Origin of the sequence: Cryobacterium sp. TMT1-2-1 (assembly GCF_004403955.1) — a bacterium.
Lineage (GTDB): Bacteria > Actinomycetota > Actinomycetes > Actinomycetales > Microbacteriaceae > Cryobacterium > Cryobacterium psychrotolerans.
Map to the genome: position 1 here is coordinate 1 of NZ_SOHC01000061.1, position 57,671 is coordinate 57,671.

Genomic DNA, 57,671 nt, shown 5'->3' on the forward strand with positions numbered 1-57,671 from the left:
ATGATCCCGGAACGGTCGCCCCGCACTGCCATCCGAGCTCGGCATCAACGATTCAATCCGAGCCCACTGGTCATCGGTCAGGAGAGCAGTACGCGACATCCCTCCACCCTCCCAAACGAATCACGATTCGATTAGGAGACACGCCCTAGGTGCGTCCGTGTCTCAGAGCTCTGATGCCAGTGCCCGAAGCGGAACCCTCTACGGGCTGTGACGCCGGGGTGCGCGCGAGCTCCGAGCTTGCATTGCGTGTGTGTTGGCGCCCATCTCGGTAGCAATGGCTATGCATCGAGCGACTGGGATCGACAAGGATGACTCCTCAATAACATCAAGGAAATACCTGGAGGTATTAGGCAAATACATTGCTATCGTAGGAAATGGGGAAAGGTGGCCGCAATGGCACGAATAGGACTGACGACGCAACGCGTGACCTTCGCAGCGGCTGACCTGGCTGACGAGATCGGTTTCGAGGGCGTGACCGTCTCGGCTGTTGCGCGCATCTTCGGCGTCAGGGACGCGAGCCTCTACTCACACATCAAGAATGTGCGGGACCTCCGGACGAGGGTGGCCGTGCTTTCATTGGCCGAACTCGCCGACCGAGTCGCTGCCGCATTGGCTGGCCGTGCAGGCAAGGATGCGCTGGTCGCCTTCGCCAACGCCTACAGGGCTTACTCGAAGGAACATCCCGGGCGATATGCAGCAACACGGCTGGAGCTTGACCCTGAGGTGGCTGCCGCCAGTGCGGCGGGTAGGCACGCGTCGATGACCAGGGCTATCCTCCGGGGCTACGCACTCGAGGAGCCGGACCAGACCGACGCTGTGCGGCTGCTGCACAGCGTGTTCCACGGATACGTAAGTCTGGAATGTTCCGGTGGCTTTCAAAACACGCAACGCGCAGCGGATGCATCGTGGTCCAGGGCTCTGGACGCCCTCGATGTTGTCCTGAACAACTGGCCGCCGGCCTGACGACACCGTTTAGCTCCCTACCCCGGACCGCACCACTCTCAATCCACGGATCAGCGACACAGACAGAGAAGGCATCCGCACCTCATGCTCCAGCTCACCGCCACAGACATTCGGTCATCATTCATCAATGCTTCACTCAGGGAACGAAAGGCGCTCACCCTTCCCCGGGACCTCGAAAACCTGCCATGGGACAACCTCGACTACCTCGGCTGGCGGGACCCCAAGATCCCGGGAATCGGATATGTCATCGTTGAACTCGAGGAGGGCCTGGTCGGGATCCTGCTTCGTCAAGCCGACGGGAAGACAAAAACGCGGCCCCAATGCTCGTGGTGCGAAGACGTGCATCTCCCGAACGACGTGGTGTTCTTCAGCATCAAGCGGGCCGGCCAGGCAGGGCGCAACGGAGACACGGTCGGCACTCTCGTATGCGCCGGCTTCGAATGCTCTGCAAACGTGCGCAAGCTCCCCCCGGTCGCCTACATCGGCTTTGACGTGGAGGCAGCGCGACAGCGACGCCTCGAAGCGCTGGGAACACACGTCCGCAACTTCGCACGTAGTGTCCGCGACGGAAAATAGGGCCGCCCGCAAGCTGGCCTCCGCTGAGCACAGATTCCGCCGCTAGGACTTCGAGCCGTAGAGGGGCTGACGTGCCAGCCGGGAACCCTTTGCGGATCGCTGGAGCGATTCCATCGATTCAAGGGGCAAGACCTGCGAGACTCACCGCATGACAACTCAGACGAGTGCTCGGAAACGACGCACTGTGTCCCCGGTGCTCATCGGATTCGTGGGGATGATCATCGTGCCGTTCGGTATCGTGATCGCCACCAATTCCTGGGATGCACCAGACGCAGCAGACTATGTACGGATGGCGTTCGGCACTGTAATCGCCTCCACCTTGGCTACGGTGGCGGCTTGGTGGCTGGCGTTCAACCGGATGAAAGCGGGTCGGAGCGACCGCTACTGGTTTTGGGGCGTGGCTGGCATCTTCACCCTCTCCGGAATCGGCAGCATCACCGGCGCAGCCGAGAAGCTCACACAACTAGTCAATCTCTAGATCGCCAATCCACGGCCGGGCAACCAACCCCATGCGGGACGTTTTTAGTGGTTGAGAAGTTCGTGCGAGAGGACGACGGTGGCGAACTCGTCGTGGAGATTGATCGCGGTTATTCGGGAAAGTTCCGCCGCGCTGATTACGCCGCCTTCGAGGTCTGCCCTGTCGAATGTGTGAGTGGCATCTACCGCAAAGTAGACGGTGTATCCCCGGTTTCCGCCAATGCGTGCTGTTGTTTCGCAGCAGTGGTTGGTGGTGATGCCGCAGATCACGATAGTAGAGATGGCGTTTTCTCGAAGCCAGGAGTCAAGATCGGGTGTGCCGTGAAAACTTGAGTTGACAGTCTTTTGGACCAATAGATCCGCGGTGCCGGACATATAACTTTTCAATGCATGGCCGGGATTGCTGGGGTGCAGCGGGGAGAGCGGATTGGAGGAATTGTGCTGCACGAAGACGACCGGTCGCGAAAGCCTGTGCCACTCGTTCACTAACGCTGCGATGTTCTGATCACAGTCAGCGTTGTTTCGGGGTCCCCACCAGTCGGCTTGGTCAAATCCCTGCTGAGCGTCAACGACGATCAGCGCGGTGCGATCATCGATCGAGGGTAGTTGGATCACGATTCAGGGCTCCTTACTATTTTCAGGGCGGGATCTTCAGTCACCATTCAGCATCCCATGACGTCGGCACCGCGGCGATCAGCGGCCAGCAGTTCGGCACAGAGGCTATGCCGGTAAGCCGAACGCTCAGCGGATCATTAGGGACGCTTGCATGCTCTCCCATTGCGCTTCGATCTTCGTCGCACCGTCGAGGCTGAACCCGTTGCGACGATAGAAGGCGTGTGCCCGCGGGTTGTCCGAGGCGACCCAGCATGCACGGGGCGCTCCCGATCGCAGCATCGAGGAGAGCCTGGGCCAACCCGTTCCCGTAATGGGCTGGCAAGACGTAAATCAGGCCAAGTTCCAAGTCTCGCGGCGGGTTCGGTTCGCGCGGAGTGGCTGCCATAGCGAATCCAACGATCTGATCGTCGACCCTTCCAACCCAGATCGAGCGGCCGCGTTCGAGGCCGCGCCGGAAATTGCTGGCGATGTCTTCCTCAGAAATGCTCGCGAGAAAACCGGGCGAAAGAAGGTGGGCATAGGCATGCCGCCAGGATGCGACGTTGACGTGCGCGATGCCGGCTGAATCTTCCACCGTGGCTTCGTTTACGAGCATCCCCATGACCAGATCATAGGGCGACGCTCATCCGAGCCCATCCCGCAGCAAAGAACCTGGCGAATGAGTCGAAGGCCGATTAGGTGTGGTCCGGCGAAGTACCAGACGAGCGCACCAAGAAGAGGCGCGAATACGACGGCGATCATCCAGAGGGCTTTCTCCTCGCGTCGGCCAAGTCGCAGCTAGCTCAACCACTCGAAGTAGAACGTGCCTACCCCAACCGCGATGAGCACACCGGCAATGATCCAGAACCGCACGACGATGGTTACCTCTCCCCATCCCATCAACTCGAAGCTGTGGTGGATCGGGGTCATGGGAAAGATGCGCTTGCCGTGCGTGGCTTTGAAGTACGCGCGCTGGATGATGACCGAGCCGGCTTCGATGACGAACAGGCCCCCGATCAGAATGAGGAGCAGTTCGGTGTGGGTCTCAATGGCAAGGGCGCAAAGTGCCCCGCCGAGACCCAGCGAGCCGGTGTCGCCCATGATGATCTTGGCTGGACTGGTGTTCCACCACAGGAATCCGATGAGAGCACCGCAGATCGCCGCTGCGACGATCGCCAGCGATAACGGATCGTTCGTTGTGTAGCATTTGTCCAAATCGTCCGGGTTGATGGTGGGGCTGAAGCAGGACTGGTTGAACTGCCAGAAACCGATGAGCATATACGAGCCGACCGCGAGGATGGATGCCCCGGTCGCGAGCCCGTCGAGGCCGTCCGCAAGGTTCACCCCGTTGGTTGTGGCCGTTGCAAGGAAGTTGATCCAGATCAGGTAGGCGATGATCCCGACCGCGGGTACGGCGGTCGCGATTCGAGCGAGGTCGAGCGCGGGAATGTCGCGGAAGGCCGAGATGGTCATCGATGCCGGAGCGTGACCACCCGTGGTCGGGACTTGAAGGGCGAGCAGACCGAAGGCGGACGCGACCACCGTCTGTCCTGCGATCTTGGCCCACCCGCCGAGCCCGAGGCTGCGTTGGTGATGCACTTTGAGGAAGTCGTCGACGAAACCAACGCAAGCCATGCCTATGTACATGAAAAGTACGAGCAGTGAGGATGCCGAGATGCCCTCGCCGCCGTTGACGATCGCCGAGACGAAGAATCCGAACAGCGTCGCCAGGAGGATGACAATGCCGCCCATTGAGGGCGTTCCACGCTTGGTGTGATGCAACTTGGGACCGTCATCGCGGACGAACTGGCCGAGTTCGAGCCGCTTGAACAAACGGACAAACAGCGGTGTCAGAAAAAGCGAGAAGGCAAGGGCGAGACCGCCGGCCGTTAGTAAAGTCCCCACCGCGCCAGTCTGGCAGGGGGCTGCCCACATGCCGGTCAGGCGGGGCCGAAGCGGCTTGCGTGATCCACGGTTAGGAGGCGGACGGCGCCTGGCCGTTGCGAGGGTGCCGCGAAAGCGGGACGTCTACTGCCGCAGATTCCGCCTGGACTTGACCAGCAGCACAACGCCGAGCGCAAGCCACCAAAGCATTCCCAGTGGGATCAGGGCCATGGAGCCAAGCCAGAGAAACGCGGGCAAGTCGATACTTGCTGCCGTCAGGAGTGGACCAGTGATGAGCATCACGAGCCGGAGGCCGGTGACGACTCCCAGGACGCATAACCAGATCGGCAGGGCGTGGGAGCGTGCCCCGGCGACACTGATACCCACGGCCCAGACACAGAGCGTAAGGAGGCTCGCTTGGGCGAAACCATGGGTTCCCAGCATCTGAAGGGTGAGGTAGGCGGACTCGCCCCATCCGCTGTTCATTCCGTCGATGTAGAGCAACGGCCCCAGCGACTCGCGCAAGACGCCGTGCATGAATAGAAATGCAGCCGACATGAGACCGAGCGCGCTCAGGCTTCGGCGAGTGATACTGCTAGTGCGTGGTGCAAGCGCATCTGAGACGGCGAAGCTCGCCACGACGAACGCGACCGCCATGATGAAAAGTACGACCCCGGCAAGTGGGTAAAACTGCGGATACTGGCGCAGATAATCGAGGCTCACTGCGGGGTTGTCGGTGTCGTCGAAGCCGAGAACCGGCGGCAGGAGCTCGAGCGTAAACCACGTGATGCCTCCGAGCCCGGCAATGACAACCGCCATTCCGCCTGCCCGCAACGCTGCCCGATTGGTGTTCGTAACCGCGGTCTTCGCCGGCGCGGAACCGCTGTTGTGTTCGCGGGTTGCACGCATGGTGCACTCCTCTTGGGTAGCCCCGCGCTGGCAGTTATGGCGAGCCGGTCACGGTTGAGCGATGCACGGAATGGTACCCGCAAGGGCGGCCGGGCGGAATGGATTCACCAGGTGCCTCACCGGCGCCGCCGCCACCGACGGCCCCACCTAGCGGGTCGCGGCTTCCTCGGTCGTTTTCCACTCCGCTCGTACGGCACGGATGGCGTCCTCCAGGGTCAGGCCGTTAAGCGAAGCGATGTAGGCGCGGGCCGCTTCGCGGGCCTGGGTAGGAAAAGCGTCGATCTGTTTGACTCTCGTGCCCGTTCGGTTCGATTCCAGCAGCCCGTCTGCCTCGAGTTCGGAGTAGGCCCGCGCGACGGTTCCCGCCGCAAGCCTCAGGTCGCCGGCGAGTTGGCGCACCGAGGGTAGCTTGTGTCCTGGCGCAAGGTTGCCCACGCGGATTTCGTCGGCGAGCTGTCTGCGAATCTGCCCGAAAGGCGGGGTCGGGTCGGACTCGTCGATCGTGATCATGCCAGCACTTCGGCGACGGGAGCGATCTCGAATGGCTTGCGCGTAGCATCTCCGATCGCGCCTACGACGAAGGCGATGGCGGCAGCCACGAGCGCAACGCCCAACCACAGCGCGATGGTGCCGAGGGTCCCGATGGCTTGCATTGTTGCATCCGCCGGAATCGGGTTGCCGCGGCCGTCGACACTGGTGCCGCGGTTGATGGATTCCGCCGTGTTCCCGGCGAGAATACAGAGTGACCCCGCTGTCACCAGCAGGGCGGATGTCGCGGTTTTCGTGACCACGCGGATTCCGAGGAGCCGCACGGTCGAATCGGCCTCGCGAAGTGACGCGTCCGTGGGACGAGGTGCTGAAGCGATGCGCTTGAGTGCAACGATGAGGACGCCAGCCAGAAGCACCATCCCGACGAGGAGGGGAATGCCGTAGACAAGGCCGGGGAACGTGCCACCTCCGCCACCCATTTTTGCGACGTCGGGTGAGTAGCTGAGCATGCGCCCATCCGGGTCGGCCACAGCCCCGAGCAGCACAATGAGAAATGCCAGGAGCGCCGCGGCAGCGACAGGCGCCACGAACACCGAGCGAGGGCCGAACGTGAGCGGGGTCCGCCGAGTCAGGTCCGCCGTTCTCGACGCCGATTCCTCCGGGAACGCCGGCAGGAAGGCGAAGAACGCGACTGCCGTGACGGCCGTCAGGATCGGAGTGAGCAGGAGCAGGTGAAGGGCGTCCAGGGGCTCCTGGCGTTCCGTCGTAATCGAGCCGATAAGGCCCGCGACGGTGAGCAACGTGGCGCAAGCCACGGTCGCTGCGATAGCGCCCACGTTACGCAGCCGCAGCCGCAGCCGACGGTTCGTAGCTTCCGCCGAAGCGGCGGCGGCTGAAGAGATATGGAGGGCCCGGAAAGGGCCGCGTCTGGCCACCGCCAGCGCGATCATGGCGACGACGACGACAAGCGGGAACAATAGAGCGAAGTGGAGCACGGCCGCAACCTTTCGTGTGTCAAGTAAGTGACACAGACGTTAGCACGTGTATCGGCCTGTTGGTACAGGTGTTGTGCGAGAAGCATAGACAACGGTGCGGCGAAGCCCGTCCGGTTGCGGTGATCGGGAGCTCATGCTGAACGACTCTTCCTGAGGGACGACGACGCGTTTGCGGGACCTCCAACGGGAACGGACCCGCGGAGACTGGATAAGCACCGCCCGCCCATGCAGAATTGTCGCGTTTGACCTGTCCGTAGAGAAATCTCGCTCAGGTGCGTCAACCGCAACAGGGTGAGGCCCGCATTCGCGTTACGGCTGCGCAAGACAGCGGCATGGCTCTCAACGAGCTTGGCGTCCGGTTTGTCCGAACTAGGTGGCAAAAGTCCGAACTGGCCTGTCACGTGACACCGGTGCCCCCAGGCAGATTCGAACTGCCGCCCCTGCCTCCGGAGGGCAGTGCTCTATCCCCTGAGCTATGGGGGCCAGGTTCGCTACTACGTTACCAGCATCTGCGGGCGTCCTGACCGCACGCAGGCGCCCGGAGTCTAGGGCAGGTGCGAGACCGCGGCGGCGATCAGCGGCTCGGCGTCGCCGGGCTCGCCGAACTCGACCGAGCTTGCGACGACCCAGTACTTGCCGGTGAAGAACTGGGCTTCGCCCTTGCCGCCGGTCGCCGTGAAGTATCCCTCGACGTCAACGCCGGTGCCGTACGTCGGCACCGGGGTGCTCGCCGACACGGCCTGGTTCTTGAGGTCGGTCAACGTGGAGTCGTTGGGCTGGGCGATGGATATTTCGATCACGTCGCCGCTGGTCTGGTTGAGCCAGCTGCAGGCGACTCCCTTCTGGGAGACCGCGACCGACGCGGCACTGCCGTCGGCCGGCTTGTAGTCCGGGGCCGCTCCGAAGTTCGGGTTGAAAGCGTAGACGTCATCCGGGGTGAGAACCTCGTCGCAGCCGAGCCCGACCGCGGTGGCCGGGTCCTCCGCGGGGGTGGGCGTCGGCTCGGTGCTGGCGGCCGGCGCGGCGGTCGCTTCGGCCGTCGCCGAAGCGCTCGGGGCCGGTTCGGCGCTGGGCGCGCAGCCCGCGAGAACGATGAGCGCGAGGGCGCCGGCGGCCAGGGCGGCGCCGGAGCGAACACGGCGGGCGCGGATGGAAGCGAGAGCAGGGGAGAGGGTCACGGGTTGACCCTACCAACAGGGGCGGCCGGTAGGATTGAACGCCGTGACCCCTGCTGAACTTTCTCAATCCCTGTTCGACCTCGTCCTGCGCCTGATCGAGCGTCGTCGGGAGGCCGGCAGCGCGAGCGCTGACCTGGGACTGACCGTCGCCGACGTCACCCTCGAACGGCCCAGGAACCGCGACCACGGCGACTGGGCGTCCAGCATCTCGATGAAGATCGCCAAGGCCCTCGGCGCCAACCCGCGCGAAATCGCCGGCGAACTGGCCGCCGGGCTGGAGCAGATCCCCGGCGTGGCCTCCGTCGAGGTGGCCGGCCCCGGCTTCATCAACATCCGCCTGGAAGCGGCGGCAGCCGGAGCGCTCGCGAAGACGATCGTCGACGCCGGCGAAAACTACGGCACGGGATCCACCTATGCCGGCATCAAGATCAACCTCGAGTTCGTCTCGGCCAACCCGACCGGTCCGATCCACATGGGCGGCGTCCGGTGGGCCGCCGTCGGTGACAGCCTCGCCCGGGTGCTCAAGGCGGAGGGCGCGGATGTCACGCGCGAGTACTACTTCAACGACCACGGTTCGCAGATCGACCGTTTCGCCCGCAGCGTGCTCGCCAGCTACCTGGGGGAGCCCACGCCGGAGGACGGCTACGGCGGTGCGTACATCTCCGACATCGCCAACAAGGTGGTCGAACTCTACGAAGGCGACCTCGCCGCGCTGCCGCGCGACGAGCAGCAGGAGGTCTTCCGATCGATCGGCGTTGATCTCATGTTCACCGAGATCAAGGACAAGCTGCACAGCTTCGGCGTCGACTTCGACGTCTTCTTCCACGAGGATTCCCTGCACGAGTCCGGTGCGGTCGAGCGCGCGATCGAACGCCTGCGCGAGCAGGGCCATATCTTCGAGTCCGAGGGTGCCATCTGGCTGCGCACGACCACGTTCGGCGACGACCGCGACCGTGTGATCATCCGCTCGAGCGGCGAGCCGGCGTACATCTCCGGCGACCTCGGCTACTACCTCGACAAGCGCGAGCGCGGCTTCGACCAGAACCTGGTCATGCTCGGCGCCGACCACCACGGCTATGTCGGCCGTCTGATGGCCATGACCGAGGCATTCGGCGACATCCCGGGGCAACACCACGAGATCCTGATCGGTCAGATGGTCAACCTCGTCCGCGAGGGCGAGCCGGTGCGGATGAGCAAGCGCGCCGGAACCATCGTCACCCTCGACGACCTCGTCGACGCCGTCGGCGTGGATGCCGGGCGGTACGCGCTCGTGCGCTCCAGCAGCGACTCGCAGGTCGACATCGACCTCGACCAGTGGGGCAAGCGCACCAACGACAACCCGGTCTTCTACGTTCAATACGCGCACGCCCGCACCCGTTCGGTCGCCCGCAACGCGGCAACCTCCGGGGTGGAGCGCACGGCGTTCGCGCCGGAACTGCTCACCCACGACTCCGAGTCCGCGCTGCTCGGCGTGCTGCAGGAGTACCCGCGCATCGTCGCGCTGGCCGCGGAGCTGCGCGAGCCGCACCGAATCGCCCGCTACATCGAAGAGCTCGCCGGCTATTACCACCGTTGGTACGACAACTGCCGCGTCATCCCGCTGGGCGACGAGCCCGTGACCGACCTGCACCGCACCCGGCTCTGGCTCAACGACGCCACTGGCCAGGTCATCCGCAACGGCCTCGGCCTGCTTGGCGTATCGGCGCCGGAGCGGATGTAGCGATGGCCGGCAAACGCCGGGGGATCGGCGCGCTCGTCATCTCCGTCGTCCTGGTGGTCGGGCTCGTGGTCGCGTTCTTCATCGTCGACTCGGGCCTGCGTGCCCTGGCCGAAGACCGCGTCAAGGCCGAGATCACAGCCAACCTCCCCGAGGGAGCGACGGGCGACGTCGATGTGTCGATCGGCGGCGCCTCGGTGATTGCCCAGTACCTCGCAGGGGGCTTCGACCGGGTCGAGCTGGATGCCCCGACGTTCGCCCTGGACGGCGTTCCGGCGGCCGTGCACGTGGTGGCGAGCGGCGTACCGGTGGACCGGACGAAGCCCGTCCGCGACGTGACGGGCACCGTCGACCTGGGGCAGGAGTCGCTCAACACCCTCCTCGCCGCCGGCGGAGAGACCGGCGACGCCGAACTCACCCTCGGCACGGGTGAGGTGAGCTATTCCGGCACGTTCCCCGTGTTCGGTTTCGAGATCGGCTACGAGGCCACGGCAACCCCGAGCACCTCGGCGGACAGCCTGCTCTTCACCCCGACGGGCGCCGACCTCACGAGCGACGCCGGCAGCGTTGACGTGAGCGGCGTCATCCCGCTCATCCTCGGCCAGGAGCCTCTCTCCATCTGCATCGCCCAGTACCTGCCCGACGGCGTAACACTGGCGGGCGTGGACGTCACACCCGAGCGCGCACGCATTAAGCTGGAGTCGAGCACGCTGATGCTCACCCGGCAGTCGCTCACCACCCTGGGCTCCTGCTCGGCCGGCTGATTCGGCACGCACACCACGCGTTCGCTAGAATCTGCGGTAACTCGCCCCCACCGTTGACGGCGACTTCTCCTCCCTGGCTCCAGGGACCAATCCGGGTTCGCTCGCCGCCGAGTGAGACACACACTCGATTTGCAATGAGGTTTTCACTCGTGGCCACCAATCCGCTCGCCCCCGACTGGCTCAGCCTGCCCGGCGACGCCAACGACCTCGCCGAGGGACTCTGGCCGTCGACGACGACGCGCAACGCCGATGGTGAGCTGGTGATCGGCGGTGTGACCGCCTCCGCACTGGCCGCCGAGTTCGGCACGCCGCTGTACGTCATTGACGAAACGGATGCCCGCACCCGCGCGGCCGCACTCCGCACGGCCTTCGAGGCCGAGTTCGCGCGCATCGGCACCTCGGCGCGGGTGTACTACGCCGGCAAGGCCTTCCTGTCGACCGAGGTCGCCCGCTGGATGGTGGCCGAGGGGCTCAACATCGACATCTGCACCGGCGGCGAGCTCGCCGTCGCCCTGGCAGCAGGCGTCGACCCGGCCAGGCTTGGCTTCCACGGCAACAACAAGTCGCTCGCCGAAATCGACGAGGCCACCCGAGTGGGCGTGGGAACGATCATCATCGACAGTCCGATCGAAATCGACCGTGTCGCCGCAGCCGCCGCGCGCCATGGCACGGTGCAGGCCGTGCGCCTGCGGGTCAACAGCGGGGTGCACGCCCACACCCACGAATTCCTCGCGACGGCGCACGAAGACCAGAAGTTCGGCGTCGTGCTCGAGGATGCGCCTCGCCTGGTCGCCGCCATCCGCGCAGAACAGAGCCTCCGCTTCCTCGGCCTGCACTGCCACATCGGCTCGCAGATCTTCGGCGTGGACGGGTTCGCCGAGTCGGCCGCCCGGCTCCTCGCCGTGCATGCCGGCCTCCTCGCCGACGGACCCGTTCCCGAACTCAACCTGGGCGGCGGATTCGGCATCGCCTACACGACCGCCGACGCGCCCACCCCCATCCGCGAACTCGCCGCCGGGCTGGCCGACATCGTGTCCGTCGAGTGCCGGCGCCGCGGCATCCCGATTCCCGCGATCGCCTTCGAACCCGGGCGAGCCATCATCGGCCCGGCCGGGGTCACCCTGTACGAGGTGGGCACGATCAAACCGGTCGAGGTGGCCGGGGGAACCCGGCTCTACGTGAGCATTGACGGCGGGATGAGCGACAACGCCCGCCCGGCGCTGTACGGAGCCGACTACTCGGTGCGGATCGCCGATCGCGTGTCGGGCGCCGCTCCGGCGCTCGTGCGCATCGCCGGCAAGCACTGCGAAAGCGGCGACATCGTCGTGGACGCCGACTACTTGCCAGCCGACGTGGCACCGGGCGACCTGCTCGCGGTGCCGGCGACCGGGGCATACTGCTGGTCGCTGTCGAACAACTACAACTTCCAGGGCCGGGCCCCGGTCGTCGCCGTGCGGGACGGCGCCGCGCGCGTGCTCGTGCGCGGCGAGAGCATCGCGGACCTGCTGGCGCGCGACACGGGGGTCTCGACAGGCTCGACCACCGAACAGAAGGACGTTCTCCGATGATCGAATACCGCAACCTGCGTGTTGCCCTGCTCGGCGGCGGCTCCGTCGGCGCCCAGGTGGCGCGACTGCTGCTCGAGCAGAAGGAGGAACTCGCGAACCGGGTGGGCGCCGGGCTCGACCTCGTCGGCATCCTGGTGCGCGACGTCAACGCCGAGCGCACGGTCGACCTGCCGCAGGAGCTGTTCACGACGGATGCCGAATCCCTCATCCTCGGCGCGGACGTGGTGATCGAGCTGATCGGCGGCCTCGAGCCGGCCCGCAGCTACATCCTGATGGCGATCAACTCCGGCGCGGATGTCGTCACCGCCAACAAGGCGCTGCTCGCCGCCCACGGCCCGGAACTGTTCGAGGCCGCCGACCACGTCGGCGCCCAACTCAACTACGAGGCTGCCGTCGCCGGCGCCATCCCCATCGTGCGCCCGCTGCGCGACAGCCTGGCCGGCGACCAGGTCAACCGCATCCTCGGCATCGTCAACGGCACCACGAACTTCATCCTCGACCGGATGGATGTCGCCGGCGACACCCTCGAGGAAGCCCTCGCCGTCGCCACCGAGCTCGGCTACGCCGAAGCAGACCCGACCGCGGACATCGGCGGCTACGACGCGGCGCAGAAGGCCGCGATCCTCGCCAGCCTGGCCTTCCACACCACCGTCCCCCTCGCATCCGTGTACCGCGAGGGCATCACGTCGGTCACGCCGGAACAGATCGAATCGGCCCGGAAGGCGGGCTACGTCGTCAAGCTGCTCGCGATCTGCGAGCGGCTCGTCGACGAAGAGGGCCGCGCCGGGGTGTCGGCCAGGGTCTACCCGGCCATGGTGCCCCGCAGCCACCCGCTCGCCGCGGTGCACGGCGCCAACAACGCCGTCTTCGTCGAGGCGGAAGCCGCCGGCAGCCTGATGTTCTACGGCGCCGGCGCCGGGGGAGTGGAGACGGCATCCGCGGTGCTCGGCGACCTCGTGTCGCTCGCCAGGCGGCACGTCGCCGGCGGGCCCGGGTTCGCGGCGTCCAGCCACGCCGACCTTCCCGTCTTCGACATCGGCAGCGTGACCACGCGCTACGCGGTCACCCTCGAGGTCGCCGACGAGCCCGGCGTGCTCGCCACCATCGCGAGCGTGTTCGCCGACCACCATGTTTCGCTCGCGCTCGTGGAGCAGTCGATGACTCCCGCGCAGCCGGGAACCGCCAGCCACGCGCCCGTTTCGTCCACGGCTACCCTTGTGATTGGAACTCACGAGGCCACCGAGGCCGCGCTCGCCGCGACCGTCAATGACCTGGCGGCCAACCCCGTTGTCACCCAGGTCGCATCCGTTTTGAGAGTTGAAGGAGTCTGATGTCCAGCGAAGACAAGTCCCGCCGGCCCGTGTCGAGGCAGTGGCGCGGCGTGCTCCACGAGTACGCGGACCGCCTGAACATCACGGATGCCACGCCGATCGTCACCCTCGGCGAAGGCGGAACCCCGCTCATCCCGGCCGCGGCCCTCTCCGCTCGCACGGGTGCGAAGGTCTGGGTCAAGTACGAAGGCATGAACCCGACCGGGTCGTTCAAGGACCGCGGCATGACCATGGCCATCTCGAAGGCCGTCGAGGCCGGCGCCAAGGCCGTCATCTGCGCATCGACCGGCAACACCTCGGCCTCGGCCGCCGCCTACGCGACCCACGCCGGGCTGACCGCGGTCGTGCTGGTGCCCGAAGGCAAGATCGCCATGGGCAAGCTCAGCCAGGCGATCGCCCACAACGCCCAGCTGCTCCAGGTGCAGGGCAACTTCGACGACTGCCTCGACATCGCGCGCGAGCTCGCGACCAACTACCCGGTGCACCTCGTGAACTCCGTCAACCCCGACCGCATCGAGGGCCAGAAGACCGCCGCGTTCGAGGTGGTCGAGGTGCTCGGGGACGCCCCCGACTTCCACTTCGTCCCGGTCGGCAACGCCGGCAACTACACCGCCTACTACCGCGGCTACAGCGAAGAGCTCGTGCGCGGTGCGACCACGAAGCTGCCGCGGATGTTCGGCTTCCAGGCCGCGGGCAGCGCCCCGCTCGTGCTCGGCCACCGGGTCGAGCACCCCGAGACCATCGCCAGCGCCATCCGCATCGGCAACCCGGCGTCGTGGGAGCTGGCGATCAACGCCCGCGAGGAGAGCAACGGATACTTCGGCGCCATCACCGATGAGAAGATCCTCGAGGCCCAGCGCATCCTCTCGGCCGAGGTCGGCATTTTCGTCGAGCCGGCCTCCGCGATCAGCGTCGCCGGACTGCTCGAACGTGCCGAGTCCGGGCACATCCCGGCCGGCTCCACCGTGGTGCTCACGGTCACCGGCCACGGCCTGAAAGACCCCCAGTGGGCCCTGCGCACCCCCGACGGCTCCGACGTGAAGCCGACGATCGTGCCCGTCGACACGGCCGAAATCGCCTCCGTGCTGGGCCTGGCGAAGGCATGACCACGACCAGCGCACTGGCCGGCCGGCCGGTCCTGTCCGGCCGTGCGGTCACCGTGCAGGTGCCGGCGACCACGGCCAACCTGGGCCCGGGGTTCGACACCCTCGGCCTGGCCCTGGCCCTCTACGACCACCTCGACGTCACCGTCGTGGACACCCCCGGCGTGCTCGTCGAGGTACACGGCGTCGGCGAGGGTGAAGTCCCCACCGACGAAACCAACCTCGTCGTCCGGGCCATCGCGCACACCTTCGCCGCGTACGGCCAGGACCTGCCCGGCCTGAAGCTGGTCGCCCACAACGTGATCCCGCACGGACGGGGCCTCGGATCGTCGGGTGCGGCCATCGTGTCGGGCATCGTGGCTGCGAAGGGGCTGCTCGAGGGCATCGTCGACATCGACGCCGAGGCGCTCCTGTCCCTGGCGACCGAGCTCGAAGGCCACCCGGACAATGTCGCGCCCGCCCTGTTCGGCGGCCTCACGATCGCCTGGGTGACGCCGGAGGGTCCGCGGCACAAGAAGCTCATCGTGCACCGCGGGGTGAAGCCCCTGGTCCTCGTGCCGGAGCACGCCATGTCGACCGCGCTCGCCCGGAGCCTCCAGCCCGAGTCGGTTCCCCACGAGGACGCCGTCTTCAACGTGTCCCGGTCGGCGCTGCTCATCGCCGCGCTGATCCAGAGCCCCGAACTGCTCCTCGCGGGCACGGAAGACAAGCTCCACCAGCGTTACCGCGCCGCCGCGATGCCCGAAACCGACCGGTTGATCACGCTGCTGCGCGAGCACGGGTTCGCCGCCGTCGTCTCCGGTGCCGGGCCATCCGTGCTCGTGCTCGCCAGCGATCCAGGCCAGCGACTCGTGGCGGCCGACCTCGTCGCCGCGCGCTCGGAGACCCCGTGGCAGGCGCTCATGCTGGCCGTGGACTCCCAGGGCGCGACGGTCACCCGCACGCAGACGTAGGCCGCCGGCCTCCGCGGCCGCCACACTCGGATTGGGGGCCGCGTGTCGTGCGCGGATTCGTCGGCGTGCCGGGGTGGAGTGTTAGAGTCGAACTGCACCCGATAGAAACCGCGTAACGTGCGGATCTGTTCTCCGGTGTATTCCCTGTAACTCACTGCTATCGCGTCTTCCGTGCGTGGCTGTGTGGTTTACACCAATCCTTTCCATCTTCGGATTGGTTCACCCGCAGCGCGTCAGTCGCTGCAACATGTCTCCTGGTTCAGCTCATCGAGCACCAGGCGAAAGGAACCCCCTTCGTGACCGATGTCAACCTCCGCACCTCCGGTGCGGGCACAGCCCACCTCAACACCCTTCGCGTCGCCGAGCTCCAGGCTCTGGCCGGCGAGCTGGGCCTCCCGGGTGCCTCGAAGCTTCGTAAAGGAGAACTCGTGGAAGCAATTTCCGAGATCCAGTCCAGGAACGCCGGCTCCGCCGCTCCCGTGAGCGCCGAAGCAGTTGCCGAAGCAGTGACCGACGTCGCTGTCCCGGCCGTCACCGAGGCGCCGCGCAAGCGCGCCTCTCGTCGCGTCACCACGGCGACCGCCGCGCCGGCCGGCGCACACGTCAGCGCTGACGGTGCCCTCGACTTCGGCATCATCCTTCCGGATGCGCCCGCCGCCAACTCCCGCAAGACCGCCGCACCGGCGACCTACGCCGGCTCCACCGACACCGATGCGGCGCAGCCGCCCGTTGCGGTCGAGAAGCCGGTTCGCCAGGCCCGCAAGCGCGCCAGCTCGGCCACCGTTATCGCGGCCGCCGCCGCGACGCTCGAGGCCGAGGCTGCTCCGGCAGCGCCCACCGAGGCCGCGCCTGAAGCCGAGGCAACCACCGAGGTTGCAACCGAGGCCACCGCCGGCTCCGGCCGGAACGCCCGTCGGGGCCGCGGCGGCGCACGCAACAGCATCGATGCTCGCGAGAGCATCGACGCCCGGAACCAGGAAGAGCAGCAGGCCCGGTCCGCTGAGCCGACCGAGCAGGCCGAACGCGTCCAGCCGACCGAAGAGTCCGAGCAGGGCGAGCCGACCGAATCAGCCGAGTCGACCGAGTCAGCCGAGTCGACCGAGTCAGCCGACGAGTCCGAGCAGGGCGAGCAGCCTCGCCAGGGCCGCAGCCGCAGCCGCAGCCGCGGCGGCGACCGCGGCCAGGCCGTTGAGCGCCCCGAAGACGGCGGACGCCAGCAGAACCAGCGCCAGGCATCCGCCCGCCAGGATCGTCAGCAGGGCCAGGACCGTCAGCAGGGCCAGCAGGGCCAGCAGGTGCAGGACCGCCAGCAGGGCCAGGATCGTCAGCAGGGTCAGGACCGTCAGGGTCAGGACCGTCAGGGTCAGGACCGTCAGGGTCAGGACCGTCAGGGTCAGGACCGTCAGGGTCAGGACCGTCAGGGTCAGGACCGCAACGGTCCCGACGAGGACCTGGGCGGCCGTGGCAACCGCAACCGCTTCCGTGACCGCAAGCGTCGCGGCCCGAGCACCGGAGACGACTTCGAGCCCGAGCTGAGCGACGACGACGTGCTGATCCCGGTCGCCGGCATCCTCGACGTTCTCGACAACTACGCCTTCGTGCGCACCTCCGGCTACCTGCCGGGTGCCAGCGACGTGTACGTTTCACTCGGCCAGGTCAAGAAGTACAACCTGCGCAAGGGTGACGCCGTTGTCGGCTCGATCCGTCAGCCGCACGAGGGCGACCAGAGCGGTCGCCAGAAGTACAACGCGATCGTCAAGGTCGACTCGATCAACGGCCTCACCGTTGAAGAAGCCGCCAACCGCGTCGAGTTCCAGAAGCTCACTCCGCTCTACCCGCAGGAGCGCCTGCGCCTCGAGACCGAGCCGGGCAAGCTGACGCAGCGCATTATCGACCTGGTCGCGCCGATCGGTAAGGGCCAGCGCGGCCTGATCGTCTCGCCGCCCAAGGCCGGCAAGACCATCGTCCTGCAGCAGATCGCCAACGCCATCGCCACGAACAACCCCGAGGTTCACCTCATGGTCGTCCTGGTCGACGAGCGTCCGGAAGAGGTCACCGACATGCAGCGCACGGTCAAGGGTGAGGTCATCGCCTCCACCTTCGACCGTCCGGCCGAGGACCACACGACCGTCGCCGAGCTCGCCATCGAGCGCGCCAAGCGTCTGGTCGAGCTGGGCCACGACGTGGTCGTGCTCCTCGACTCGATCACCCGCCTCGGACGCGCTTACAACCTGACGGCCCCGGCCTCGGGCCGGATCCTCTCCGGTGGCGTCGACGCATCCGCGCTGTACCCGCCGAAGCGTTTCTTCGGCGCCGCACGCAACATCGAGAACGGTGGCTCGCTCACCATCCTCGCCTCGGCGCTCGTGGAGACCGGCTCCAAGATGGACGACGTCATCTTCGAGGAGTTCAAGGGCACCGGCAACATGGAGCTTCGCCTGTCGCGCCAGCTGGCCGACAAGCGCATCTTCCCCGCGGTCGATGTGAACGCATCCGGCACCCGCCGCGAGGAGATGCTGATGAGCGCCGACGAGGTCAAGATCACCTGGAAGCTGCGCCGCGCCCTCGCCGGGCTGGAGCAGCAGCAGGCGCTCGAGGTCATCCTCGGCCGCCTCAAGGAGACCTCCTCCAACGTTGAGTTCCTGATGCAGGTGCAGAAGTCGATGCCGACCCCGAACGGGTCAGACAAGGACCACTGATGTTCGAATCTGTCCTGACCCTGCTGGCTGAGCACGACGAGCTGCAGGCCCAGTTGGCGGATCCGGAATTGCATGCGAATCCGGCCCGCTCGAAGAAGGTCAACCGTCGGTATGCCGAACTGAGCCGCATCATCGCGGCCTGGTACGAGTGGAAAGAGATCGGCGAGAACCTGGATGCCGCCCGCGAACTCGCGGACGAAGACGAGTCTTTCGCCGAGGAGATCCCCGACCTCGTTGAGGCGCAGGAGGCCGCAGCCGAGAAGCTGCGGCGCCTGCTGATCCCGCGGGACCCGCTGGACGCACGCGACGTGATCATGGAGATCAAGATGGGGGAGGGCGGCGCCGAATCGGCGCTGTTCGCCGCCGACCTCCTGCGCATGTACTTGCACTACGCGGAATCCAAGCGGTGGAAAACCGAGATCATCGAGCAGACCACGAGCGACCTCGGCGGCATCAAGGACATCCAGCTCGCGATCAAGGGCAACTCCAGCGACCCCGCAGAGGGCGTCTGGGCGCACCTGAAGTACGAGGGCGGCGTGCACCGCGTGCAGCGGGTGCCGGCGACCGAGTCGCAGGGGCGCATCCACACCTCGGCGGCCGGCGTGCTGGTCTTCCCCGAGGTGGATGAGCCCGAGGAAGTCGAGATTCACCCGAACGACCTCAAGATCGATGTCTACCGGTCGAGCGGCCCCGGCGGCCAGTCGGTCAACACGACCGACTCCGCCGTGCGGATCACCCACTTGCCCACCGGCATCGTGGTGGCGATGCAGAACGAGAAGAGCCAGCTCCAGAACAAGGAAGCCGGCATGCGTGTTCTGCGTGCCCGCGTGCTGGCCCGTCAGCAGGAAGAGATCGACGCCGCGGCATCCCTCGTTCGCAAGGGCCAGATCCGCACGATGGACCGGTCGGAGCGCATCCGCACGTACAACTTCCCGGAGAACCGCATCGCCGACCACCGCACGGGCTACAAGGCGTACAACCTGGACACCGTGATGAACGGCGCCCTGGATGCCGTGATCGAGTCGTGCATCACCGCCGACGAGGCGACCCGCCTCGCCGAAATCGGCGACCACGACTGACCCGTCCCCCCTCACCCACCCCGCGAAAACGCAGTTGTGCGCGTTATGAGTCCCTCATAACGCGCACAACTGAGTTTTCGCGAGTCTTATTCTTCGGAGTAGTGGAGTCCCCGTGTGGTCTCGATCGTGTCGACCGAGGCCGGCTGTATCGTCGCCGGGATCCCGAGGAGCAGGGATTTCGGCGGAGCATCCTTCGTGACGACGGCGTTGGCGCCCACCGTGCTCCACGCGCCGATCGTCACCGGTCCGAGGATCTTCGCCCCGGCGCCGACCGTCACGCCGTCTTCGAGGGTCGGATGCCGCTTGGCGCCGCGCTGCACGCCGTGTCGGCTCTTGCCGCCCAGGGTGACCGCGTGGTAGAGCATCACGTCGTCGCCGAGTTCTGCCGTCTCGCCGATGACGACGCCCATGCCGTGGTCGATGAACAACCGCCGCCCGATCGTCGCACCGGGGTGGATCTCTATGCCGGTCAGGAACCTCGCGAACTGGGAGAGCATCCTGGCCGGCAACCGCAGGCCGCCAACCCACCAGCTGTGCGCAATCCGGTACGCCCAGACCGCGTGCAGCCCGCTGTAGGTGAGGAACACCTCGCTGGCGCTGCGCGCGGCCGGGTCATGGGCTCGGGCCATGGCGACATCCTCACGGATGCGCGAAATGGGTCTCATGCGCTAGTCCAGCAAGTCCTCGTAGAGCACCGTGGAGATGTACCGCTCCCCGAAGCCCGGCACGATGACGACGATGGTCTTGCCGGCATTCTCGGGCAGTTTTGCCTGTTCCAGTGCCGCCCAGACGGCTGCCCCGCCGGAGATGCCGGCCAGGATGCCCTCATCCGTCGCGAGCCGGCGCGCGGTCGCGAGGGAATCGGCCAGCGTCACGTCGGTGACCGAGTCGTAGACGGTGCGGTCGAGGATGGCCGGCACGAAGTTGGCGCCGATGCCCTGGATCTTGTGCGGCCCGGGCGTGCCGCCGGTGAGGATGGGGGAGTCGATCGGCTCGACGCCGATGACGACGACCTCGGGCTTCCGCTCCTTGAGCAGACGGCCGGTGCCGGTGATGGTGCCGCCGGTGCCGATGCCGGCAACGAGGATGTCGACAGCCCCGTCGGTGTCGTTCCAGATCTCCACGCCCGTCGTTGCCTTGTGGATGGCCGGGTTGGCGGGGTTGTCGAACTGACGGGCCATGATCGCGCCGGGGGTGCTCGCGACGATTTCCTTTGCCTTCTCGACCGCGCCGCGCATGCCGTCGGGCCCCGGGGTCAGCACGAGCTCGGCGCCGTAGGCGCGGAGCAGCACGCGGCGCTCCTTGCTCGCCGACTCGGGCATCGCGAGGATGACCCGATAGCCGCGGGCAGCTCCGACCATCGCCAGGGCGATGCCGGTGTTGCCGCTCGTGCTCTCGACGATGGTGCCGCCGGGAAGCAGTTCGCCGGACGCCTCCGCGGCGTCGACGATGGCGATGCCGATGCGGTCCTTCACGCTGCCTGAGGGGTTGTAGAACTCGAGCTTCGCGAGCACGGTCGCGGCCGCACCCTCCGTGATCCGGTTCAGCCGCACGAGCGGTGTGCCGCCGACGGCTCCGGTAATGTCTGAGTAGATGTTCGCCGCCACGGAGGGCACCTTTCGCTCGGGGTAAACAATCTCGTTCAGCCTACGGCTCATTGCGTGCGTGAACGCTGTGCATTCGCGTGTGTGACACTGGCGGGGTGACTGTGACGCCAGCTGATTCCCCCCTTCCGCCCACCGTCGAGGCCATGCGCGCGCACGCGGCCCGGGAGCTGACCCTCGCCGGGATCGCCGATGCCGAGGTCGACGCCGATCTCCTGATCGGCCATGTGCTCGGGCTGAGCCGCGGCCGGGTGCAGGCGCTTGCCATCATCGGCACCCCCCTTGCCGACACGGATGCCGTCGCCATCCGGGAGCTGCTCCGGCGCCGGGCGCTCCGTGAGCCGCTCCAGCACATCACCGGACGTGCGCCATTTCGCTCCCTGGAGTTGCAGGTCGGCCCCGGCGTCTTCGTGCCCCGGCCCGAGACCGAGCAGGTGGCCCAGTTCGCCATTGACGCCCTCCGGTCGCTGCCAGACCCGGAGCCGATCGGTGTGGACCTCGGAACGGGCAGCGGCGCCATCGCCCTGGCCCTGGCGGTCGAGGTGCCGAACGCGCGGATCTGGGCGGTGGAGAACTCGCCGGAGGCATTCCCCTGGACGACCCGGAACTTCAGCCAGGTCGGCGCAGCGAACGCCACGCTCGTGTTCGGTGACCTCGCCGACGCCCTTCCCGAGCTCGACGGCACCGTGGCCGTGGTCATCTCGAACCCGCCCTACATCCCGGCCGACGCCATCCCGCGCGACCCGGAGGTGCGCCTCTTCGACCCGGCCCACGCCCTGTACGGGGGGGCCGACGGGCTGGATGTCGTGCGGCACGTCTCCCGCTCGGCGTTGCGCCTGCTGCGGCCAGGCGGGGTGCTCGTGATCGAGCACGGGGAGCTGCAGGGCGCCGAGATCCGCGCGCTCCTGGCGCAGGACGGCTGGCGCGCTCCCGCCACCCACCGCGACTACACGACCCGAGACCGGGCGACCACCGCCCTCGCGCCCTGACCACCGTCCGCGAAACTGCAGTTGCGCGCGTCATTCCGCCCGGATAACGCGCACAACTGCGGGTTCGCGGGGAGTGGCCGTCAAGCGGCTGCACTAGAATCGACCGCATATGACACGCATCTATGACTGCTCGGTCGACACGGAACTCCTGACCGGCATGAGACTGGCACGCTCGGCGATCGGCCGCGGCGCGCTCGTTGTCATCCCCACCGACACCGTCTACGGCATCGCCGCCGACGCCTTCAACCCCGACGCAGTGCAACGCCTGCTGGATGCCAAGGGTCGCGGCCGCGAGTCGCCGCCGCCCGTGCTCATCCCCGGCATCCCGACGCTCGATGCTCTGGCGCAGGACGTTCCGCAGCCGGTTCGCGACCTCGTCGCCGAGTTCTGGCCCGGCGGCCTGACCGTCGTGCTCAACGCCCAGCCCTCGCTCGTCTGGGACCTCGGCGAGACCCGGGGAACCGTTGCCCTGCGCATGCCCAGCGACAAGATTGCGCTGGAGCTGCTCGCCGAGACGGGCCCGCTCGCCGTGTCCTCCGCCAACCGCAGCGGGCTGCCGGCGGCGATCGACGCCGAGGGAGCCGAGGAAATGCTCGGCAACAGCGTTTCCGTCTACCTAGACGGGGGAGTGGCCGGAGAGGGCTACGAGCCCATCGGCGACCGCGCCGGCGACACGTCGTCGACGATCGTGGATGCCACGGCCTTCGACACCAACGGCGGCAAACTGACCATCGTGCGCGGCGGCGTCATCTCCCGGGAGGCCATTGCGGCCGTCATCGGCGACGCGCTCGCCCCCGAGGCGGCACCGATGACCGAGGTCCCCGCCGCTGCCGAGGTCCCTGCCGCCGAGCCTGCCGCTGCCGAGGTCCCTGCAGCCCGGCCCGATCCCGCCCGGCCCGACGGCGCGCCCGCTCCGGCGGGCGAGGCGTCCAGCGCAGGCTGACCCATGACTCTTTTCGTCCTGCTCGCCCTCGTCTCCGCGGCGGTCACCTTCGGGCTGTCGATCGTGGTCCTGAAGCTCAGCCACCGCTACCGCCTGTACCCGAAGATCCGGTCGCGGGACGTGCACATCACCCCCACCCCGCGGCTCGGCGGAGTGGCGATGTTCGCCGGCATCCTCGTCGCCTTCGGCGTCTCCTACCTGGTCGCCTCCCAGTTCGCGCCCCTCCGGCTGATCTTCGCCGAACCCAATAAGATCCTGGCGATCCTCGGCGCCGCTCTGCTGATCGTGCTGCTGGGCGTGGCCGACGACCTGTGGGACCTGGACTGGATGACCAAGCTCGCCGGACAGTTCATCGCGGCCGGCCTCGTGGCCTGGCAGGGTGTGCAGATCTACTCGCTCCCGATCGGCGGTCTCACCGTCGGATCCGGGTGGATGTCCATGCTGATCACTGTGATGGCGATCGTGATCGTGATGAACATGATCAATTTCATCGACGGACTCGACGGCCTCGTTGCCGGCGTCGCCCTGATCGCCAACGGCGTGTTCTTCCTCTACAGCTACCTGCTCGTGCGCGACACCTCGCCCACCAACTACTTCAACCTAGCCTCGCTGATCGCAGCGGTCCTGGTCGGGGCCTGCGTCGGGTTCCTGCCGCTCAACTGGCATCCGGCCAAGCTGTTCATGGGAGACGCCGGCGCCCTGCTCGTCGGCCTGCTGATGGCCACTGCCGCTATCGCGATCACCGGCCAGATCGACCCGACCGCGGTTAACAATTCCCAGCTCTTCCCCGCGTTCATACCGATCATCCTGCCCATCGCGATCCTCATCATCCCTCTGCTGGACTTCGGGCTGGCCGTCTTCCGCCGTGTGCGCGCCGGCAAATCGCCGTTCAGCGCAGACCGGAAGCACCTGCACCACCGCCTCCTCGACATGGGGCACTCGCAGCTGCACGCCGTGCTCATCTTCTATGGCTGGACGGCCGCGGCCTCCGTGGGCAGCCTGCTCTACTTCGTGCTGCCGGTCTACTTCGGGCTGCCCAGCTGGTACGCGACGATGTTCCTGGTGATCACGCTGCTGGCCTGCACCATTGTCACGCTCGCGCCGCTCAGCCGGCGCAAGGCCGTCGAGGCCGCCAGCCAGCTCGCACCCAGTGAGACCGGAAGCAGCGATGCAACCGCCCTGCTCGACCCTCTCGACGAGGCGTCAGAGAAACTCGAGGAGACCGTATGACCAGCACGACGCCCCATCCCAGCCAGCCGACCTCAGTCCCGGTTCTTCGCAGGATCCTCGTCTACGGGGCGTTCCTGGCAGTGGGCATCATGGTGATCGGCGCCATCGTCGGGGGACTCGTCGCGGGCGCCTCCGGGGTGGTCAGCGCCCTGATCGGCACCGTCATGGCCGTGGTGTTCATGGGGATCACGGCAGGCAGCATCCTGCTCGCCAACCGCTTCGCCGGCTCTGAGGCGGCCATCGGAGCATTCTTCGGAATCGTGATGGGCGGGTGGCTCGTCAAGTTCGTGGTCTTTTTGGCCCTGATGTTCCTGCTGCGCGGCCAGCCGTGGATCCAGCCCGTGGTCCTGTTGCTCAGCATCATCGCCGGCGTGATCGGCTCGCTGGTCGTCGACGTGGTCGTCGTGATGAAGAGCCGGATGCCGTACGCGAGCGACGTGACGCTGCCGAAGGCACCCAGCGACGACTGAACCGCACCAGGACGCGCCTCTCGATTGGGTTACACGCCCGTTTCTTGCTACAGTTGACGCGACCCACCCCGGTTTGCCACTGCTCATACAGCGTCGTAAATCTCTCACTTATCCGTCGCTGCGCGAGCCGAGCTCACCGCCCCGAAACAGGAGAAAGCGCTGCTAGAAACCGCTGTAAACCTGCTGGTCCCGTCTGCCACTGACGACGGAACTTTTCACGGTCCGTCCATCAACGAATTCTTCCCGGATGCCATCTTCTTCGCGGACACCCCGTTTGAGATAAACCGGGTCATTCTGATCCGTTTCCTCGCGGTCGCCGTGTTGATGCTCGTGTTCTGGATCGGCACCCGCCGCATGAAGGTCGTTCCGACCCGCTTGCAGAGCCTCGTCGAGATGGGCCTGGACCTCGTCCGCGTGAACATCGCCGAGGACCTGCTCGGCAAGAAGGACGGGCAGCGCTTCCTGCCCCTGATCACGACCATCTTCTTCATGGTCCTGTTCATGAACTTCACCGGTGTCATCCCGTTCCTCAATATCGCGGGCACGGCCGTGATCGGCACTCCGCTGGTCCTGGGCCTCGTGGCCTACGGCGCATTCATTTACGCCGGTGTCAAGAAGAGCCCAAGCAAGTTCTTCCGCAACTCACTCTTCCCGCCCGGCGTGCCGCCGGCGCTGTACATCATCGTGACGCCGATCGAGTTCATCTCGACCTTCGTGATTCGACCGATCACGCTGACGCTCCGACTGCTGATGAACATGGTGGTCGGCCACCTGCTCCTGGTGCTCTTCTTCGCGGCGACGCAGTTCTTCTTCTTCACCGCAGACGGCGGCTTCAAAGCGTTCGGCATCGGCACGTTGGCCTTCGGGCTCGCGTTCACGCTGTTCGAACTCCTGGTAGCCGTTCTGCAGGCCTACGTTTTCGCACTGCTCACTGCTGTCTACATCCAGCTCGCGCTGGCTGAGGAACACTAAACACGAATTCGGCACCTGCCTTATTCGCCTTACGGAAGGAAACACACGTGGACGCAACAACCGTTCTCGCGGCAATCAACGGCAACATCGCGACCGTCGGTTACGGCCTCGCAGCCATCGGCCCGGCAATCGGCGTCGGTATCGTCGTCGGCAAGACCATCGAGGGTGTCGCACGTCAGCCCGAACTGGCCGGCCGCCTGCAGGTCCTGATGTACATCGGTATCGCTTTCACCGAGGCGCTCGCCTTCATCGGTATCGCCGTCGGCTTCATCTTCGTCTAGTCCTCTTTACACCTAGTTAGGAGGCATGATGTTTCACGCAGTGATTGCAGCTGCCGCGGAGGCTGAGCAGAAGAATCCGCTCATCCCGGAGATCTACGACATCATCTGGTCCTCGGTCGTGTTCGTGGTGATCTTGTTCTTCTTCTGGAAGCTCGTGCTTCCGAGGATGCAGAAGCTCCTTGACGACCGCGCCGAGGCCATCGAAGGCAACATCGCCAAGGCCGACGAGGCACAGCGCAAGGCCGAAGCTGCTCTCGAGCAGTACACGGCCCAGCTCGCCGACGCACGTTCCGAAGCCGGCCAGATCCGTGACCAGGCTCGCGCCGACGGTCAGCGGATTGTGGCAGAGCACAAGGAGCTGGCGTCGACCGAGGCCGCACGCATCGCGGCCGGTGCCAAGACCCAGATTGAGGCAGAGCGCCAGGCAGCAGTCGTGTCGCTCCGCTCAGAAGTGGGATCGCTGGCCATCGACCTGGCGTCCGGGGTCATCGGCGAGAGCCTGACCGACGACGCGAAGGCCGCCGCCATCGTCGACCGTTTCCTGGCCGACCTTGAGGCCTCGGAGAAAGCAGCTAAGTAATGGGAAGCGCCACCAGAGAAGCTTTGGCCTCGTCGAGGGACGCACTGGCTGCCCTCGGCAGCTCGGTCGATCTGGCGACGGGCGAAAGCCTGTTTACGGCCGGTCGAGTTGTCGGCGACTCGTCCCAGCTGCGTTCCGCGCTGGCTGATTCGTCGTCAGACGAGAAGGCACGACTTGCTCTCGTCGAGCGAGTGTTCTCCTCCGCCCTCACCCCGAGCGCCCTTGCGTTGTTGAAGGCAGCGGCTTCGGTGCGCTGGTCCAGCCAGGATGACCTGCTGGCCGGCATCGAGGAGCTGGGGCTGCGGGCAACCGCCGCTTCCGCGCCGAGGAACGTGTTGATCGAGGCCGAACTGTTCGCGTTCGCCGCCGCGGTGTCCTCCGATGCCGGACTCGAACTTGCCCTCACGAGCAAGCTCGGCCGCGCCGACGCCAAGCTCGACCTGGTGAACGCGCTGCTGGCCGACAAGGTTTCACCCCAGACGCTCGCGATCGTTCGGCACCTGGTGCGCCAGCCTCGCGGCCGGCGGATCGGCCAGTTGCTGCGCCACGCGGCATCCGTTGTGGCGGACCAGTCGGGAACGTCGATTGCGACGGTCACCTCCGCCACCGAGCTCGCCCCGGCGCAGCTTGAACGACTGAACAAGAGCCTCGCGGCGCGCTACGGCCGCGAACTCACGATCAACCAGATCGTCGACCCCGGCCTTGTCGGCGGTGTTCGCGTTCAGATCGGCGATGACGTGATCGACGGCAGCATCGCCACCAGACTCAAGGACCTGAGACTCCAGCTTGCTGGCTGACCCACGGTCAGCCAGAACATAGACACTTCGAAGCGGCAGCGTTTCGAAAATGACAAGACCTGTACACCCAGTACAGAAAAGGGAAGATGATGGCAGAACTAACGATCAGCCCGGATGAGATCCGCGACGCTCTCCAGGACTTCGTCAAGTCCTATGAGCCGAACAAGACCGCAACGACCGAGGTGGGTTACGTCACCACGGCCGGCGACGGAATTGCCCACGTTTCGGGCCTGCCCGGCGTGATGGCCAACGAGCTCATCAAGTTCGCCGACGGAACCCTGGGCCTCGCCCAGAACCTCGACGAAGATGAGATCGGCGTCGTCGTGCTCGGCGAGTTCGGCGGAATCGTTGAGGGCATGGAGGTGCACCGCACCGGCGAAGTTCTCTCCGTTCCCGTCGGCGACGGCTACCTCGGCCGTGTCGTCGACCCGCTCGGCGCCCCGATCGACGGCCTCGGCGCCATTGCGACCGAAGGCCGCCGCGCCCTCGAGCTGCAGGCGCCCGGCGTCATGAGCCGCAAGTCCGTGCACGAGCCGATGCAGACCGGTATCAAGGCCATCGACGCCATGATCCCGATCGGCCGCGGCCAGCGCCAGCTGATCATCGGTGACCGCCAGACCGGCAAGACGGCCATCGCGATCGACACGATCATCAACCAGAAGGCCAACTGGGAGTCCGGCGACACGAACAAGCAGGTTCGCTGCATCTACGTCGCCATCGGCCAGAAGGGCTCCACCATCGCTTCGGTGAAGGGTGCCCTGGAAGACGCCGGCGCGATGGAGTACACCACCATCGTCGCTGCCCCGGCCTCTGACCCGGCCGGCTTCAAGTACCTCGCGCCCTACACCGGCTCGGCCATCGGCCAGCACTGGATGTACGGCGGCAAGCACGTCCTCATCGTCTTCGACGACCTGTCCAAGCAGGCCGAGGCGTACCGCGCCGTTTCGCTGCTGCTGCGTCGCCCGCCGGGACGCGAGGCCTACCCGGGTGACGTGTTCTACCTGCACTCCCGTCTGCTCGAGCGTTGTGCCAAGCTCTCCGACGAGCTCGGTGCCGGCTCGATGACCGGCCTGCCGATCATCGAAACCAAGGCCAACGACGTCGCGGCGTACATCCCGACCAACGTGATCTCGATCACCGACGGCCAGATCTTCCTGCAGTCCGACCTGTTCAACGCCAACCAGCGCCCCGCAGTCGACGTGGGCATCTCGGTGTCCCGTGTCGGTGGCGACGCGCAGGTCAAGTCGATCAAGAAGGTCTCCGGAACGCTGAAGCTCGAGCTGGCCCAGTACCGTTCGCTCGAAGCCTTCGCAATGTTCGCGTCCGACCTGGACGCGGCCAGCCGTCGCCAGCTCGCTCGCGGTGCCCGACTCACCGAGCTCCTCCGTCAGCCGCAGTACTCGCCCTACCCGGTCGAGGACCAGGTTGTTTCGATCTGGGCCGGCATCAACGGCAAGCTCGACGAGGTCCCGGTCGAAGACGTGCTGCGTTTCGAGCGCGAGCTGCTCGACTTCCTGGCCCGGAACACGACCGTGCTGTCGACGCTGCGCGAGACGAACGTGCTCTCCGATGACACCGTCGCCGAGCTGACCAGCTCGATCGACAAGTTCAAGCTCGAGTTCCAGACGGGCGAGGGCAAGCCGCTCGCTTCCGTGGGCAAAGAGCAGTTCGAAGCCATCGCCGAAGAAGACGTCAACCAGGAAAAGATCGTGAAGCGCAGGCGCTAACCCGCCTTCGCCACGATCATCCGTTGACAGACAAGTAACCACAGGAGACACATGGGAGCGCAACTTCGGGTCTACCGGCAGAAGATCAAATCTGCCCAGACGACCAAGAAGATCACTCGGGCCATGGAGCTGATCTCCGCCTCGCGCATTCAGAAGGCGCAGGCGAGGGTCGCTGCGTCCACCCCGTATTCTCGGGCGATCACGCGCGCCGTATCGGCCGTGGCCACGTACTCGAACGTTGAGCACGTGCTCACGACCGAGCCGGCCAGGGTCGATCGCGCCGCCGTGCTCATCTTCGCGTCCGACCGCGGCCTCGCCGGGGCGTTCAGCTCCCAGGTGCTGCGCGAGGCCGAAGAGCTCAGCGAGCTGCTGCGCAGCCAGGGCAAGGATGTCGTCTACTTCCTCGTCGGCCGCAAGGCGGTGGCCTACTTCGGCTTCCGCCGCCGCGCCTCCGAGCGGATCTGGACCGGCGGAACCGACCAGCCCCAGTTCGAAACGGCCAAGGACATCGGCGACGCCCTGCTCGAATCCTTCCTGCGGGACTCGGAGGACGGCGGCGTCGACGAGATCCATATCGTCTACAACCGCTTCGTGAGCATGGTCACCCAGGTTCCCGAGGTCGTGCGATTGCTTCCCCTCGAGGTCGTCGAAGGCGTCGAAGAGCCGGGCGAGCAGACAATCCTGCCGTTGTACGAGTTCGAACCGGATGTCGAGTCCGTGCTCGACGGGCTCCTGCCCGTGTACATCGAGAGCCGCCTCTTCAACGCCATGTTGCAGTCGGCAGCTTCAGAGCACGCGAGCCGCCAGAAGGCCATGAAGTCGGCCAGCGACAACGCCGACAAGCTGATCACGGACTACACGCGGTTGTCGAACAACGCGCGCCAGTCCGAGATCACCCAGCAGATTTCCGAGATCGTGGGTGGAGCCGATGCGCTCTCATCCGCCAAGAAGTAACCAGAGAAGAGAGAGCTATGACTGACACCATGAGCGCGCCAGTTCGCGCGGAGGACACAGCAGGCGCTGTGGGCCGAATCGCGCGCGTCACTGGCCCCGTCGTCGACATCGAGTTCCCGCATGATTCGATCCCGGGCATCTACAACGCGCTGAAGACCACGATCACGATCGGCGAAGAGTCGACCGAGATCACGCTCGAGGTCGCACTGCACCTCGGCGACGACCTCGTTCGCGCCATCGCCCTGAAGCCGACCGACGGACTCGTCCGCGGCCAGGAAGTGCGCGACACCGGCGGACCCATCACGGTACCCGTCGGAAACGTCACCAAGGGCAAGGTATTCAACGTCATCGGCGAGGTGCTGAACGCTGCACCCGGCGAGAAGATCGAGATCACCGAGCGCTGGCCCATCCACCGCAAGCCCCCGGCATTCGACCAGCTGGAGTCCAAGACCCAGCTGTTCGAGACCGGAATCAAGGTCATCGACCTTCTCACGCCGTACGTTCTCGGCGGAAAGATCGGCCTCTTCGGTGGTGCCGGTGTCGGCAAGACCGTCCTGATCCAGGAAATGATCCAGCGCGTTGCGCAGGACCACGGTGGAGTGTCCGTGTTCGCCGGTGTCGGCGAGCGTACCCGTGAGGGCAACGACCTCATCGCCGAGATGGAAGAGGCGGGCGTCTTCGACAAGACCGCCCTCGTGTTCGGCCAGATGGACGAGCCGCCGGGAACGCGTCTGCGCGTCGCGCTCTCCGCCCTGACCATGGCCGAGTACTTCCGCGACGTGGAGAAGCAGGACGTTCTGCTCTTCATCGACAACATCTTCCGCTTCACCCAGGCCGGTTCCGAGGTGTCGACCCTGCTGGGCCGCATGCCGTCCGCCGTGGGTTACCAGCCGAACCTCGCCGACGAGATGGGCATCCTCCAGGAGCGCATCACCTCGACGCGTGGACACTCGATCACCTCGCTGCAGGCGATCTACGTCCCCGCCGACGACTACACCGACCCGGCGCCGGCAACGACCTTCGCGCACCTCGACGCGACGACCGAGCTGTCGCGTGAGATCGCGTCGAAGGGCCTGTACCCGGCCGTTGACCCGCTCACCTCGACCAGCCGTATCCTCGACCCCCGCTACCTGGGCGCCGACCACTACAACACGGCCGTTCGCGTCAAGGCGATCCTGCAGAAGAACAAGGAACTCCAGGAGATCATCGCGATCCTCGGTGTTGACGAGCTCTCTGAAGAAGACAAGGTCACCGTTTCGCGTGCCCGTCGCATCCAGCAGTTCCTGTCCCAGAACACCTACATGGCGAAGAAGTTCACCGGTGTCGAGGGCTCCACGGTTCCGCTGAAGGACACCATCGAGGCGTTCACCGCGATCTCCAACGGTGACTTCGACCACGTGGCCGAGCAGGCCTTCTTCAACGTCGGCGGCATCGGCGACGTCGAAGAGAAGTGGGCTCAGATCCAGAAGGAGAACGGCTAAGCATGGCAGCGCCGCTCAAGGTCAGCGTTGTCTCGGCGGACCAGCAGGTCTGGGCCGGCGAGGCGACCATGGTCGTTGCACGCACCACGGAAGGCGAGATCGGTATTCTCGCCGGCCACGAGCCCATGCTCGCGATCCTGGCCAGCGGTGAGGTTCGCGTGACGCTGGCCGACGGCTCGAAGGTTGTGGCGGAGGCGGCCGACGGCTTCCTCTCGGTCGAGAACGACACCGTCACGATCGTCGCCCGCCAGGCGGGGCTCGTCTAACCCGCCTTGCTCGTACTGCTTCCGCCGTCGGAGACGAAACGCTCCGGTGGCAACGGCGGCCCGCTTGAATTCACCGCACTCACGTACCCGTCGCTGAACTCTGCGCGACGGGTACTTGTGCGTGCGCTGCGTGCGCTGGCGAAGGATCCGGATGCGATGATGGCGGCCCTCAAGCTCGGCCGCACGCAGGCGTCCGAGGTAGACCGCAATCGCGCCCTGGCCAGTTCGCCGACGATGGCCGCGCTCGACCGCTATACCGGCGTGCTCTACGACGCGCTGGATGCGCCGACGCTCGCGCCGGCGGCGCGGGACTTCGCCGGGCGGCACGTGCTCGTGCACTCGGCGCTGTTCGGGCCGGTCGGCGCCCTGGACGGCGTTCCGGCGTACCGTTTGTCGCACGATTCCCGGCTGCCCGGGCATCCGTTGAAGAAGCACTGGGGTGGCGCGGTCACGAAGGCGCTGGCCGGTGCGGAGGGTCTCGTGCTCGATCTGCGGTCGGAGGGCTACGTGGCGCTTGGCGCGGCTCCGGCCCGGGCGGAGTCGCTGTTCCTTCGGGTCGTGACCGAGGCGCCCGGCGGGCAGACCCGTGCGCTCAACCACTTCAACAAGAAGTCGAAGGGCGAGTTCACCCGCGCCATCCTCGAGCTCGGGCAGGATTTCGGCTGCGCGGACGATCTGCTCGATTGGGCGCCCTCGGCCGGGTTCCGCCTGCGCCCCGGCGCCCCCAACGAGCTCGAACTCGTCGTCTGACCCGCCTTCCATCCCCGCGAAACTGCAGTTGTGCGCGTCATTCGGGCGTTTTAAAGCGCACAACTGCGGTTTCGCGGGGAGCGCGGTGGCAGAGTTGGACGTGGTCGTCGACGAGGCCGGCGGACTGCATGAGGGCGTACATCGTGGTTGGGCCGACGAAGCGGTAGCCTCGGTGGCGCAGCTCGGCGCTGAGCGCGGTCGACTCGGGCGTGATCGCCGGGACATCGTGCAGCGAGCCCAGGCGCTGCGGCCGGCGCGGCGGGGCGAAGCTCCAGATCAGATCGGTGAGGCTCTCGCCCAGGTCTCGCGTGACGCGGGCGTTGCCGATGGCGGCCTCGATCTTGCCCCGGTGGCGGATGATGGCGGCGTCGGCGACAAGCCGCTCCACGTCCGCCTCGTCCATCGCGGCGACCCGGTCGATGTCGAAGTCGTGGAAGGCGGCCCGGAACGCCGGGCGGCGTCGCAGGATCGTGATCCAGGACAGCCCGGCCTGGAACCCCTCGAGGCAGAGCTTCTCGAACAGGGGCTGGTCGCCGAGGAGGGGGCGGCCCCATTCCTCGTCGTGGTACCGCCGGTACTCGGCATCCGACCCGACCCAGGCGCAGCGCGCGAGGCGGTCCGGCCCGGCGATGACGGATGCCCGCTCGGGGAGCTCGCTCACGCCACGTGCCCGATTCCCTCGTGGTCGAGCAGCCAGACCTTGGTCGGGATGCCGTTGCCGCCGCTGTACCCGGTGATGCGTCCGTTGGAGGCCAGTACCCGGTGGCAGGCGATGATGATCGGAACCGGGTTCGCCCCGACGGCGCCGCCGATCGCGCGGCCGGAGCCCGGCCGGCCGATCTCGAGGCCGAGTTCGCCGTAGGACAGGAACTCGCCGAAGCCGATCTGGGCGAGCCGGTTCCAGACCGCCTGCTGGAACGCGGTGCCCCCGGCGAGGCGCACCGGGAGGTCGAACGCGGTGCGCGTACCGGCGAAGTATTCGCCGAGCTGGCGCGCGGCCTCATCGAGCACGGGGGAGTGAACCTCGGGTGCCCCGTCGAGCGGCAGGTGCCCGCCGCGTTCGATCGAGAGCGACAGGATCTGCTCTTCGTCGCTGGTGAGTTCCAGGCGACCCAGGGGGCTCGAAACCCGGATCAGGGACGTTGCGGTGCTGGTCATGATTCGCGTTGCTGTGCTGGTCATAAGTCGACTGTAGTCGGCGCGGACGGGCCGATCTGGCGGGTTTCGGACAGCGGTGCGAGAGCCGCCGATCGCGGCTGCGGTGAAGGAACAGCGCCCACCGCGAGCCGCTCACGTCTTAGTCCGCGCGAGGGTGCGGGTAGTCGGGCGTCCGGCCCTGGAACGCGAGGATGCTGGGATTTTGGATGACGCCGTCGCTGATCTCGATGGCCCGACGGAGCGTCTCGTTCGCTTGCCACGCGTCCTCGCCGGCGAGCACATCCTCGAGATAGGGCAGCAGGGCCTCGCTGATCTCCCAGGTCGCGGAGTTCCAGAGGTACGACGGGCTGTGGTCGACCGCGTAGTACGTTACGTGGTTGCCGACGGTGAACGTGGGCTCGCGGAAGGACGTGGGCCTGGCCCAGCTGAAGCCCATTCCCTCGTCGCAGGACACGTCCACGATGAGCGACCCAGGGGCGAGCGTGGGCAGGTCGGCCTCGGACAGGAACGTGAGCGGCGCGTTCGGATCCTGGAGCACGCAGTTGACGATGATGTCGTGGCCGGCGAGGAACTCCGGAACGGGCACGCGACCTTCCTCAACGAGCGCGAAATGCTCCGGCCCGTCGTCGCTCTGGTCGAGCTGCACGATCTGTGCGGAGTGGATCGGGGAGCTGACGGCGGAGATCTCGCGGTTGGTGAGGATGCTCACGTCGTAGATTCCGTGGGCGTTCAACGCGGTCACGGCGCCGCGGGCGGTCGCCCCGAAGCCGATCACCGCGGCCCGCAGCTTGCGGCCGTAGTCGCCGGTCGAACCGATCAGCTGCAGCGAATGCAGCACCGAGCAGTAGCCGGCGAGTTCGTTGTTCTTGTGCAGCACGTGCAGGTTGAACTGGCCGGAGGCGGTCCAATGGTTCATCGCCTCGAAGGCGATCAGGGTCAACCGTTTGTCGATGGCGAGCTGGGTGAGCGCGGCATCCTGCACGCAGTGCGGCCAGCCCCAGAGGGTCTGTCCCTCGCGCAGTTGCTCGACGTCGGCGAGCAACGGCTTGGCGAGCAGGATGACATCGCATTCGGCGATGAGTTCGTCCCGCGAACGCAGGCCGGCGACCAGCGGTGCGAGCTGTTCGTCGGAGACTCCGAAGTCTTCGCCATACCCGCTTTCGAGGAACATCCGCGCGCGGACCTCCGGGTCGATCCGGTCGAAGTGCAGCGGATGAATCGGCAGCCGGCGTTCATCCGGCTTGCGCGACCGCGACATGATTCCGAGCGTGAGTCGACCCACGGGTACCCCTTTGTTCGGCTTCCTGTTTAGCACAGGCCCGAGGCTCAACAGTGCTCGGCCGCTGACCTCCCCTAGGCTGGTACGATGGCGCAGATCGAATACCGCAGACTCGGCAACTCAGGGCTCACCGTCTCCACGATCGGGCTCGGGTGCAACAACTTCGGCCGCACCGGCACCGCGTCGCAGGGACAGGACGGCACGACGGCCGTCATCGACGCGGCGATCGAGGCCGGCGTCACCCTGTTCGACACGGCAGACATTTACGGCGCGGAGCGGGGCCTCAGCGAGACCCTGATGGGCCACTCGCTGAAGGGCCGGCGCGACGACATCGTGCTGGCCTCCAAGTTCGGCATGGACATGGGCGGGCTGAACGGGCCCGATTGGGGCGCGCGCGGCTCGCGCCGCTACATCCGGCTCGCCGTGGAGGCCTCGCTGCGTCGGCTCCAGACGGACTGGATCGACCTGTACCAGCTTCATGTCCCCGACCCGCTCACGCCGATCGAAGAGACGCTCCAGACGCTCGACGACCTCATCAGCGAGGGCAAGATCCGCTACATCGGTCACTCGAACCTCGCCGGCTGGCAGATCGCGGAGGCGGAGTTCACCGCGGAACTGCACCGGCACCCCAAGTTCATTTCGTCGCAGAACGAATACAGCCTGCTCGTGCGCGACGCGGAAGACGAGGTGCTGCCGGCGGTCAACGCGTACGGGCTCGGCTTCCTGCCGTTCTTCCCGCTGTACAACGGCCTGTTCACGGGCAAGTTCACCCGCGAGGGCGGCCCCGCCGACAGCCGGATCATGATGATCCGGCGCCACCTTGTCGACAACGCCCCGTGGGACGTGATCGAGCGTTACCAGGTGTTCTGCGACGAGCGCGGTGTGAGCATGCTCGACGCGACGTTCGCCTGGCTGCTCGCCCAGCCGGGCCTGACCAGCGTCATCGCCGGCGCCACGAGGCCGGAACAGATCATTCAGAACGCGGATGCCGCCACCGCCTGGAAGCCCTCCGCCGAAGACGTGGCCTGGATCTCCGCTCTCTTCGAGTGAGCAGGAACCCGCCCAGCCGATCCTTGTGAGTGAGCGCTCACTCAGATAGGCTGGCGCGCATGGGCGTGGCGGAGAAACAAGGTCGGGCCAGGTCGCTGTCGGTTGAAGACCGCCAGGCCATGCTGATCGACGCGGTCACGCCGCTGCTGCTCGAGCACGGCCGCGCCGTCACGACGAAGCAGATCGCGGAGTGCGCCGGGATCGCCGAGGGAACGATCTTCCGGGCGTTCGGCAGCAAGGACGAACTCATTCGCGCGGCGATGGCCAAGCAGCTCGATCCGGAGCCGTTCCGGGCGCGGCTTCGCGCGGTCGACCCCGAGCTCCCGCTCGAGGATAAGGTCCGTGCGATCGTGGCGCTGATGCGCGGTCGGTTCACGAAGGTGTTCGCCCTGATGAGTGCGCTCGGGACCATCGGCCCTCCGCCGGGGCACGACTCCCGCCACGAATTCACCGAGATCCTGGGCCGTGCTCTCACGCCCGACCTCGAACGGCTGAGAGTCGAGCCGGCCAGGGCCGCCCAGGTCATCCGGATGATCGCGCTCGCGGCATCCGTGCCCCATGTCCGCAACGGCCCGGCATTCGACGACGACGAGATCACCTCCCTGATCCTCCACGGCATCATCGGCGCCCCCGCCCCGCCCACAACGGCCCCCGCCCCGCCCACCTAGGAGAACCCGTGCTCTGGAAGCTTCTCGTGCGCTACCTGCGCCCGCACCGGCGCCTGCTTGTGCTCGTCGTCGTGTTCCAGCTCGCGCAGTCGATCGCGTCGCTGTACCTGCCGACACTGAACGCCGACATCATCGACGAAGGGGTCGCCAAGGGCGACACCGCGTACATCCTCAGCACCGGCGCGCTCATGCTGCTCATCACGCTGGTGCAGATCGCCTGCGCCATCACCGCGGTGTACTTCGGCGCCAAGGCGGCGATGGCGCTCGGCCGCGACCTGCGCGGAGCCGTCTTCGGCCGCGTCGGCGAGTTCTCCGAACAGGAGGTCACCCGGTTCGGCGCCGCCTCCCTGATCACCCGTTCGACGAACGACGTGCAGCAGGTGCAGATGCTCGTGCTGATGACCAGCACGCTGATGATCACGGCGCCCATCCTCAGCATCGGCGGCATCATCATGGCCGTCCGGCAGGATGTGCAGCTGTCCTGGCTCATCGCCGTGGCCGTCCCCGTGCTGCTCGTCGCCGTCGGCCTGATCATCTCGCGCATGGTGCCCCTCTTCCGGCTGATGCAAACCCGGATCGACGCCGTCAACCGCGTGCTTCGCGAACAGCTCACCGGCATCCGCGTGGTGCGGGCGTTCGTGCGCGAAGACGTCGAGAGCCGGCGCTTCGCCTCGGCCAACGCCGATGTCACCGACACGGCCCTGCGCGCCGGACGCCTGATGGCGCTCATGTTCCCCGTCGTCATGCTCGTGCTCAATGCCTCCAGCGTTGCCGTGATCTGGTTCGGTTCGTTCCGGATCGAGGATGGTTCGATGCAGGTGGGCACGCTGATCGCCTTCCTCAGCTACCTCATGCAGATCCTGATGGCCGTCATGATGGCCACGTTCATGGCCGTGATGATCCCGCGAGCCACCGTCTCGGCCGACCGTATCGGCGAGGTGCTCGAGACCGAGTCCAGCGTGCGCCCGCCGGAGCATCCCGTCAACGAGACCATCGGCCACGGCGAACTGGAACTGCGCGGCGTCGGGTTCGCCTACCCGGGAGCAGAGGAGCCCGTGCTCAGCGACATCAGCTTCGTCGCCCACTCCGGGCAGACCACGGCCATCATCGGCAGCACCGGCTCGGGCAAGACCACGCTGGTGAACCTGATGCCGCGGCTGTTCGACGCCACCAGCGGATCCGTGCTCGTCGACGGCGTCGACGTCAAGGAGCTGAACCCCGACCTGCTCTGGGGTCACATCGGGCTGGTGCCGCAGAAGCCGTACCTGTTCTCCGGCACCGTGCGCAGCAACCTGCTCTACGGCAAGCCGGATGCCACGGAGGATGAACTCTGGCTGGCCCTCACCACGGCCCAGGCCCGGGACTTCGTCGCCGAAATGGACGGCGGCCTCGACGCCCCCATCTCGCAGGGCGGCACGAACGTGTCCGGCGGGCAGCGACAGCGGCTGGCGATCGCCCGGGCGCTCGTCAAACGGCCCGAGCTCTACATCTTCGATGACTCCTTCTCGTCGCTGGACACGGCGACGGATGCCCGCCTCAGGCTGGCCCTCAAGAGCAACACCGACGGAGCGACCATGGTCATCATCGCGCAGCGGGTGTCGAGCATCGTCGAGGCCGACCAGATCCTTGTGCTCGACGACGGGCGGATCGTCGCGCAGGGCACGCACGAGGAGCTGCTCGAAACCTCGGAGACGTACCAGGAGATCGTCTCGTCCCAGCTGGCCGCGGAGGAAGTGGCATGAGCACGACCGAGGGCGCCAGGGCCACCCCGGCCCGTCCGCCGATGGGCCGCGGCGGTCCGTTCGGGGGCATGAACGTCCCCGCCGAGAAGGCGATGGACTTCTGGCCGTCCGCGCGGCGCCTGCTCGGCACGCTGCGTCCGGACCGGCTGTGGCTGGCCCTCGTGCTTTTCCTGGCCGTCGCGAGCGTCACCTTTTCGGTGATCGGACCGCGGCTGCTCGGCGAAGGCACCAACCTGATCTTCGCCGGCTTCATCTCGAAGGGCCTGCCGGCCGGGGCGACCCAGTCGGCCCTGGTCGCGCAGCTGCGTGCGGCGGGCGAGGACGCGAAGGCCGACATGCTCAGCGCCATGACGCTGACGCCCGGGGTCGGGATCGACTTCGTGGCACTGTCCACCCTGCTGATCTGGGCGATGGGCCTGTACGTGCTCTCCTCGGTGTTCGCCTGGGTGCAGGCCTACGTGCTGAACGGAGTCGTGCAGCGCACGGTGTACCGCCTGCGTGAGGAGATCGAGGCGAAAGTCAACCGGCTCCCGCTGCGCTACTTCGACCGCATTCAGCGCGGCGAGCTGCTCAGCCGGGTCACCAACGACGTCGACAACATCTCCCAGAGCCTGCAGCAGTCGATCAGCCAGGCGGTCACCTCGCTGCTCACGGTCATCGGCGTGATCGTGATGATGTTCATCCTGTCGCCGGTGCTCGCCCTGCTCGCCCTGGTCACCGTTCCGCTGACGCTCGTGACCACGGTGCTCATCGCCAGGCGGTCACAGAAGCTGTTCGCCCAGCAGTGGAAGAACACCGGCGAGCTCAACGGCCAGATCGAGGAGACCTTCACCGGCCACGCGCTGGTCAAGGTGTTCGGCCGCCAGCGCGAGGTGGAGCAGCGCTTCGGTGCCAAGAACGAGGAGCTGTACGAGGCCAGCTTCGGCGCCCAGTTCGTCAGCGGCCTGATCATGCCGGCGATGACGTTCATCGGCAACCTCGTCTACGTCGGGATCGCGGTCGTCGGGGGGCTCCAGGTCGCCTCCGGCGCGATGCAGCTCGGCGACGTGCAGGCCTTCATCCAGTACTCCCGGCAGTTCACCCAGCCGCTCGCCCAGCTCGGGTCGATGGCCAACCTGCTGCAGTCCGGCGTGGCATCCGCCGAGCGCGTGTTCGAGCTCCTGGACGCCGAGGAGCAGAGCCCGGACCCGGAACCGGCGAAGGTCCCTGCCGGCACCCACGGCCGGCTGGTCTTCGAGCAGGTGTCCTTCCGCTACCTGCCGGACAAGCCGCTCATCGACGACCTCGGCCTCGTCGCCGAACCCGGGCAGACGATCGCCATCGTCGGACCGACCGGGGCGGGCAAGACCACCCTGGTCAACCTGATGATGCGCTTCTACGAACTCGACGCCGGCCGCATTACGCTCGACGGCGTCGACATCGCCCGGATGACCCGCCACGAGCTGCGCTCGCGCATGGGCATGGTGTTGCAGGACACCTGGCTGTTCGGGGGAACCGTGCGCGAGAACATCGCCTACGGCCGGCCGGACGCCACGGACGAGGAGATCCGCGAAGCGGCCAGGGCGACCTATGTCGACCGGTTCGTGCACTCGCTTCCGGAGGGCTACGACACCGTGCTCGACGACGAGGGCGGCAACGTCAGCGCGGGGGAGAAGCAGCTGCTCACGATCGCCAGGGCCTTCCTCGCCCGGCCGAGCGTGCTCATCCTCGACGAGGCGACGAGCTCGGTGGACACCCGCACGGAGGTGCTCGTGCAGAAGGCGATGAGCGCACTCCGCGCCGACCGCACGAGCTTCGTCATCGCGCACCGGCTGTCGACCATCCGGGATGCCGACCTCATCCTCGTGATGGAGGCCGGTCGCATCGTCGAGCAGGGCAGCCACACCGCACTCCTCGCCGCGGACGGCGCCTACCGCGCCCTCTACAACGCCCAGTTCGCGGCCCCGGTCGCCGAGGTCTAGCGCCGGCGCTCCCCACAGGTCCGAGGCCGGGGGAGTTATCCCCAGGTCGGGACGCTGCGGTGCGGCGGCGACGCCTGCGGGGCAGGGTTGCCGCATGCCAACCAACATCGTCAAGACCGGGCGGGCGCAGGACTTCCTGGCGCTCGTGCCCCAACTGGCCGGCTTCCTGCCGGAGAACAGCATCGTCCTCGTCGCCTTCCGCGGCACCCGCACCTGCGGCGCCCTGCGCTTCAACCTGCCGGACCCGACCCTGGCGCCGAAGCTGTACAAGCGCATCGCGACGTCGCTGGTCGGCGCGCTGTGCAAAATCCCGGGCGTCGACGCGATCGTGCCCGTCAGCTACACCGACGCCCGATTCGGCGGACTCTCCGGGATCCCGCACGAGCGTTTCGTGGACACCCTGGTCAAACGGGCGGAGCTGGCCGGCTTCCTGGTGCGCGACGCCCTCTGCGTGGCGGCAGACGGGTGGGGGTCGTACCTCGACCCCGACTGCCCGGCCGGAGGGCGCCCGCTCAGCGACATCGCCGGCTCGCCGGCCACCCAAGCCATCCCGGAGGAGGCCCGCCGCGACCTCGCCACGCTGAGCAGCCTCGCCGACCTCCCGGTGGTCGACGCGGCCATGAAGGTACGCCTCTCCCGGGATTTCGCCCGGTTCCAGCGCCTGGGCGGCGAGGCCGGCACCCAGCCGGAACTGGTCGCCATGATCGGCGACGTCCTGGACCCGGTCGACACCGCTGAGGCCGCCCTCGACTGGGACGTGCTCGCCCTCGAGGCGGAGGATGCGGCCATCCTGCTGTACCTCGTGCAGGGCCCCGCGAACCGCGACCAGATGATGCTGCAATTCGCCTTCGGCCGGCAGGTCGGCGTGCGGACGTTCGAGCTGAATGCACGCTACGCGGCCATCCAGCGGATCACCGGACGCAGCATGGACGACATCATCCGGGCGGAGCAGGAATCCGGCGTCCGCGGCGACCCAAGGGGCACCGGCGACCTCATGCTCGGTCTCAGTACCGAGCGGCCGGACCCCGATCGGGTCGAGCGCGCGATCCGCATGCTCAAGACCATCGTCGCGCTGGCGCCGCGGCGCGCACGCCCGGCCCCGCTGTGCATGCTGGCCTGGCTGTCCTGGGCACTGGGGCGCGGATCCGTCGCAGGCATCTTCGTCGACCAGGCGCTGGCCCTCGACCCCGAGTACAGCATGGCCCGGCTGCTGTACACCCTGTTCAGTACGGGCCGCCTGCCCGAGTGGGCCTACGCGGTCACTCCGGGCGAAGCGGCGGAAGAGGCGGAGGCGGCGGGCTAGCCCCGCGGCCCCCGCGATCGGTGTTAGGTCGCATCTGTAGGCTGTGCACATGACGGCGCCGCAGATCTATGTCACTTTCCCCGGCACAGCGCGCGAAGCGCTCGGCTTCTACGCGGACGTATTCAGTGGAGAGCTCTCCCTGCACACCTACGAGGACTTCGGTCGCAGCGACGGCCCGCCACATGCCATAGCTCACGGAGTGCTCGACGGCGTCGTTGCTTTGGCGGGAGCCGATGCAGCAGCAGGCGAGAAGAGTGTCCGGCTTGAAGGCGTCATGCTCTCGTTGCTGGGGACCGCCGAACCGGACGTCCTCCATGAGTGGTTCGACAAACTCGCAGTTGGCGGCCAGGTCGTCGACGACCTTGCCCCAAAGCCCTGGGGCGCTTCGGATGGCCAGGTCATCGACCGTCATGGACTCCACTGGCTCGTCGGCTACGAACCTGGGCGATGAGTGACACGTAGCTGCTCGCCCAGCCGGCAAGCGAGCGCCGGCATGTGCTCCGAGCGGTCGACGGGCTGGCGGAGAACGCGATGCATCGCGCAACCGTCCAGGCTAGAGGTCTCCCCACCCCCGCGGGGCCGTGCCGCCACCGATCCGGGGGAGCGGATACCGCAGCGTGTAGCCATGTTCGACGCCCCAGTCCGTCGCTGCTGCCTCGAGGCTGGGGCGCCCACAGTTGAGATAAAACTCGGCCAGTGGCAGGTCGCCAAACGTCTGCAGCGCCCGGATGAGGTCCGGCTCGGTGCTGGACTGGCCTAGTCCGATGATCCCGTACGCGATGCCCACCGTCGATTGCGACTGAAGCCGCGGCAGGAGACTCTCGACGTGGCTGCGGAAGATTTTGGCGAGGGCCTCGGCGGCACGACGCCGGACGAACTCGGGTTCGATCGTTTCTCTCGTGGAGCTCCGGTAGTTGGCCAACCTTTCGACGAGGTATGTCTCGGCGCGCGAGTCCCCGACTTCGCCGAGCACAACAACTGCGAGTTCGGCTTGGGGTTCGGCGCCGACGCCGGCCAGGGCCAGGAGCGGATCTACTGCCGCGTTCCCGATCGCGATGAGTGCATCGTCGGCGGACTGGAAGTCGAGACAGACGTCCGTCACGTCGTAGGTGTCGTCATCTCTCAGTTTCCGGTCAAATCCTTCGCACTCGTCTGCCATTGCATCGAGGAGCGGCTCGACGGCCCGGGGATCGCCGATCTGTCCAAGCGCCGAGGCCATGCAGTCTTCTGCGGGACAGGACAGGGCGTCGATGAGGACGTCCACTGCGGCCTCCGCCTTGCGCAGGCCCAGGGCGGAGGCGGCATCGCAAGCGGGGCCCTTGCCGCGGACCTCGTCATACTCCCCGCCCTGCACGGTGGAGATGAGCTCTTCCGTGTTCATGTCGACATAGCGCGGGCTGAGGCACCCACTCAACGCGACCGCGACGAACGTCACCGCAAGCGCCGTGATGAACATGCGTCCAACCGTTCGCCTGTCGGCAGATACGATCACATCACCTCCGGGTCGCTGTCACGATATCCGCGGGAGGGCGGTTTGAGAAGGGACGAACGACCGCCAGTGAGCCGGATGCTCGCCGGCCACCTCGCCCCCGCCCTTGCCGCACTTTCCCCGCGCGATCAGGAGCTGGTCACCCTCGTTGTCTGGGAGGGCCCGACCATCGCTCAGGCGGCGACGGTGCTCGGCATTCGAGCGGATGCCGCCCGCGCACGGTACTCCCGAGCGCGCCGCACCCTCCGCTCACACTTGGGCACCTGGGCCTGAACGCATGTATCGAGGGCAATCCGGGGCGGGCGCTCGGCGCCGGCCCCGGATCGATGGACCCGTTCTAGAGGTGCTGAGGCGCCTCGGAGAGCACGCCGTGCAGAATTTCGCCGATTTCGCGGAACTCGGCCGGGCCGATGGTCAGCGGCGGAGCGAGCTGAATGACGGGGTCGCCCCGGTCGTCGGCGCGGCAGTACAGCCCGGCCTCGAACAGCGCCTTGGACAGGTAGCCGCGCAAGAGACGCTCGGACTCGTCGTCGTTGAACGTCTCCTTGGTGCCCTTGTCCTTGACCAGCTCGATGCCGAAGAAGTAACCCTCGCCGCGAACGTCGCCGACGATCGGCAGGTCCAGCAGCTGCTCCAGCTCCGCGCGGAAGATCGGCGAGTTCTCGCGCACGTTCTCGTTGAGCTTCTCCTCCTCGAAGATGTCGAGGTTGGCCAGCGCCACGGCGGAGGACACCGGGTGCCCGCCGAAGGTGTAGCCGTGGTAGAACGCCGTGTCGCCGTGCTTGAACGGTTCGTAGATCCGCTCGCTCACGATCGTCGCGCCGATCGGCGAGTAGCCGCTCGTCATGCCCTTGGCGCAGGTGATCATGTCCGGCTCGATACCGAAGGTCGTCGAGGCGAACATGTTGCCGATGCGACCGAACGCGGTGATGACCTCGTCGGCCACGAGCAGCACGTCATACTGGTCGCAGATTTCGCGAACCCGCTTGAAGTATCCGGGAGGGGCGGTGAAGCAGCCGCCCGAGTTCTGCACGGGTTCCAGGAACACGGCGGCGACCGTCTCCGGGCCCTCGAACTGGATCATCTCTTCGATCCGGTTGGCCGCCCACAGGCCGAAGGCCTCGAGGTCATGGCCGAGGCCGGAACCCATCTCGTCCGCCCGGTAGAAGTTGGTGTTCGGCACACGGAATCCGCCCGGGGTGACCGGCTCGAACATTTCCTTCATGGCCGGGATGCCGGTGATGGCCAGCGCGCCCTGCGGGGTGCCGTGGTAGGCGACGGCCCGCGAGATGACCTTGTGCTTGGTGGGGCGGCCCTGCAGCTTCCAGTAGTACTTGGCCAGCTTGAAGGCCGTCTCGACGGCTTCACCGCCGCCGGTGGAGAAGAAGACCCGGTTCAGGTCGCCCGGCGCGTAGGCGGCCAGGCGGTCGGCGAGCTCGATCGCCGACGGGTGCGCGTAGGACCAGATCGGGAAGAACGCCAGTTCCTCGGCCTGCTTGGCGGCGACCTCGGCGAGGCGCTTGCGGCCGTGGCCGGCATTGACGACGAACAGCCCGCTCAGGCCGTCGATGTATTTCTTGCCGGTGGAGTCCCAGATGTGGTGGCCCTGGCCCTTGGTGATGATCGGCACACCGGCGCCGGACTCCATCACGGACTGGCGCGAGAAGTGCATCCAGAGGTGGTCTTTCGCCTTCTGCTGCATCGACGCGTTGTCGGCGTCGCTGTACTCGCCCGGCGCCAGTGCCGAAGCGGGGATGTGAGAGTGGTGGTGGGCCGGAACGGCCTGTTCTGACATGGTCATTTTTTATCGCGTTCCCCAGTTGTACAACTGTTTGTGGAGTTTGAGGTAGACAAAGGTTTCGGTTGAGGTGACGCCCTTGAGATTTCGGATCTGCGAATTGAGCAGATTTATCAGCTCCTCGTCGTCTTCGCAGACGACCTCGACCAGGATGTCGAACGATCCAGCCGTGAGGACGACGTAGTCCACGGATGGGATGGCGGCCAGGGTGTCGGCGAGTTCCCTCGCGTCGCCCGTGGCCCTGATGCCGATCATGGCCTGGCGGTAGAAGCCGAGCTGCATCGGGTCGGTCACGGCGACGACCTGCATGACGCCGGCATCCGTTAGTTTCTGAACCCGCTGGCGCACCGCGGCTTCGCTCAGGCCCACGGCCTTGCCGATCTCGGCATAGGAGCGGCGTCCGTCGACCTGCAGCTGCTCGATGATCTTCTTGGAGACATCGTCCAGTTGCGCCGGCTTCCCGCCCACTCCGCGTCCATTTGGGTTCATGACATCGATTGTGTCAGTGAAACGGCCCCTCGGCAAGCGAATCCGCAGCTTGGCGACCAATATGCTGCGGAATCCAAGTATTTCGCCTGCCGCGCGCTCCGCTCCGCCGGATAAGCTGGAGCCGATGGAGCGGCCCGGCCGCCCCGCCGGCCATCACCCAGGGAGTCCAGGAGCCATGAGCGTTCGCGAACTACGCAATTTCGTCAACGGTGAGTACGTTGACTCGAGGTCCGAGGCGCGCCTGGATCTGATCGATCCCGCGACGGAGGCCGTCTACGCGACCAGCCCCGTGTCCAATGCGGCCGACGTCGACGACGCCTACACGGCGGCGTCCAGCGCGTTCGAGCAGTGGGGGGAGTCGACTCCGGCGGAGCGCCAGCTCGCCCTCTTCCGCATCGCCGACGCGATGGAGGCCAGGGCCGACGAGTTCGCCGACGCGGAGTCGCGTGACACCGGCAAACCGCGCGCCTCCCTCGTCCAGGACGAGATCCTGCTCTCCGTCGACCAGATCCGCTTCTTCGCCGGCGCCGCACGGAACCTCGAGGGCCGCTCGGCCGGCGAGTACATGAAGGACCACACGTCCTTCATCCGGCGGGAGCCGATCGGCGTCGTCGGGCAGGTCACGCCCTGGAACTATCCGCTCAATATGGCCGTGTGGAAATTCGCCCCGGCGCTCGCCGCCGGCAACACGAGCGTGCTCAAGCCCTCCGACACCACGCCCAGCGCGACGCTGCTGCTCGCCGAGGTCGCCGCGGAGTTCCTCCCGAAGGGGGTGCTCAACGTCATCACCGGCGACCGCGGCACGGGCGCGGCGATGATCGACCACAAGACGCCGCAACTGGTCTCGATCACGGGATCCGTCCGCGCCGGCATGGAGGTGGCGAAGGCCGCCGCGAACGACCTCAAGCGAGTCCACCTCGAGCTCGGCGGAAAGGCCCCCGTGATCGTGTTCGACGACGCCGATATTCCGCTGGCCGTCGCCGGCATCGTCGCCGCCGGGTTCTTCAACGCCGGACAGGACTGCACGGCGGCGACGCGCCTGCTCGTGCAGGAGGGAATCCACGACGAGTTCGTCTCCGCACTCAGCGCCTACGCCAGGGAGAACGCGACCACCGGGGCGCCGGGCGATGAGAGCATCCTCTTCGGCCCGGTGAACAATGCCAACCAGCTCGCCCAGGTTTCCGGATTCATCGACCGGCTGCCCGACCACGCCCGGATCGAACTGGGCGGCCACCGTCAGGGAGCCACGGGCTACTTCCACGAGGCGACCATCGTCAGCGGCCTTCGCCAAACGGATGAAGCCGTGCAGAACGAGATCTTCGGCCCCGTCATCACGGTGCAGAAGTTCGCCGACGAGGCGCAGGCCATGCGGTGGGCGAACGACGTGCACTACGGACTGGCGTCGTCCGTCTGGACCAGGGACCACGGCCGCGCGATGCGATTCGCCAAGGGACTCGACTTCGGTGTCGTCTGGATCAACACCCACATCCCGATCGTGGCCGAAATGCCGCACGGCGGATTCAAGCACTCCGGCTACGGTAAGGACCTGTCGATGTATGGCTTCGAGGACTACACGCGCATCAAGCACGTGATGTCCTACATCGGCGCCTAGTCACCGGACGGGACGGAGAACGATGGCACGGGTCGGGTACGGGCTGACGCCCGGGGGCAGCGGGGAGTGGACGTTCGTCGCGGGGCGGGCCTTCCTCGCCGCAGTCCCCGCCGGCACACATCCCGGAATTGTGGCGAAACTGACCGGACTGGTCTCGGAGCCACGAATCACCATCGAGGCCCTCGTCTCCCTCCTGCCGCTGGCCGGTGAAGACGCCGTCGCGAACTTCGTGGTGGTCGTGCCGGGTGACCCGACCGATAGCGACGGAATCCCGGTGTCCGCAGTCGTGCGGGGCCGGATCGCGGTCGACGTATTCTCGGTGGGCGGCTCTCGACGGTTCACCGACCGGGACATCCGCCCCTGGCTCCTCGCCGACTTCCGATCCGTGATCGGCCTGGTGATCGGTTCCCCGCTGGCCGACGTGGTGCCTGCGAGCCGGCTGGATTCCGGCCGGACGGTCGAACTGGGGGCAATCGCGGCCGACACGCTGCTCTGGTCGCTGGCGGCACTCGCACGCGAGGACGATGACACGATCATCCGCGGGCCGGCACCGCTCCCGGTTCCCGCCCCGGCACCGCTCCCGGTTCACGCCCCGGCACCGCTCCCGGTTCCCGTTCCGGCACCGCTTTCGTTGGCGGACGCGGACACCGTTGTCCGGCCACCACAGGCCGCACAGGACACCGTCATCGCCCGGCGCCGGGAACGGCGTGAACGGCGGCCGGCTGCCGAGGCCGCCCCGCTCGCCCGCGGGACCCACTACGGTTTCCGGCTCCCGGACGGCGAGGAGCGCCGACTGGATGCCGTCTACTTCCTCGGCCGCCGACCGCGGTCGCCGCGCATCACCGGCGGCCCCCTGCCCCGGCTGGTCACGGTCACCTCGCCCACGTCCGCCGTCTCCGCGACGCACCTCGAAATCCGGCAGGAGGGCGACACCGTCGTGGTGACCGACCTCAACTCCACCAACGGGACATTGGTGAATCCGCCGCGCGGAAAGATCGGAAGAAGCCAGCGGCTGGCCCCGGGACAGTCCCTGGCGGTCGCCCCGGGTACGACGGTCGACATCGGGGACGGTAATATCGTCGAAGTCCTCCCCGCGAGCGAGCGTTAGCCGTTCTCCACCACCATCAGACCGAATTCGGAAGGCACCACGCGTGACCCAGATAGGTCAAGGCTCGCCCCGGCACACGGTTTCCCTGCCCACCAGCCACACAAGCGTGACCCTGGCGTGGGCGGCAGTCACCGACACCGGGCACCGCCGCGAGGTCAACGAGGACAGCCTCCTCTCCCAAGCGCCCATTTTCGCGGTCGCCGACGGCATGGGAGGTCACTCCGCGGGTGACGTTGCCAGCGCGGCCGTCGTGACCAGGCTCGCCGAGCTCGCCGGCGCGACCGACCCCGACGCCGAATCCATCGCGCGTCTGCTCAGTCTTGCCGTCGAGGACATGGCCTCGGGCGCCGGTGTGACCGACAACGGCACCGGCACGACGGTGACCGGAGCGGCCCTGGCGGTCGTCGCCGGAGAGCCGCAGTGGATCATCTTCAACATCGGCGATTCGCGCGTCTACCAGCTCGGCAGCGGCGTCCTCGAGCAGGTGACAACCGACCACTCGGTCGTGCAGGAGCTCGTCGACGCGGGGAAGATCACCCGTGAAGAGGCCGACGTGCACCCCCACGGCAACGTCATCACCCGCGCGGTCGGCTTCCATGAGCCGCCCATCCCCGACTACCGGATCGTTCCGGCGAGGCCGGGAATGCGCCTGCTGGTCTGCTCCGACGGGCTCACCAAAGAGCTCACGGCCTACGGCATCCGTCACTACCTCATGTCCAATCCCAACCCGGATGACGCGGCCGGTGCGCTGCTCGGCGCCGCCCTCGAGAACGGCGGTCGTGACAACGTCACCGTGATCGTTCTCGATGTCATCGAGGTGCTCGATCTGCCGGCCGACCAGGCGGAGGACCGTCCCCCGACTTGGGGGTAACCCAGTCCGGTTAAGGCCGCCGCCGCGCCCCAATGGGCCGGTTGGGGCTGCCTACAATTGGGGAACGCCCGCCGCACGCCGGGGTCACGAGTAGGCGGGGAGGCGAGAAAATGGCACGACGACTGCCATCCGCGCCGCCGAATCTGCCGGGCTTTTCCTACCTGCGGGTGCTCGGATCCGGCGGGTTCGCCGACGTTTTCCTTTACGAGCAGAACATGCCCAGGCGCCAGGTGGCGGTGAAGGTGCTGCTCGCGGCAGTCGTCAACGACCAGGTTCGGCAGCTGTTCCAGGCCGAGGCGAACGTGATGGCCCAGCTCAGCTCCCACCCGTCGATCCTCACGGTCTTCCAGGCCGGCCTCTCTGCCGACGGGCGACCGTATCTGGTGATGGAGTACTGCTCGGGAGCCCTCAGCCGGCGCTTTCGCGACGAGCCCCTCTCGGTCCCCGACGCGCTGCGGATCGGGATCAAGATCGCCAGCGCCGTCGAGACCGCCCACCGCTTCGGGATCCTGCACCGCGACATCAAGCCGTCGAACATCCTGGTCACCGCCTATGGCCACCCCGTCCTGTCCGACTTCGGCATTGCGGCCACCCTGGGCGAGGCGGAGTCATCGGACGCTGTGGGCCTCTCGATCCCGTGGTCGGCCCCCGAGGTGCTGCTCGACGAGAGTTCGGGGTCAGTGTCCGCCGAGGTCTGGTCTCTCGGGGCGACCGTCTATTCGCTGCTGGCCGGGCGCTCCCCATTCGAGCAGCCCGGTGCCGACAACAGCTCCGCGGCACTGATGTCCCGCATCGCACAGGGAAAAGTCCCCGCCATCAATCGCGCGGATGTTCCGGCCCGGCTCGAAATCGTCCTCGACCGGGCGATGTCCCGGCGACCGGGTTCCCGGCAGCGCACCGTGCTCGAATTCATTCGGGAGTTGCAGTCGGTCGAGGCCGACCTGGGGCTGGCGCAGACGCCGCTCGAGGTGGCCATGGACGACTGGGCCGCCGCGACCCTGGCCGACCCGGACGACAAGACGCGCGTCAGCGGCGTCAACTCCATCGACCCGCATGCGGCCCGTCGCCGGCGCAAGCCGCCGACCGGCCCCGGCTCGAGGGGCGAACCGCAGCTCCTGCACAGCCGCAGCACACCCGGTGCCTCCCAGACGCGCATCCACCGCAGGGGAGGGCGCGGGCGCATGATGTGGGCGCTGATGGCCGCATCCCTGCTCACTGTGGGGCTCTCCGCCACGGCGGCGGCGCTCCTGGTTCAACGGAACGCCGCCGACATACCGGTCGTCAGCGAGATCGCCGGCCGGTTGCGCTCCGGCACGGTCGTCTTCACCTGGTCCGACGCCGGCCTGCGCCCCGGCGACAACTACGTCGTGACGCTGCGCACGGGCGAGGAGAGCAGGCAGAAGGGCACGGAGTTCAGCGTTGACGCGACCGGGCGGGCGAACGTCTGCCTCACCGTCACGGTCAACCGCGAAGGCAAACCGGGCGAGCCCAGCGGTGAAAAGTGCGTGGAAACCGCCGAAGGAGCCCCGTGATCGCGGGGTGGCTGGCCACCCACCGCTCCCTGGTCGCCACGGCAACGAGCGGGACGGTTGTGGCGGCGCTGATCGCCGGGATTGCCGTGGTTTCGGGCGGCTACACGGCCCAGCGGATGGACCTGGGCGACGCGGCCGTCTGGGTGACCAATGAGTCCCGCCAGGTCGTCGGGCGGGCCAACACCGCCGTGCGGGAATTGAACACCGTGGTGCAGTCGGGCAGTTCCAGCCTGGACGTGCGCCAGCAGGGCGCGACCGTGCTGGTGATCGACCGTGGCAACAGCTCGCTGGACATCATCGATCCGGCGACGGCCACCGTCGCCGAGAGCGTTCCCCTGCCGCCGGTGGAACCGTCGGTTTACCTCGCCGAGGACCGCGCGGTCATCACCTCCGAGGGCAACATGTGGAACCTGGAGGCCGCCGCGCTCGCCGACTTCGACAGCCTCGCGGAGCCGACGCTCGCGCTCGGCGCCGGTTCGGTCACCAGCATGGACGCAGACGGCGTGTTTTTCGCGTTCACGCCGGCGACGGGCGACCTGTCGCGGGTCGACACCACCCAGGGCGACGCGGTTGTCTCCACGGTGTCCCTGCAGGCCGGCGCCCGGGAAGACGGCTACCAGCTGACCAGCGTCGGTGGGCGCTGGGCTCTCCTCAACGAGGCGACGAGGCAGCTGTACCTGCCAGGGCAGATGGTCGACCTGTCCGCGGAGATCGCCGTCGCCGATGGTCCCCTGCTGCAACAGGCGGCGGTAACCGGAGACCGCGTCCTCGTCGCCCACCGGGGAGGGCTCCTCGGTGTCCCGGTGTCGGGAGGGCAGCCTTCCGTCCTGGTCACCGGGCGCACCGGCGACGCCGCGGCACCGGCCTCGGCCGGAAAGTGCTCCCATGCAGCCTGGGGCGACGGCACGGTCTGGCAGTCCTGCACCGGCCAGGCCCGAAAAGGTGCCATGGAAACACTCGCGGGGGTTGCCGGCGACGCCCGGCTGGGATTCCGAGTGAACGGTTCGGCCGTGCTCCTCAACGACGCCCGCAACGGTGCGGCCTGGGCCGTCCAGCAGGACAACGAGCTCATCGACAACTGGGATGAGCTGATCGAAACGGTGCGGGACCAGCAGCGGGTCGAAGACACGGATGACGACAGCGCGCCCGAATTCGAGAAGACGCAGGTTCCGCCGGTGGCCCTCGACGACGCCTTCGGCGCCCGACCCGGTCGGGCCGTCACCCTGCCGGTCCTGCTCAACGACTACGACCCCAACGGCGACGTGCTCGTGATTGCCTCACTCAGCCGGATCCCGGACGACGCCGGCCGACTCGAACTGATCGGCAACAACCAGCAGGTGCAGCTGACCCTGCCGCCCACCGCGGCCGGTCGGCTGAGCTTTGGTTACACCGTCAACGACGGACGCGGGGGTGTCGCGTCGGCGACCGTCACGGTGGCGGTCAGGGCGGAGGGGGAGAACTCGCCGCCCGCGCAGGCCAGGCCGACCCGGGCGACGGTGCAGCTGGGCGGGCGCGTGACCAGCCAGGTGCTCGGCGACTGGATCGACCCGGACGGCGATCCGTTCTACCTCACCTCGGCGACAGCACCCCCTCCGGACCAGGCGAGCTTCACCCCGGAGGGGTCGGTGATCTACACGGACGCCGGCGGCGGAGGCGAGCTCAAGCAGGTCGGCCTGGTCGTCTCGGACGGGCGGCTGGCCGGCGCCGGAACGATGGCCGTGACGGTTCGTCCGGCCGGAGCCGTTCCCATCATCGCCGAGCCGTTCGTCGTGCTGGCCGCCGCGGGCCGGGAGATGACCGTGTCCCCGCTGCTCCATGTGCGCGGGGGATCCGGCCCGCTTCGCCTGAGCAGCGTCCCGGCCAAACCGGACGTCACCGTGACCCCGTCCTTCGACGGCGGCACGTTCCGTTTCACCAGCAACGTCGTCGGCACCCATGAGGTCGAATACGCGGTGACGGACGGTCGAACCACGGCGACAGGCAGGGTGCGCGTTGAGGTCGTTCCCGCGCCGGAGTCGAACACCAAACCCGTCACGGTGCCGCACACGGCGTTCATCCGCGGCCGTCAGTCGACCGTCGTCGACGTGCTCGCCACCGATTTCGACCCCGCCGGCGGGGTGCTGCTCGTCACCGGAACGATGGACGTGGCCCCGGCCAGCGGTCTCCGGGTCGAGATCCTCGACCAGCATCTGCTGCGGCTCACGCTCACGAAACCACTCGACGCCGGTCAGGTGACATTCGGCTACCGGGTGAGCAACGGCCTGGCCGAGGCCGAGGGGACGGTGACCGTCGTCGAGATCGCGGAGCCGGCGCGCAAGCAGGCCCCCATCGCCACGGCGGACACCATCTCGGTGCGGGTCGGCGACGCCATCGATATCCCGGTTCTCGCCAACGACGAGCACCCGGACGGCGAAGTCCTCACCCTGGATCCCGCGCTCGCCGCGGGCCTGCCTCGCGGAGCCGGCGTGCTGTTCGCCTCGGGCACCGTGCTGCGCTATCTGGCACCGACCATGGCCGGCAACTTCACCGCCGTGTACCGCGTCAATGCGCCGGACGGCCAGTTCGCCAACGCCGAGGTGAGCATCTCCGTGCGCGAAGCCGACGAGGAATCCAACAACCCGCCGGTGCCGAAAACCGTGATCGCCCGTGTCCTCGCGGGGAACACGGTGCGGATCCCGATTCCGCTCTCGGGAATCGACCCCGACGGCGACTCGGTCCAGCTGCTCGGCCAGGACACCAACCCCGAGAAGGGCTCGGTCGCAACCGGCGGCTCCGATTCGATTGAATACACGTCCGGGGAATACTCGACCGGCACGGACACCTTCACCTACTCGGTCGTCGACGCCCTCGGCGCCCGGGCGAGTGGGACGATCCGGGTGGGAATCAGCCCGCGCCTGGACGGTGCACGGAACCCCGTCGCGGCCCCCGATGAAGTCACGGTGCGGCCCGGCAGCACCGTTTCGGTCCGGGTCCTGGGCAACGACTCCGACCCCGACGGCGGCGCGCTCACCATCACCGCGGTCAAGCCGAGCGGCAGCCAGGGGCAGGCGGTGGTCGACGGTGACGTCGTCTCGGTGACGGTGCCGGAGACGGAGGGCCGGTTGGGCTTCATCTACGAGATCCGCAACGAGCGGGGCGGCACAAGCTCGAACTTCCTCACCGTCGTGGTGCGGGCGGACGCGCCGCTGTCGCGGCCGGAGGCCAGCGACACCCGGCTCACGCTCTCGGACGTGCTCGACCGCACAACGATCGACGTCGATGTCCTCGCGAACGTCTTCTTCGCCGACGCTGCGGCCCGCAAGCTGGACGTATCGGTCGTGCCCGGGTTCGGCCGGGACGCCCGGGTGACGAGCGCCAAACGCATCCGGGTGAGCATCGGCAATGACAGCCGGATCATCCCGTTCGCCGTCAGCCACCCCGACGACCCCGAGCTCGTCTCCCACGCGTTCATCTGGGTTCCCGGCTACGACGACGCGCTCCCGCAATTGCGCAGGGGGGCACCGGCGCTCAGTATCCCGAGCGAGTCGACGCTCATGATCGACATCAACGACTACGTCGTCGCGGTCGGCGGGAAGCGCGTGAAGCTCACCGACCGCACCACGGTGCAGGCGACGCACTCAGACGGGGCGAGCCTGGTGTCGGGCGACCGCCGCCTTGCCTTCACCAGCGCCGACAAGTACTACGGCCCCGCGTCTATCTCCTTCGAGGTGACCGACGGGTCCGACGCGAAAGACCCCGCAGCTCGCACGTCCACCATCGTCCTGCCGATCACGGTCACGCCGCGCACGAACCAGCCGCCCGCCTTCGACGGCGCCGACATCGACATCGAGCCGGACGAGACCAAGGTCATCGACCTCGGCAAACTCACCGCCTACCCCTACCCGGACGACCGGGCAGAGCTCGCCTACACGGTGCTCGAACCCAAACCCACGGGTTTCAGCTATTCCATCGATGGTCAGCTGCTCACCGTGCGTGCCGCGCTGAAGACGCGCAAGGGCGCCCGGAGCGCGCTCACCATCGGGGTCCGGGACGACCTCAGCGCCGGCAAGGCCGGCCGGATCGATGTGCGCGTTGTCGGTTCGACCAGGCCGATCGCCGTTCCGGCGCCGGATGCGGCGATCGCCCCGCGCGGCCGGACCACCGTCGTCGACGTGCTCGCGAACGACGGCGCGACCAACCCGTTCCCGGCGACCCCGCTGACCGTGGTCGGGGTGCGCGGCCTGGATCGCGCCTCGCTCCCGGCCGGCGTCTCGATCACCCGGAGCGCCGACAGCAGCCGCCTCGCGGTGACCGTGTCCGACACGGCCGCGCCCGTCGACACGAACCTCGAATACCAGGTGGCCGATGCGACGGGCGACCCGGACCGCTTCGCCTGGGGCACGGTGCGGATTTCCGTGCAGGACAAGGCAGACCCGGTCACGAACCTGCGCGTGACCGGATTCGGCGACCAGAAACTGTCCGTCTCCTTCAACGCCGGGGCGTCCAACAACTCGCCGATTTCCGGCTACGAGGTGACCCTGACCGACGTTGGTTCCGGCGCATCGGTGGGCACCGTCCTGTGCGCCTCGACCGCGTGTGAGATCCCCACGCCGGGCAACGGCCAGTCACGCGCCGTGCGCGTCTCCGTCGCGGCCCGTAACGGCATGGGCCTGTCCGTGCCTACCTCCCTGGCCGACCCGGTCTGGTCCGACGTGGTGCCGCCGGCCCCGTCCGGGCTTGCGGCCGCACCACTGGACGGCGGGCTTCGCCTCAGCTGGGACGCTGTCGGCGCCGTAGGCGGGGGCACGCCCGTCCGCGGCTACGTCGTCACCGTCGGAGGCACACCCCAGGGCGAAGTGAGCGCCACGGGACCGCAATGCGACGCGTCTTCCTGCAGCATCGACGTGGCCGGCCTCAGCAACGGCGCGGATGTCGCCTACACAGTCAGCGCGCGGAACGAGGCGTACCCCGCGCTCTCCACCTGGGCCAGTTCGGCCGGCACGGGGCGTCCCTTCGGCCCGGCTCGAGCCGGCGGGATCTCGGCGAGCGGCTCCGACTCCGACGGAACCGTGATCGTCTCCTGGGACGCGTTCGAGGGCAGGGGCGACCCCATCGACGGATACATCGTGCAGCGGCTCAGCAGCGATATCGTGCCCACGGGCGCGCAGGCGTGCTCGGTGAGCGCCCCGGCGCCCGGTCGCCTCGACCCTCCGCAGACCGGCGGGGCGGTCGAGGAGCAGGTCGCCGTGTCCGCCGGAACCCGTTCCGTTTCCTTCGACAACCTGCTCGCAGCCAACGCCACCTACGACTTCATCGTCTGGGGCTACAACCGGGCAGGCTGTGCGCACACCCCGGTGGCGACCGTGCGGGTGCGCGAGGCCCCGGGAGCGATCACCGATGTGCGCGGGGCGATGGAGCAGCGCGAAGACGCCTGGGACTACCGCGTTACCCGCGTGAGCCCCTCCGCGGGCGTCGACCACTACAACATCCGCGCCGCCGACGGGACCGGACCGACCGTGCGATTCGAGGGAGTCGGCTGGCCGCGGGAGCTCCTGGGTCGCCCGTTCGGCGAAACCGTCGCCTTCCAGCTCCAGGCCTGCGCTCCGTGGGGCGGCTGCGGTGAGTGGTCGTCGATGTGGGCCGCGCCGGAGGAATCGGTCAGTTTCGCCGTGACCGGCCTGGCCTACGACGAAGCCGGGGGAGTCTTCAGCTGGACCAACGGCCCGGACAACGGGCCCGCTCTGCCGGCCGGCTACCGGTGTTCCGTTCCCGGGGATGCCACGGTGCCGGTGACGGATGCCGACTCACCGAACACCTGCACCCTGCCGAGCCCGGCGCCGCCAGCCGGTACAGTACGCCTGACGGTGACAGTCCCGATCGACGGCACCGACCGAAGCTACACCTACGACCGATGAGCACCAACGCGATCAGCACCGCCGCGACGAGCACCAACGAAAGAGACCCCGCAATGACGATGACCCCCGAGCAGGCCACCCAGTTCGCCGAGGTCTTCGACCGGATGGTGCGCGGGGTCGAGCAAGTGCTGCTCGGCAAATCCCACGTCATCCGCCTGTCGTTCACGGCGCTGCTCAGCGAAGGGCACCTGCTCCTCGAGGACGTGCCGGGCACGGGCAAGACCTCCCTCGCGCGCGCGATCGCGCAGAGCGTACGCGGCACGAGCAACCGGGTTCAATTCACGCCCGACCTGCTGCCGAGCGACATCACCGGCGTGAGCATCTACGACCAGCGGAGCGGTTCCTTCGACTTCCACCGCGGACCGGTGTTCGCCAACATCGTCCTGGCCGACGAGATCAACCGGGCCAGCCCCAAGACGCAGGCCGCACTTCTCGAAGTGATGGAGGAGGGACAGGTCACCGCGGACGGGGTCACGCACCCCGTGGCTGCCCCGTTCATGGTCATCGCCACCCAGAACCCGATCGAGCAGGCGGGCACTTACCGGCTGCCGGAGGCCCAGCTCGACCGGTTCATTATGAAGTCGTCGATCGGCTACCCCGACCACGCGTCCACGATCCGGATCCTCGAAGGGTCCGACAAGCGCGCCCACGACGTCGTGGTTCCGCCCGTGCTGTCGGCAGCCACCGTCGTCGAGCTCGCCGCGCTGGCGCGCACGGTGCATGTGGACGCGACGATCAACGACTACGTCGCCCGGCTCGTCGACGCCACCCGCAACGCGACCGAGGTGCGCCTCGGTGCCAGCGTGCGCGCCGCGCTCGCCCTCATCCGCACGGCCAAAACGCTGGCCGCGGCCAACGGCAGGCACTACGTGATCCCGGACGATGTGAAGGAGCTGGCCGAACCGGTGCTGGCGCACCGCCTCCTGCTCGACCCGGAGGCCGAATTCGACGGTGTCACCCCGTCGAGTGTGATCGCGCAGATCCTGATCGAGACCCCGCCGCCCGGAGACAGGCAGCTCGTGTGAGCCAGGCCGTCGCTGTTCCCCGGGACGGCCGCCTGGCCGACTCCATCGCGCGGACGGTCGGCGCCGCACGCGTCGCGGGGGTGCGCCTTCGAGCGGTTGCGGAGCTCTTCGGCTCGGTGGTCACCCCGCTGGGCTGGAGCATCCTCGCCGTTGTCGTGCTCTGCTTCGTCGCCGGCTACTCCCTCGGCTGGACCGAACTGGTCGCCGTCGGCTGGGCCGGGCTCGTGCTCATCGGCGCGGCCTCCGGCTACCTGATCGGGCGCACCGCTTACGTGATCTCCCTGGCCATGCCGGTCGACCGCGTGGTCGTGGGCGACCGCGTTCCCGGCCAGGTGGTCGTGCACAATCCGACCAGGCGGCGCCTCCCCG

53 protein-coding genes and 1 tRNA gene (1 of these 54 running past the window's edge) are annotated in these 57,671 nt (G+C 67.4%); 38 read left to right on the forward strand and 16 right to left on the reverse strand.

The window, feature by feature from the left end; genetic code table 11:
• Positions 1-393 precede the first annotated feature (393 nt).
• The 3 genes from E3T33_RS10405 to E3T33_RS10415 all read left to right on the forward strand — a co-directional run bounded on the left by E3T33_RS10405 (position 394) and on the right by E3T33_RS10415 (position 2,017).
• On the forward strand, positions 394-963 hold the full coding sequence (locus tag E3T33_RS10405; protein WP_092325301.1) for a TetR/AcrR family transcriptional regulator: 570 nt from the start codon (positions 394-396) through the stop codon (positions 961-963).
• An 84-nt stretch (positions 964-1,047) separates the two neighbouring features.
• On the forward strand, positions 1,048-1,539 hold the full coding sequence (locus E3T33_RS10410; protein WP_092325303.1) for an FBP domain-containing protein: 492 nt from the start codon (positions 1,048-1,050) through the stop codon (positions 1,537-1,539).
• 193 nt (positions 1,540-1,732) lie between these two features.
• Positions 1,733-2,017 carry a hypothetical protein gene (locus E3T33_RS10415; RefSeq protein ID WP_134575261.1) on the forward strand — a complete coding sequence of 95 codons (285 nt, stop codon included), beginning with the start codon at positions 1,733-1,735 and terminating at the stop codon, positions 2,015-2,017.
• Between the two features lie 44 nt (positions 2,018-2,061).
• On the opposite strand, the gene E3T33_RS10420 is transcribed toward E3T33_RS10415, so the two are convergent.
• The 8 genes from E3T33_RS10420 to E3T33_RS10460 all read right to left on the reverse strand — a co-directional run bounded on the left by E3T33_RS10420 (position 2,062) and on the right by E3T33_RS10460 (position 8,065).
• Positions 2,062-2,631: a cysteine hydrolase family protein gene (locus tag E3T33_RS10420; protein WP_241982912.1), complete on the reverse strand. Its 570-nt coding sequence runs from the start codon at positions 2,629-2,631 to the stop codon at positions 2,062-2,064.
• Positions 2,632-2,671: 40 nt separating this feature from the next.
• Positions 2,672-3,232, reverse strand: a complete 561-nt coding sequence (locus E3T33_RS10425) for a GNAT family N-acetyltransferase (RefSeq protein ID WP_134575262.1) — start codon at positions 3,230-3,232, stop codon at positions 2,672-2,674.
• Positions 3,233-3,408: 176 nt separating this feature from the next.
• Entirely contained in the window at positions 3,409-4,515 is a 1,107-nt protein-coding gene (gene mraY / locus E3T33_RS10435; RefSeq protein ID WP_134575264.1) for a phospho-N-acetylmuramoyl-pentapeptide-transferase, read from the reverse strand.
• 123 nt (positions 4,516-4,638) lie between these two features.
• Complete coding sequence (locus E3T33_RS10440; protein ID WP_134575265.1) at positions 4,639-5,403, reverse strand: hypothetical protein; 765 nt, start codon at positions 5,401-5,403, stop codon at positions 4,639-4,641.
• Positions 5,404-5,550: 147 nt separating this feature from the next.
• On the reverse strand, positions 5,551-5,913 hold the full coding sequence (locus E3T33_RS10445) for a GntR family transcriptional regulator (RefSeq protein ID WP_092321677.1): 363 nt from the start codon (positions 5,911-5,913) through the stop codon (positions 5,551-5,553).
• The gene (locus tag E3T33_RS10450) at positions 5,910-6,887 is read right to left on the reverse strand and encodes a hypothetical protein (protein ID WP_134575266.1); all 978 of its coding nucleotides are present in this window, start codon (positions 6,885-6,887) and stop codon (positions 5,910-5,912) included. Before E3T33_RS10450 ends, E3T33_RS10445 begins: the two co-directional genes overlap by 4 nt.
• A 411-nt stretch (positions 6,888-7,298) precedes the next feature.
• A tRNA-Arg gene (locus E3T33_RS10455) sits at positions 7,299-7,370 on the reverse strand.
• Between the two features lie 62 nt (positions 7,371-7,432).
• Entirely contained in the window at positions 7,433-8,065 is a 633-nt protein-coding gene (locus E3T33_RS10460) for a hypothetical protein (protein WP_092321675.1), read from the reverse strand.
• A 43-nt stretch (positions 8,066-8,108) separates the two neighbouring features.
• On the opposite strand from E3T33_RS10460, the gene argS reads away from it, so the two are divergent.
• The 8 genes from argS (at position 8,109) to prfA (ending at position 19,279) form a co-directional block, all read left to right on the forward strand.
• The gene (gene argS, locus E3T33_RS10465; protein ID WP_092321674.1) at positions 8,109-9,785 is read left to right on the forward strand and encodes an arginine--tRNA ligase; all 1,677 of its coding nucleotides are present in this window, start codon (positions 8,109-8,111) and stop codon (positions 9,783-9,785) included.
• Positions 9,786-9,787: 2 nt separating this feature from the next.
• Positions 9,788-10,546: a DUF2993 domain-containing protein gene (locus E3T33_RS10470; protein WP_092321672.1), complete on the forward strand. Its 759-nt coding sequence runs from the start codon at positions 9,788-9,790 to the stop codon at positions 10,544-10,546.
• 134 nt (positions 10,547-10,680) lie between these two features.
• The gene (lysA, locus tag E3T33_RS10475; protein WP_092321671.1) at positions 10,681-12,114 is read left to right on the forward strand and encodes a diaminopimelate decarboxylase; all 1,434 of its coding nucleotides are present in this window, start codon (positions 10,681-10,683) and stop codon (positions 12,112-12,114) included.
• Positions 12,111-13,445, forward strand: coding sequence for a homoserine dehydrogenase (locus E3T33_RS10480; protein WP_092321669.1), 1,335 nt, complete (start codon positions 12,111-12,113; stop codon positions 13,443-13,445). The genes lysA and E3T33_RS10480 overlap by 4 nt, the downstream gene beginning before the upstream one ends.
• A gap of 29 nt (positions 13,446-13,474) precedes the next feature.
• Positions 13,475-14,551, forward strand: a complete 1,077-nt coding sequence (thrC, locus tag E3T33_RS10485; RefSeq protein ID WP_092321738.1) for a threonine synthase — start codon at positions 13,475-13,477, stop codon at positions 14,549-14,551.
• Complete coding sequence (thrB, locus tag E3T33_RS10490; RefSeq protein WP_092321668.1) at positions 14,548-15,501, forward strand: homoserine kinase; 954 nt, start codon at positions 14,548-14,550, stop codon at positions 15,499-15,501. Before thrC ends, thrB begins: the two co-directional genes overlap by 4 nt.
• A 296-nt stretch (positions 15,502-15,797) precedes the next feature.
• Positions 15,798-18,200, forward strand: a complete 2,403-nt coding sequence (gene rho, locus E3T33_RS10495) for a transcription termination factor Rho (RefSeq protein ID WP_092321666.1) — start codon at positions 15,798-15,800, stop codon at positions 18,198-18,200.
• Positions 18,200-19,279, forward strand: coding sequence for a peptide chain release factor 1 (gene prfA, locus E3T33_RS10500; protein WP_092321665.1), 1,080 nt, complete (start codon positions 18,200-18,202; stop codon positions 19,277-19,279). Before rho ends, prfA begins: the two co-directional genes overlap by 1 nt.
• A gap of 86 nt (positions 19,280-19,365) precedes the next feature.
• Here the strand turns inward: prfA and epsC are convergent, their stop codons facing one another.
• Together epsC and cysK are read right to left on the reverse strand one after the other, a co-directional pair.
• Positions 19,366-19,944: a serine O-acetyltransferase EpsC gene (epsC, locus tag E3T33_RS10505; protein ID WP_092321663.1), complete on the reverse strand. Its 579-nt coding sequence runs from the start codon at positions 19,942-19,944 to the stop codon at positions 19,366-19,368.
• 3 nt (positions 19,945-19,947) lie between these two features.
• On the reverse strand, positions 19,948-20,886 hold the full coding sequence (cysK, locus tag E3T33_RS10510) for a cysteine synthase A (protein ID WP_092321736.1): 939 nt from the start codon (positions 20,884-20,886) through the stop codon (positions 19,948-19,950).
• Positions 20,887-21,029: 143 nt separating this feature from the next.
• Between cysK and prmC the strand changes: the two genes are divergently transcribed.
• The 13 genes from prmC (at position 21,030) to E3T33_RS10575 (ending at position 32,323) form a co-directional block, all read left to right on the forward strand.
• Positions 21,030-21,872, forward strand: a complete 843-nt coding sequence (prmC, locus tag E3T33_RS10515; RefSeq protein ID WP_134575290.1) for a peptide chain release factor N(5)-glutamine methyltransferase — start codon at positions 21,030-21,032, stop codon at positions 21,870-21,872.
• Positions 21,873-21,981: 109 nt separating this feature from the next.
• Complete coding sequence (locus E3T33_RS10520) at positions 21,982-22,815, forward strand: L-threonylcarbamoyladenylate synthase (protein ID WP_092321660.1); 834 nt, start codon at positions 21,982-21,984, stop codon at positions 22,813-22,815.
• Between the two features lie 3 nt (positions 22,816-22,818).
• Positions 22,819-24,045 (forward strand): MraY family glycosyltransferase, encoded by a 1,227-nt coding sequence (locus E3T33_RS10525; RefSeq protein WP_092321659.1) that lies wholly within the window; start codon positions 22,819-22,821, stop codon positions 24,043-24,045.
• The gene (locus tag E3T33_RS10530) at positions 24,042-24,515 is read left to right on the forward strand and encodes a hypothetical protein (protein WP_092321657.1); all 474 of its coding nucleotides are present in this window, start codon (positions 24,042-24,044) and stop codon (positions 24,513-24,515) included. Before E3T33_RS10525 ends, E3T33_RS10530 begins: the two co-directional genes overlap by 4 nt.
• Positions 24,516-24,674: 159 nt before the next feature.
• Entirely contained in the window at positions 24,675-25,487 is an 813-nt protein-coding gene (gene atpB, locus E3T33_RS10535; protein ID WP_092321656.1) for a F0F1 ATP synthase subunit A, read from the forward strand.
• A gap of 47 nt (positions 25,488-25,534) precedes the next feature.
• Positions 25,535-25,768 carry a F0F1 ATP synthase subunit C gene (gene atpE / locus E3T33_RS10540; RefSeq protein WP_092321654.1) on the forward strand — a complete coding sequence of 78 codons (234 nt, stop codon included), beginning with the start codon at positions 25,535-25,537 and terminating at the stop codon, positions 25,766-25,768.
• A 28-nt stretch (positions 25,769-25,796) separates the two neighbouring features.
• Positions 25,797-26,348 (forward strand): F0F1 ATP synthase subunit B, encoded by a 552-nt coding sequence (locus E3T33_RS10545; RefSeq protein ID WP_092321653.1) that lies wholly within the window; start codon positions 25,797-25,799, stop codon positions 26,346-26,348.
• Positions 26,348-27,145: a F0F1 ATP synthase subunit delta gene (locus E3T33_RS10550; RefSeq protein ID WP_092321651.1), complete on the forward strand. Its 798-nt coding sequence runs from the start codon at positions 26,348-26,350 to the stop codon at positions 27,143-27,145. Before E3T33_RS10545 ends, E3T33_RS10550 begins: the two co-directional genes overlap by 1 nt.
• Positions 27,146-27,234: 89 nt before the next feature.
• Positions 27,235-28,872: a F0F1 ATP synthase subunit alpha gene (gene atpA, locus E3T33_RS10555; RefSeq protein WP_092321734.1), complete on the forward strand. Its 1,638-nt coding sequence runs from the start codon at positions 27,235-27,237 to the stop codon at positions 28,870-28,872.
• Positions 28,873-28,923: 51 nt separating this feature from the next.
• The gene (locus E3T33_RS10560) at positions 28,924-29,826 is read left to right on the forward strand and encodes a F0F1 ATP synthase subunit gamma (protein ID WP_092321650.1); all 903 of its coding nucleotides are present in this window, start codon (positions 28,924-28,926) and stop codon (positions 29,824-29,826) included.
• A 17-nt stretch (positions 29,827-29,843) separates the two neighbouring features.
• Complete coding sequence (gene atpD, locus E3T33_RS10565; protein ID WP_092321648.1) at positions 29,844-31,307, forward strand: F0F1 ATP synthase subunit beta; 1,464 nt, start codon at positions 29,844-29,846, stop codon at positions 31,305-31,307.
• Between the two features lie 2 nt (positions 31,308-31,309).
• Positions 31,310-31,573 carry a F0F1 ATP synthase subunit epsilon gene (locus E3T33_RS10570; protein WP_092321647.1) on the forward strand — a complete coding sequence of 88 codons (264 nt, stop codon included), beginning with the start codon at positions 31,310-31,312 and terminating at the stop codon, positions 31,571-31,573.
• 6 nt (positions 31,574-31,579) lie between these two features.
• On the forward strand, positions 31,580-32,323 hold the full coding sequence (locus tag E3T33_RS10575) for a peroxide stress protein YaaA (RefSeq protein WP_134575267.1): 744 nt from the start codon (positions 31,580-31,582) through the stop codon (positions 32,321-32,323).
• 37 nt (positions 32,324-32,360) lie between these two features.
• Here the strand turns inward: E3T33_RS10575 and E3T33_RS10580 are convergent, their stop codons facing one another.
• The 3 genes from E3T33_RS10580 to E3T33_RS10590 all read right to left on the reverse strand — a co-directional run bounded on the left by E3T33_RS10580 (position 32,361) and on the right by E3T33_RS10590 (position 34,739).
• Complete coding sequence (locus tag E3T33_RS10580) at positions 32,361-32,984, reverse strand: DNA-3-methyladenine glycosylase I (RefSeq protein WP_241982913.1); 624 nt, start codon at positions 32,982-32,984, stop codon at positions 32,361-32,363.
• The gene (locus E3T33_RS10585) at positions 32,981-33,505 is read right to left on the reverse strand and encodes a methylated-DNA--[protein]-cysteine S-methyltransferase (RefSeq protein WP_241982914.1); all 525 of its coding nucleotides are present in this window, start codon (positions 33,503-33,505) and stop codon (positions 32,981-32,983) included. The genes E3T33_RS10580 and E3T33_RS10585 overlap by 4 nt, the downstream gene beginning before the upstream one ends.
• 115 nt (positions 33,506-33,620) lie before the next feature.
• On the reverse strand, positions 33,621-34,739 hold the full coding sequence (locus E3T33_RS10590) for a N(5)-(carboxyethyl)ornithine synthase (RefSeq protein WP_166784468.1): 1,119 nt from the start codon (positions 34,737-34,739) through the stop codon (positions 33,621-33,623).
• A 108-nt stretch (positions 34,740-34,847) separates the two neighbouring features.
• On the opposite strand from E3T33_RS10590, the gene E3T33_RS10595 reads away from it, so the two are divergent.
• The 6 genes from E3T33_RS10595 (at position 34,848) to E3T33_RS10620 (ending at position 41,935) form a co-directional block, all read left to right on the forward strand.
• A complete protein-coding gene (locus E3T33_RS10595; RefSeq protein ID WP_134575269.1) occupies positions 34,848-35,810 on the forward strand; it encodes an aldo/keto reductase in 963 nt (320 codons plus the stop codon).
• Between the two features lie 59 nt (positions 35,811-35,869).
• Positions 35,870-36,478 (forward strand): TetR/AcrR family transcriptional regulator, encoded by a 609-nt coding sequence (locus E3T33_RS10600; protein WP_134575270.1) that lies wholly within the window; start codon positions 35,870-35,872, stop codon positions 36,476-36,478.
• A gap of 8 nt (positions 36,479-36,486) precedes the next feature.
• On the forward strand, positions 36,487-38,220 hold the full coding sequence (locus E3T33_RS10605; RefSeq protein ID WP_134575271.1) for an ABC transporter ATP-binding protein: 1,734 nt from the start codon (positions 36,487-36,489) through the stop codon (positions 38,218-38,220).
• A complete protein-coding gene (locus E3T33_RS10610; protein ID WP_134575272.1) occupies positions 38,217-40,181 on the forward strand; it encodes an ABC transporter ATP-binding protein in 1,965 nt (654 codons plus the stop codon). Before E3T33_RS10605 ends, E3T33_RS10610 begins: the two co-directional genes overlap by 4 nt.
• A gap of 94 nt (positions 40,182-40,275) precedes the next feature.
• Complete coding sequence (locus tag E3T33_RS10615) at positions 40,276-41,484, forward strand: DUF4192 domain-containing protein (protein WP_134575273.1); 1,209 nt, start codon at positions 40,276-40,278, stop codon at positions 41,482-41,484.
• 49 nt (positions 41,485-41,533) lie between these two features.
• Positions 41,534-41,935 carry a VOC family protein gene (locus E3T33_RS10620; protein WP_134476485.1) on the forward strand — a complete coding sequence of 134 codons (402 nt, stop codon included), beginning with the start codon at positions 41,534-41,536 and terminating at the stop codon, positions 41,933-41,935.
• Positions 41,936-42,037: 102 nt separating this feature from the next.
• Here E3T33_RS10620 and E3T33_RS10625 read toward each other — a convergent pair whose 3' ends face one another.
• On the reverse strand, positions 42,038-42,940 hold the full coding sequence (locus E3T33_RS10625) for a HEAT repeat domain-containing protein (RefSeq protein WP_134575274.1): 903 nt from the start codon (positions 42,938-42,940) through the stop codon (positions 42,038-42,040).
• A 111-nt stretch (positions 42,941-43,051) separates the two neighbouring features.
• Here E3T33_RS10625 and E3T33_RS10630 point away from each other — a divergent pair, with 111 nt between their 5' ends.
• Positions 43,052-43,246 (forward strand): sigma factor-like helix-turn-helix DNA-binding protein, encoded by a 195-nt coding sequence (locus tag E3T33_RS10630; RefSeq protein ID WP_241982916.1) that lies wholly within the window; start codon positions 43,052-43,054, stop codon positions 43,244-43,246.
• A 64-nt stretch (positions 43,247-43,310) separates the two neighbouring features.
• Here the strand turns inward: E3T33_RS10630 and E3T33_RS10635 are convergent, their stop codons facing one another.
• Positions 43,311-44,768: an aspartate aminotransferase family protein gene (locus tag E3T33_RS10635; RefSeq protein ID WP_092321728.1), complete on the reverse strand. Its 1,458-nt coding sequence runs from the start codon at positions 44,766-44,768 to the stop codon at positions 43,311-43,313.
• A 9-nt stretch (positions 44,769-44,777) separates the two neighbouring features.
• Positions 44,778-45,260: an Lrp/AsnC family transcriptional regulator gene (locus E3T33_RS10640; protein WP_092321726.1), complete on the reverse strand. Its 483-nt coding sequence runs from the start codon at positions 45,258-45,260 to the stop codon at positions 44,778-44,780.
• Between the two features lie 175 nt (positions 45,261-45,435).
• Between E3T33_RS10640 and E3T33_RS10645 the strand changes: the two genes are divergently transcribed.
• The 7 genes from E3T33_RS10645 to E3T33_RS10675 all read left to right on the forward strand — a co-directional run.
• Positions 45,436-46,872 carry a gamma-aminobutyraldehyde dehydrogenase gene (locus E3T33_RS10645; protein ID WP_092321631.1) on the forward strand — a complete coding sequence of 479 codons (1,437 nt, stop codon included), beginning with the start codon at positions 45,436-45,438 and terminating at the stop codon, positions 46,870-46,872.
• A 22-nt stretch (positions 46,873-46,894) separates the two neighbouring features.
• A complete protein-coding gene (locus E3T33_RS10650; protein WP_134575276.1) occupies positions 46,895-47,980 on the forward strand; it encodes an FHA domain-containing protein in 1,086 nt (361 codons plus the stop codon).
• Positions 47,981-48,023: 43 nt separating this feature from the next.
• Positions 48,024-48,851: a protein phosphatase 2C domain-containing protein gene (locus E3T33_RS10655; protein WP_092321628.1), complete on the forward strand. Its 828-nt coding sequence runs from the start codon at positions 48,024-48,026 to the stop codon at positions 48,849-48,851.
• Between the two features lie 110 nt (positions 48,852-48,961).
• Positions 48,962-50,383, forward strand: coding sequence for a serine/threonine-protein kinase (locus tag E3T33_RS10660; RefSeq protein ID WP_092321626.1), 1,422 nt, complete (start codon positions 48,962-48,964; stop codon positions 50,381-50,383).
• Entirely contained in the window at positions 50,380-56,277 is a 5,898-nt protein-coding gene (locus tag E3T33_RS10665; protein ID WP_092321625.1) for an Ig-like domain-containing protein, read from the forward strand. Before E3T33_RS10660 ends, E3T33_RS10665 begins: the two co-directional genes overlap by 4 nt.
• 53 nt (positions 56,278-56,330) lie before the next feature.
• Positions 56,331-57,302, forward strand: coding sequence for a MoxR family ATPase (locus tag E3T33_RS10670; RefSeq protein WP_092321724.1), 972 nt, complete (start codon positions 56,331-56,333; stop codon positions 57,300-57,302).
• Positions 57,299-57,671, forward strand: partial view of a DUF58 domain-containing protein gene (locus E3T33_RS10675; protein ID WP_092321623.1) — the 5' end (the start) only. The gene runs 929 nt beyond the window's last position; only the first 373 of its 1,302 coding nucleotides appear in the window; it begins with the start codon at positions 57,299-57,301; its stop codon lies beyond the right edge, outside the window. The genes E3T33_RS10670 and E3T33_RS10675 overlap by 4 nt, the downstream gene beginning before the upstream one ends.

Coding starts and splice junctions, on each gene's coding strand:
- E3T33_RS10405 (WP_092325301.1), top strand. CDS start 394: ATGGCACGAATAGGACTGACGACGCAACGCGTGACCTTCGCAGCGGCT.
- E3T33_RS10410 (WP_092325303.1), top strand. CDS start 1,048: ATGCTCCAGCTCACCGCCACAGACATTCGGTCATCATTCATCAATGCT.
- E3T33_RS10425 (WP_134575262.1), bottom strand. CDS start 3,232: ATGGGGATGCTCGTAAACGAAGCCACGGTGGAAGATTCAGCCGGCATC.
- E3T33_RS10440 (WP_134575265.1), bottom strand. CDS start 5,403: ATGCGTGCAACCCGCGAACACAACAGCGGTTCCGCGCCGGCGAAGACC.
- E3T33_RS10445 (WP_092321677.1), bottom strand. CDS start 5,913: ATGATCACGATCGACGAGTCCGACCCGACCCCGCCTTTCGGGCAGATT.
- E3T33_RS10470 (WP_092321672.1), top strand. CDS start 9,788: ATGGCCGGCAAACGCCGGGGGATCGGCGCGCTCGTCATCTCCGTCGTC.
- lysA (WP_092321671.1), top strand. CDS start 10,681: ATGAGGTTTTCACTCGTGGCCACCAATCCGCTCGCCCCCGACTGGCTC.
- E3T33_RS10480 (WP_092321669.1), top strand. CDS start 12,111: ATGATCGAATACCGCAACCTGCGTGTTGCCCTGCTCGGCGGCGGCTCC.
- thrB (WP_092321668.1), top strand. CDS start 14,548: ATGACCACGACCAGCGCACTGGCCGGCCGGCCGGTCCTGTCCGGCCGT.
- prfA (WP_092321665.1), top strand. CDS start 18,200: ATGTTCGAATCTGTCCTGACCCTGCTGGCTGAGCACGACGAGCTGCAG.
- epsC (WP_092321663.1), bottom strand. CDS start 19,944: ATGAGACCCATTTCGCGCATCCGTGAGGATGTCGCCATGGCCCGAGCC.
- prmC (WP_134575290.1), top strand. CDS start 21,030: ATGCGCGCGCACGCGGCCCGGGAGCTGACCCTCGCCGGGATCGCCGAT.
- E3T33_RS10520 (WP_092321660.1), top strand. CDS start 21,982: ATGACACGCATCTATGACTGCTCGGTCGACACGGAACTCCTGACCGGC.
- E3T33_RS10525 (WP_092321659.1), top strand. CDS start 22,819: ATGACTCTTTTCGTCCTGCTCGCCCTCGTCTCCGCGGCGGTCACCTTC.
- E3T33_RS10530 (WP_092321657.1), top strand. CDS start 24,042: ATGACCAGCACGACGCCCCATCCCAGCCAGCCGACCTCAGTCCCGGTT.
- E3T33_RS10545 (WP_092321653.1), top strand. CDS start 25,797: ATGTTTCACGCAGTGATTGCAGCTGCCGCGGAGGCTGAGCAGAAGAAT.
- E3T33_RS10550 (WP_092321651.1), top strand. CDS start 26,348: ATGGGAAGCGCCACCAGAGAAGCTTTGGCCTCGTCGAGGGACGCACTG.
- atpA (WP_092321734.1), top strand. CDS start 27,235: ATGGCAGAACTAACGATCAGCCCGGATGAGATCCGCGACGCTCTCCAG.
- E3T33_RS10560 (WP_092321650.1), top strand. CDS start 28,924: ATGGGAGCGCAACTTCGGGTCTACCGGCAGAAGATCAAATCTGCCCAG.
- atpD (WP_092321648.1), top strand. CDS start 29,844: ATGACTGACACCATGAGCGCGCCAGTTCGCGCGGAGGACACAGCAGGC.
- E3T33_RS10570 (WP_092321647.1), top strand. CDS start 31,310: ATGGCAGCGCCGCTCAAGGTCAGCGTTGTCTCGGCGGACCAGCAGGTC.
- E3T33_RS10585 (WP_241982914.1), bottom strand. CDS start 33,505: ATGACCAGCACAGCAACGCGAATCATGACCAGCACCGCAACGTCCCTG.
- E3T33_RS10590 (WP_166784468.1), bottom strand. CDS start 34,739: ATGTCGCGGTCGCGCAAGCCGGATGAACGCCGGCTGCCGATTCATCCG.
- E3T33_RS10595 (WP_134575269.1), top strand. CDS start 34,848: ATGGCGCAGATCGAATACCGCAGACTCGGCAACTCAGGGCTCACCGTC.
- E3T33_RS10600 (WP_134575270.1), top strand. CDS start 35,870: ATGGGCGTGGCGGAGAAACAAGGTCGGGCCAGGTCGCTGTCGGTTGAA.
- E3T33_RS10610 (WP_134575272.1), top strand. CDS start 38,217: ATGAGCACGACCGAGGGCGCCAGGGCCACCCCGGCCCGTCCGCCGATG.
- E3T33_RS10615 (WP_134575273.1), top strand. CDS start 40,276: ATGCCAACCAACATCGTCAAGACCGGGCGGGCGCAGGACTTCCTGGCG.
- E3T33_RS10620 (WP_134476485.1), top strand. CDS start 41,534: ATGACGGCGCCGCAGATCTATGTCACTTTCCCCGGCACAGCGCGCGAA.
- E3T33_RS10625 (WP_134575274.1), bottom strand. CDS start 42,940: ATGTTCATCACGGCGCTTGCGGTGACGTTCGTCGCGGTCGCGTTGAGT.
- E3T33_RS10630 (WP_241982916.1), top strand. CDS start 43,052: ATGCTCGCCGGCCACCTCGCCCCCGCCCTTGCCGCACTTTCCCCGCGC.
- E3T33_RS10635 (WP_092321728.1), bottom strand. CDS start 44,768: ATGTCAGAACAGGCCGTTCCGGCCCACCACCACTCTCACATCCCCGCT.
- E3T33_RS10640 (WP_092321726.1), bottom strand. CDS start 45,260: ATGAACCCAAATGGACGCGGAGTGGGCGGGAAGCCGGCGCAACTGGAC.
- E3T33_RS10645 (WP_092321631.1), top strand. CDS start 45,436: ATGAGCGTTCGCGAACTACGCAATTTCGTCAACGGTGAGTACGTTGAC.
- E3T33_RS10650 (WP_134575276.1), top strand. CDS start 46,895: ATGGCACGGGTCGGGTACGGGCTGACGCCCGGGGGCAGCGGGGAGTGG.
- E3T33_RS10660 (WP_092321626.1), top strand. CDS start 48,962: ATGGCACGACGACTGCCATCCGCGCCGCCGAATCTGCCGGGCTTTTCC.
- E3T33_RS10670 (WP_092321724.1), top strand. CDS start 56,331: ATGACGATGACCCCCGAGCAGGCCACCCAGTTCGCCGAGGTCTTCGAC.